This window comes from Mesorhizobium sp. M1399 (assembly GCF_040317735.1).
Taxonomy (GTDB): domain Bacteria; phylum Pseudomonadota; class Alphaproteobacteria; order Rhizobiales; family Rhizobiaceae; genus Mesorhizobium.
Genome location: NZ_JAMYKZ010000012.1, coordinates 220,115 through 275,606, shown reverse-complemented (window position 1 = coordinate 275,606; position 55,492 = coordinate 220,115). Strand labels below are relative to the sequence as shown.

Genomic DNA, 55,492 nt, shown 5'->3' with positions numbered 1-55,492 from the left:
TCGGATCTTCGACCAGCGTCAGGTCGGCAGTGAACTTTTCCGTGGTGCCGGAGAACGCCATGGCCTTGCCGTCGGCCGGCGGCGTGATTGCGATGGCAAGCCCGTCCATCGAGAAGGCAGGCTTGTCGGCGACCTTGACGGTCATGTTTTCGAGCTCGGCCGATTTGTACATCATCAGCGAGCCCAGCGGACCGCTTGCGCCTTCGGCCGGAACCGTCATGTCGTGGATGACGAAGGGGCTGAGATTGAGCGTGACGCCATCTTCGCTGTGTTCGAACGGCGAAGTCGATACGGTCGCGATTTGATAGCCGCCATTGGCTTCGGTCACGCCTTCGAGCTTGACGTCGCCGATCTTGAGCGCCTCCTTTTCGGCCGCCGGTCTGACCGCTACGCCTTGCAGAACCATGCTGGAGGTGTCGCCGGTTACTCCGGTCCAGGAGAGGTCGACGCCCTGGGCGGCGAGGGCAGCCTTCAGCCGGTCGGCGACCGCGGTATCCTGCGCGAACGCCGCATTCAGCGGCAGCGTCAGCAAAAAGGTCGAAAAAGCCAGTCTTTTAATAAGTGTCGAGTGTCTGATCGTCATCGAGAGCTCCCCTGAGAGTGTCCTGAAATTCTTTTCAATTCGTCGCGTCGTCACCATTCAGCGACGAACTGGACCGGAAAAAGGCGGGCCTCGGCACAATGGTCGAAAATCGCGGCCAAAGGCAAACCCGATCCATCAGGCTTGCGATAGAAGCCGGATGTAACGGATTGATGTTGGCCGGCGTCGCGACGCTTCCAATTCCTGTTGCACAATGCAGGTCGCGCAAAAGTGTGCAGCGGTTTTGCGCGACATGGATCAAAACAAGGACCTAAAGCGCGCGCATAAGGCCGGTCGAACGCGACGCGCTTTAGGAGGACGTATGCCGGCGCCTCTTGCCGCGAATCACCCGCTCGGCTAGTGCCAGCCCATGGGAAAAAGGCTTTTGCCGCCTGAAACTGGCGGCGGCGACAATATCGAGCCGGTCGATCTGAAGAAGGCGCTGGAAGAGCGCTATCTCGCCTACGCGCTGTCGACCATCATGCACCGGGCGCTGCCGGACGTGCGCGACGGGTTGAAGCCGGTGCATCGCCGCATAATGCATGCCATGCGCTTGTTGCGGCTCAACCCCGACCAGGGCTTTGCCAAATGCGCCCGCATCGTCGGCGAGGTGATGGGCAAGTTCCATCCACATGGCGACCAGTCGATCTACGACGCATTGGTGCGGTTGGCGCAGGATTTTTCGATGCGCTACCCGCTGGTCGACGGGCAGGGCAATTTCGGCAATATCGACGGCGATAACGCCGCCGCCATGCGCTACACCGAAGCGCGCATGACCGACGTGTCGACGCTGCTGCTGGAAGGCATCACCGAGGACGCGGTCGATTTCCGCCCGACCTACAACGAGGAAGACGAGGAGCCGGCCGTGCTGCCCGGCGCCTTCCCGAACCTGCTTGCCAACGGCTCGTCCGGCATCGCCGTCGGCATGGCGACCTCGATCCCGCCGCACAATGCGGCCGAGCTTTGCGACGCCGCGCTTCACCTGATCGATCATCCGGATGCGCCCGTCACCAAGCTGATGGACTTCGTGCAAGGTCCGGATTTCCCGACCGGCGGCATCATCGTCGACAGCCGAGCCTCGATCCTCGAAGCCTACGAAACGGGTCGCGGCGGCTTTCGCGTCAGGGCGAAATGGAGCCAGGAGGACCAGGGCAGGGGCACCTGGAACATAGTCGTCACCGAGATCCCCTACGGCGTCCAGAAGGCCAGGCTGATCGAAAAGATCGCCGAGCTCTTGATTGCGCGCAAGCTTCCGTTGCTCGAGGATATCCGCGACGAGAGCGCCGAGGACATCCGCGTCGTGCTGGTGCCGAAGAGCCGCTCGGTCGATCCCGGCATCATGATGGAATCGCTGTTCAAGCTGACCGAGCTCGAAAGCCGCTTTCCGCTCAACATGAACGTGTTGTCGCGCGGCAAGGTGCCGAACGTGCTGCCGCTGAAAGGCGTGCTCAAGGAGTGGCTTGAGCACCGCCGCGACGTCTTGATCCGCCGCTCCAAGCACCGTCTCGGCGAGATCGAGAGGCGGCTGGAGATCCTCGCCGGCTATCTGATCGCCTACCTCAACATCGACGAGGTGATCAGGATCATCCGCGAGGAGGACGAGCCCAAGCAGGTGATGATGGCCCGCTGGTCACTCACCGACACCCAGGCCGAAGCCATCCTCAACATGCGGCTGAGGGCGCTGCGCAAGCTCGAGGAATTCGAGATTCGTGAGGAATTCAACGGCCTGACCGGCGAGAAGAAGCAGATCGAGGCGCTACTTGCGTCCGACGCCAAGCAGTGGGCGACGATCAAGTGGGAAGTCGCCAATGTTCGCCAGAAATATGGGCCCGAGACCGAGATCGGCAAGCGCCGGACCGAGTTCGCAGATGCACCCGAACATGACCTGACCGATATCGCCCACGCCATGATCGAGCGCGAGCCGGTCACCGTCGTCGTATCGGAAAAGGGCTGGCTGAGGGCCATGAAAGGTCATCTGACCGATCACTCGGCCCTGACCTTCAAGGAAGGCGACAGCCTCAAGCTCGCCTTCCATGCCCAGACGACCGACAAGGTGCTGGTCTTCACCACCGGCGGCAAGTTCTACACGATCGGCGCCGACCGGCTGCCGGGTGGGCGTGGCCATGGTGAGCCGATCCGCATCATCGTCGACATGGACAACGACCAGGATATCGTCACCGCCTTCGTCCATGATCCCAAGCGCAAGCTGCTGCTGGTTTCGCATGACGGCAACGGTTTCATCGTGCAGGAAGAGGAGGTCGTCGCCAACACCCGCAAGGGCAAGCAGGTGATGAATGTCAAGGCGCCCGACGAGGCCCAGCGCTGCGTGACTGTCGCCGGCGACCATCTCGCCATTGTCGGCGAGAACCGCAAGATGCTGGTGTTCCCGCTGGCCGAGATCCCGGAGATGGGACGCGGCAAGGGCGTGCGCCTGCAGAAATACAAGGATGGCGGTGTCCTCGACCTCAAGACCTTCACGCTCGCAAGCGGTCTGTCCTGGCAGGATTCGGCAGATCGCACCTTCACCAAATCGCGTGACGAGCTTGCCGAATGGATCGGCGCCCGCGCCTCGGCCGGCCGCATGGTGCCAAAGGGCTTTCCGCGCACGGGCAAGTTCGGGTAGGCGCGCGAAGGAGCATGACCTTTCGGGGGGCGGTCAGGCGAGGTGGTGAAAGGGAATTCGTGTTTTCGTGCCCGGCGGCGCATTTTGTTCTTGCTTTGTGCCGGCAGCTATGCTACTAATTTCGCTATAGTGCTGATTCGCACCGACGACCCGCCTGCCAAGGCGGGTTTTTTGTTTCGGGCTCCTTTCGACCAAATTGGAATGCCGTCACGATTGCTGCACTATATCAGTGCATAAGCTTCGCCATGGGAAATCGCGGGGATAACGCATCTGGACGACACGGGGCGTTGGGGAGGTAGTCGCTTGAAGGAAGTCAGGATACAGAAGCCGGAGCGGCAGCAGCGCCTGTTTGGCCTGTCGACGCCGCTCAGGGCCGCTGTCATTCCGCCGCTGTCGGCGGCGCGCTGGCTCCTGGTGCTGATCGTCGCCGCCGGCGTTTATTTCTTCCACGGCTTCCTATTCCCGGTCCTTGCCGCCCTGGTGATCGCTTTCGCCAGCTGGCCGCTCTATCGGCGGCTGCTCGCCGGCGTCGGCGGCAACCGCACGATCGCCGCGACCCTTGCGATCCTGTTCATCCTGACCTTCCTGGTGGTGCCGATCGCGCTTGCCGGCACCTATGCCATCAACGAGGTGCGCGAATGGGTCGGCTGGGCGATCGAGACCAACCGCTACGGCGCGCCGACGCCGCACTGGATCGCCACGCTGCCTGTGGTAGGCGAATGGCTCAATGAACAATGGACGGTCAACGTTGGCCATCCAGGCGGTATCGGCGAACTGATCCAGCTGATCAGCGGCGCCAATATCGGCAGCATCTATCGCGGCGTGCTTGCCGCCGGCGGCAGCGCCTTCGGCCTTTTGCTGACGCTGCTGTTCATGATGATCGCGCTGTTCTTCGCCTATCGCGACGGCGAGCATTTCGCCGGGCAGGTCGATCGCCTCGGCGAACGCATCCTGCCGGCCAGATGGGAACGGATCTCACGCGTGGTGCCGGCGACGATCTCCTCGACCGTCACCGGCATGACGGTTATCGCCATCGGCGAAGGGCTGGTGCTGGGCATCGCTTACTGGTTGGCCGGCGTGCCGTCGCCGGTGACGCTCGGCGCACTGACCGGCATCATGGCGCTGATCCCCGGCGGCGCGCCGCTGTCGTTCACGCTGGTCTCGATTTATCTCGCCGCCAGCGGCTCGCCGATGGCCGGCCTGGCGCTGTTCATCTGGGGCGCCGTCGAACTCTTCGTCGTCGACAAGACATTGCGCCCGAAGCTGGTTGGCGGGCCGATAAAGCTGCCCTTCCTGCCGACTTTCTTCGGCCTGATCGGCGGCGTCAAGACAATGGGCTTTCTCGGCCTGTTCATCGGCCCGGTGCTGATGGCCCTGCTGGTCGCGATCTGGCGCGAATGGCTGCGCGAGGTGGAGCTGACCGATGAACTCGCTGCCGCCGAACCGGCGGAGCAGGAAGATGCACCGCCGCAGATCGAAATTGTCGCCGAACGCGCCGCCGCGAAAAAGAATCAGGCCGGGTGACTGACGGCGAGCGTGGCGCGGCGCTTACGCCCCTCGTGCAACTGCCAGAGCGAATGGCCGATCAAGGTGACGATGAGGATCGTGCCGCCGATCAGGCTGTTGCGCGACGGGGTCTCGGCGAAGATCATCCACACCCAGACCGGCGCCAGCACGGTTTCTAACAGGTAGAACATCGCCACTTCCGGCCCGGAAATGTATTTCGGACCGTTGGCGAGGCAGAAGAACGAGATCGGCATGATGACGGCGCCGTTGAAGACGATCCACCACGGTGCGTTGACGTGAAAACCCACCTTGGAAACCATCAGGGCGGCGATGGCCAGTGGCAGCACGACTCCGATCAGCGCGGTGAAGCCCATATCCTTGCCGCTGGCGCGGGAGATGGTGATGGCCGCGGCGATCATGAAGGCGGAGCATAGTGCCATCAGGTCGCCGAAGAGATGCCCGGTTCCGACGGAATCACCGACAATCATCACGACGCCGGCGATCATCAATGCCAACGCTGCGACCGTCAGGGGCTGTGGCCTCTCCTTCAGGAATAGCCACGACAAAAGGGCCGCGAACATGGTGGTGAAGGCCAGGATGAAAACGAGGTTGGCGGTCGAGGTGTTGTAGACGCCAGTGATGAAGGCGATCGAGCCGAGTCCGTAGAGGGCGGCAACGATGAGCCCTGACCAGCCCGGGATAAGCTGCGGTGCCTTTGCGCTCAGCGAGCGCCAGATGGCCCAGATGACGAGCGTGGCCACGAAGGTCGTGCCGGTGCGCAAGAGCAGGATCGTCCATGCCTCGCCGTCGGCGAGCCGGATCAGCGGAATGTCGACGGTCAGCGTCAACCCGCCGATGGTGGTGATCAGAAGGCCTCTCTGGTGGTCGTTGTGGGAAGACATGCAGCAATTCTCGCGATAGGCTTGGAGGCGCAAAATTGACCCGCCCGGTCTTCCGCCGATCGGCCGGAAGCCCAGCGGCATCCTCCTCGAAACAATTTAAGGGTGAATACCGAAAGCGGAAATCAGCGCGAAACCGCTTCGTGATTGTAGCGTTCCCAGCCTTTCGGGCCGAGATGCTCCTGCGGCTGGAAGCGCATCTTATAATTCATCTTGCGCGAGCCGTTGACCCAGTAGCCCAGGTAGACATGGGGCAGCCCCATCGCCCTGGCGCGGGCGATGTGGTCGAGGATCATGAAGGTGCCGAGGGAACGGTCCTCGAAGTCCGGGTTGAAGTAGGAATAGACCATCGACAGGCCATCGGCCATCTTGTCGGTGAGGGCCACGGCGATCAGTTCGCCCTGGCCCTTGCCGGTGATGAAGCTATCAGGTCCGCGGCGACGGTATTCGATGACCTTGGTGTCGACATGGGTATCCTCGACCATCATGGCGTAGTCGAGCACGGTCATGTCGGACATGCCGCCACGGCGGTGGCGGGCGTCGAGATAGCTGCGGAACAGCGAATACTGCTCGGTGGAGGGTTCGGCGTCGTGCATGGCGCCGACCAGATCCGAATTATGCTGTATGACGCGTTTCATGTTGCGGCTGGCGGTGAATTCCTGCGCCAGGATGCGCACCGACACGCAGGCGCGGCAGGTCTCGCAGGCCGGCCTGTAGGCGATGTTCTGCGACCGCCTGAAACCGCCCTGCGTCAACAGATCGTTCATCTCGGGGGCCTTGTCGCCGACCAGGTGAGTGAACACCTTGCGCTCGAACTGCCCCTCGAGATAGGGACACGGCGAGGGCGCGGTCAGAAAGAACTGTGGCGACTGGGTCGGGTGCTGCGTCATCGAGCCTTGGAAACACTCCTGCGAATCGCTCTACCTTTGGCGCGGACGCCGAAAAATTCAACAGGATTGTGAAAGCCTGGGTGATTGGACGTCTTCACTTTTGCGCGCAAAGGCCGCGGCCGCGCTTCAAAGCCGCTCAGCGGCCGCTGCGGCTGACGACCGTGCCGAGCAGCAGGTCGTGCAGCATGCGCTTGCGGTCGGAAAACAGGCTCACCAGCAGGACCAGCGGCGAGAGGATGACATTGCCGGCCCAAAACAACACCGAATGGACGACGGCAGTCAACCCGTCGATGCGGCTGCCGTCGAGCCGGTCGAGCCGGATGCCCATCATCTTCATGCCAGCGGTGGCCTGATCTTTACTGCCGAGCGTGTTCCAGATGTAGAGGATGGCGACGGCCGGCACGAGAATGGAAAACAGCATCCAGCCGAGGCCGAGCGTCAACAGCCCAAACAAGAACACCAGGATCGCGAAAGGAATGGTGAGCAGCGCGACGATGAAATAATCGATGACGAAGGCGAGAATGCGCCGCGTGCGCACGCCCTCATAGGCGCGGACGTCTTCGAGCCTGCTGGTGATGATTTCGCCGTCGAGAACGCGAGCGTTCATGTCATTTCCTCGTAATCGAACCCGGGTTAATGCACGGGCCGCGTATTGATGAAATGGTGAAGGTTCGCGGTGGAATCAAGATCGAACCATTCGCCACCGTAGATGGTGACGGAGTGCCCGGCGCCGTCTGACTTGTTGAATTCATGGCGCGGATAGCGTTAGCTTGCTGCGGCGCAACAAAAGGTGCCGAGCCGAGGGGACGGGGCGACATGGACTACGACATGCTGGTCATCGGCAGCGGCCCATCCGGGCGCCGCGCCGCGGTGCAGTCGGCCAAGCTCGGCAAGTCGGTGCTGGTGGTCGACAGGGGCCGGCGTCTCGGCGGCGTGTCGGTACACACTGGCACCATACCGTCGAAGACGTTGCGCGAGACGGTGCTCAACCTCTCCGGCTGGCGTGAGCGCGGCTTTTATGGACGCGGCTACCGGGTCAAGCAGGACATTTCGGTCGGCGATCTGGTCGAGCGCCTGCACAAGACGCTCGACCATGAGGTCGAGGTGCTGCAGCACCAGTTCATGCGCAACACGGTCAAGAGCGCTCGCGCCGCGGCAAAATTCCTCGGCCCCAATAAGGTCAGCCTGACCACCGACACCGGCGACTACAGCGAGGTTGGCTTCGCCCATGCACTGATCGCGGTCGGCACCCGGCCGCACCGGCCGCGCGACGTGCCGTTCGACAAAACACGGATTTTCGACAGCGACGAGATGCTGGAGCTCGACCGGCTGCCGCGCACGCTGACGGTGATCGGCGCCGGCGTCATCGGCGTCGAATATGCGACGATCTTTTCCGCGCTCGACGTTCCGGTGACGCTGGTCGAGCCGCGCAATACCATGTTGGATTTCGTCGACCGCGAGATCGTCGACGACTTCATCCATCAGATGCGCGACCGCGGCATGACCATCCGCTTGGGCAGCGCCGTCAAGGAGATCGCCTCCAAACCCGATTATGCCGAGGTGATGCTGGCAGACGGCCGCACCATACGTTCCGAGATGGTGCTTTATGCTGCCGGGCGTACCGGCAATGTCGGCAGCCTGGGCTTGGAAGCGGTCGGCATCGAGTCCGATTCCAGGGGCCGCATCAAGGTCGATCCGCAGACCTTCCGGACCAGCGCGCCCAACATCTATGCCGCCGGCGACGTCATCGGTTTTCCGAGCCTGGCCTCGACCTCGATGGAACAGGGCAGGGTGGCCGCCTGCCATGCGTTCGGCGTGCCCTTGCCGCCGCCGCCCGAAACCTTTCCCTACGGCATCTACGCCGTGCCGGAAATCTCCACCGTCGGCCAGTCGGAGGAGCAGGTGCGCGAGAGTGGTGCTGCCTACGAGGTCGGCGTGGCGCGGTTTCGCGAGACATCGCGCGGCCACATCATGGGCGTCAATACCGGCTTCCTGAAGCTTCTGTTCTCGATCGAAACACGCCGTCTGCTCGGCGCCCATATCGTCGGCGAGGGCGCGACCGAACTCATCCACATTGGCCAGGCGGTCATCAATCTCGGCGGCACCGTCGACTTCTTCGTCAACAACACCTTCAACTATCCGACGCTGGCCGAAGCCTACAAGATCGCCGGGCTGGACGCCTGGAACCGCATGGGGCGAGGATAGCTTCGAGGCTCATCGATCTGACGTTGCAACGGCGACCGCAGGATCCGCCAGCCATTGCCTGACGATCTCGGCGTCCGGATCGCCGATTTCATGGCCGGAGGCAATGGTTTGGGTCTCGACCTTGGCGCCATGCGAACTCAGCAGGGCGGCCAACACCGGCGCGAATGGCGCATAGGTCAGGTCGGCGGCGCCGGCGATGATCAACGCCCGCGCCTTCGACAGGTCGGCCGGCGGCACCTCGTCAAGCACCGGCATCGAACGCAGCAATGCGGCGCGCTCGATCAGGCCCGGATGCAGCAGCATGACGCTTGAGACCAGATTGGCGCCGTTCGAATAACCGACAAAGGTCGCGCGGCTGAGATCGAAGCGGTGGCGCTTCGCGATGCCGTCGACGAAGCCCGCGAATGCGTCCGCCTCCGCACGGATGCTCGCCTGTTCGAAACGCGTCGGGGTGATTCGCGTGAACCAGCGGAACCCGCCCTCCTGAGGGATGCGGCCACGGACCGCAACCAGCGCCGCATGCGGCGCGATTTGCCGACCAAGCGGCAGCAAGGTCGTCTCATCGACTCCCGATCCATGCTGCAGGAACAGCCAGTCACCGGGTAAATTGGCGGGTCGATGGAGCCGGTAGAAAAAGCCTGAATTTTCCTGCAAAATACCGTCTTCGAGGCTCTCCTCGGCCATAGTCACATCCTTTTGATTTCGCGTTACTTTCGTTAATTTGCCGGCTTCAAAACGAAATATTTTCAAGCTCCGCGAAAGTTGATTGAACCGGGCGCATTTCAGTCCGTTTCTTTGCCGATATAATCCCCGCGGGAGGGATCGAAGCAGTGTGCGCCGGGTGGTCGCATGCCGGCATGAACAACCAGCTTTAAGGCCTTTTATCGATGACCATGCCAGTTTCGCCGGAACGCGATACGCGTATTGACGTGTTCCGGGCTCTCGCCCTCCTGACCATATTCATCGACCATGTGCCGGGCACCGTTTTCGAAACCCTGACCTACAAGAATTTCGGGTTTTCGGATGCGGCCGAGGCCTTCGTGCTGATCTCCGGCATGTCCGTCGCTCTCGCCTACGGCACCAAATTCCAGCCGGGAAACCGGCTGATTGCAACGCTGAAAATGTGGCGCCGCGCCGGCGTGCTCTATGTCACCCACATCGTCACGACGATGGTGGTCATGGCTATCTTCTGCGCGGCGGCGGTGTTTGCGAAACGGCCGGACCTTCTGACGCTGATCAACATCGAGCCGCTCGTCAGAAACCCGCCACAAGTCCTGGTCGGCATCGTCACGCTCGGCCATCAACTCGGTTACAACAACATACTGCCGGTCTATGCAGCGCTGCTGTTGATGGCGCCGGCCTTCCTGCTGTTCATCAGCTATCGGCCACTGGCGGCGCTTGCCGTATCCGCAGCCCTTTGGCTGCTTGCCGGAATCTACCAGATCGCGCCACCGAACTACCCGGAGCCCGGGTTCTGGTTCCTCAATCCGCTGTCATGGCAATTGCTGTTCAATATCGGCATGGCCAGCGTGTTGCATGTGCGGCGCGGCGGCACCATCCCGGTCAATCTCTGGCTGGTCGGCGCCGCCGCCGCCTATGTGCTCACGGCGCTCGTCTGGGTGCACAGCCCGCTGTGGGGGCATGTGTCATGGCTCGACCTGCCGGTGGTGCTGACCGGTTTCGACAAGACATTCCTGTCGTTGCCGCGACTGCTGCACATCCTGGCGATGAGCTACCTGGTCGTCGCCTTGCCTTCCGTCTCGAACCTGTTCCGCACCGGTCGTGACAATCCGCTCGCCATATTGGGCAAACGCTCGTTGCCGGTTTTCATTGCCGGAACGGTGATTGCCATGGCGGCGCAAGTGATGAAGCTGATCAACCCGGGCGGCATTGCCTATGACAGTCTGCTGCTCGCCGCCGGCATCGCCATGCAGTTCGCGCTCGCCTTCTATCTGGAGTGGCTGTCTGCCATCGGCTGGTCCGGAAAGGGCAAGCCGATCCGCAACGAGGCGGCCCGCTCGTCCTTTGAAATTGGGCCGATGGCCGCGCAAGCGAACCGATAAACCTGGACGCTCGATCTGCCGGCCTCAAGCTATGCTCGGCGGCGGTCCGGACGATGCCCTGACGACAAGTTCGACGTCGAGCGTTTCTCGCCGCACCGTGCCGTCGAAGTCGAGGATTCTTCGCGCTGCCCGGCGGCCGATCTCGGCGATCGGCTGGGCGATGGTGGTGAGCGGAGGCTCGCAAATTGCGGCTTCAGGCACGCCGTCGAAGCCGACGACGGAAACATCGCGGGGAACCGCGATGCCCCGTGCGTTGAGCCATTCCAATGCCACCATTGCGATCCGGTCCGACATCGCCAGGATGGCGGTCGGCGGTTCCGCCGAGGCGAAGATGGTTTCGAGACCAGCCCTTGTGCTCGCCTTGTCGTTTTCGGTCTCGTAGACCGGCACCTTGGCGGTGTCGACACCGAACCTGGAAAGCTCTTCGAAATAGCCGAGGAGGCGGTCACGGGTTCCGGTATACGACGCTGTCCGGACCTGCTCGGGCGAGACAAGACCGGTGCTGTCGTCGGCGAAGGCCAGCGACAACACGGCGAAGCGGCGATGTCCAAGTACCGCCAGATGGTGCGCCGCGAGCCGGCCGCCGGCAACATTGTCGATACTGATCGCCGAGACCGTGTCGTCCTGCGAGCCGAACTCGAGCGCAACGAAGGGCAGCTTTCGTTCGCGCGTCAGCTCGACGAGACGCGGACCGCCCTCGATGCAGAACAGGATGAAGCCGTCGACCAGGGCGCTCTGGATGTTCCAGGCAAGTTTTTCCTCGTTGCCAGCCGACACCAGAGCAATTCCCGCGCCGGTGGCGTCGCAGGCCTCCGAAATGCCGGCCATCATCACGCGGGCAAAGGGGTCGTCAAAGAAATAGGACAGCGGCTCGGTGGTGGCGACGCCGATCGCATTGACCTTGCCGGCACGCAGCAGGCGGCCCTTTGGATCGGGGCCGGCATAGCCCAGCGCCTCGGCCGCCGCCTTGACCCGCTCGCGGACTTCCTCGCGCACGATTTCGGGACGGCTGAAGACATTGGAGGCAGTGCCGTGTGATACGCCCGCGGCTTTGGCGATGTCGGCCAGCCGGATGGGCCTCCTGCTGCCTTCGGTGAGTGATGCCATTTGTTTGTCTCCGGGACTCCGGTCCAACAGTATCGCCGATTACCTAACACCTTCCTTGGATCGATTCAAATTTTTGCTTGACATTTATGGTGCGGCGCGTATTCTTTGAATCGATCCAAGAGCGTTTTCTTCCGCAGATCGATACAAGAGGATAGAGTGCCATGCACCCCATCAATTATCTGTTCGAGGACATTTACCGGAACGACTGGAGCATCCGCTCGAGCGCGGAGGCCCGGAAGCGGCGCGACAGGACCGGTCCGTGGATTCGCGACCTGCGTTTCCTCGTACGACGCAAGCGGAGCTGACCGGCAGCGTATTTTTTGCGCCTGCTGATTGGATCGATTCAAGAGGAGATTAAGCCATGCACCCGATCAAGCATCTGTTCGAAGACATCTATCGCAATTATTGGGGCATCTCGCCGGCCACCGAACGGCCGGAGCGACGGCGTGTGGTCAAGACGACCAAGCGCGACGGGCAAGTCCGGCTCGAACGTCCGCGAGACTGAGCTGGCAAGACAGAGCTCGTGGATCGAGCGCGGCTGGTGAAAGAGCAGCGGCTGCCATTGGTTGCCGCATCAATGGCGGCCCGGGCGCATCAGCGCCGAGGCGGCCATCACCAGCCAGCCGCCAATCAGCAAGGTGCCGCCGATCGGCGCCGACATCGGGAACAGCCGCGAGCCAAGGAAGTCGCGAGCGAGAAGATCACCCGAGAACAGCAGAAGCCCGACGAGAAGGATGAGGCTTCCGCTTCGCAGAACGGTATTTCCTCCGAGCAGCCCGACGGCAAGGAAGACCGGCGCATGCATTAGCAGAAAGGACGCGGCCGTACCGACGAAAGCGCCGCCGAGATGCGCCGACGCCGCCGAAAGCGCCACGCCGGTTGCGCCGCATAGGGCGCCGGCAAATATCAGAATGCGGCCGCCTGCCGCGTGTTCATCCGTGCTCATTTTCCAGGCCTCCGTAATTGCTGGCGACCGCCTGAGATAGCGCTGCGCGAACCGTGTCAGGATTTGCCGGCTTCCGCCAGCATGTCGCGTTCGCGGCGCGACTGGACCAGCCAGTTATAGGCCGCTCCGCCCGCCATGAGCACGGATGTGCCGAGAAACACCGCGCGCATGCCGAAATGGCCACCAACGAAGCCGCCGAGCAACGGTCCGGCGACCTGCCCGACATATTGCGCCGAGATCGACAAGCCCAGCACATTGCCGCCGACGCCGTCAGGCACATTGTGGCGGATGACGCTGGTGATGCAGGGCAAAAGACCGCCAAGCGCCAGGCCCATCAGGAAACGCAGGCCGACGAGCTGCCAGCCTTGCGTGACGAAGGCCTGCGGGATCAGGAGCAGCGCCGAGACTGCGAGCGTGGCAACGATGACGTTCCAGTGGCCGATACGGTCGGCGAGCTTGCCGAGCCGCGACGCCGACAGGATGGCGCCGAGCGCTGCCGCCGACATGACGATGCCGGAGACCAGCGTGACCTGGCTCGGATCTTCGATGAGCTGCTGGACATAGACGGTGATGATCGGCTCGATCGACATGGTGGCGAAACTCAACAGCGTCCCGGTCGCCAGCATGGCGACGACGGGGCGCTTGTCGGGAATTTGCGACCAGCCGCCTTTCGCCTTTTCTTCTGACGCGGCCTTGGCGGCAACCGGGCGAGGGGCCTCCTTGATCAGCAAGGTGGTTGCCAGAAAGGCCAGGAAAATGACGCCGCCGGCGAGCAGGAATGTGGCGCGGATGCCAATCAGCGGCGGCAGCGCGCCGCCGAGCAGCGGGCCGACCAGGGCACCGGCCGTGATTCCGGCCGACAGCACGCCCAGCGCCCAGCCGGAGCGATCCTTCGGCGTCTGCATGGCAACCAGGATGGTCGAGCCCGAAGAATAGCCGCCGGCAAAGCCGATCAGCAGGCGCAAGAACACCAATTGCCAGACAGTCTGCACCATGCCGGTCAGCGACATGCACAGCGCCATGCCGAAACTGGCGCGCACCAGCATCAGTTTGCGGCCGTAGCGGTCGCCTAACCGCCCCCACAGGGGTGCGACCAGCGCGGCAGCAAGGAAAGTGGCGCCGTAGGCGATGCCCGACCACTGCACGATCGCCGCATGGCCCTCGGCGCCCAGCTGTTCGACGTAGAGCGGCAGGAACGGCAACAGCAGCGTCATCGCTGCGAGCGTGCTGAACGAGCCGGCAAAACACACGGCGAGATTGCGGCGCCAGTGGACGTTATGCGTGCCTTGCACGGCGAGGGTGGCGTCTTGCGGCATGTCAGAGACTGCTGTCGTTGGGTTGCTGCGGATACCATTTTGGGATACCAAACTGGTATCCGTCATGGACGCAAGGCTGGTCGCTGTCAATGCGGTCCCTGCAAAGTGATCGCCAGTAATGGCCGGTGAGCAGAGGGCCAATGAACCGGCTCCAACAAACGGAACGCCAATGTCGCAGATGCAGAACGTCGAAAAGCAGCTTCGCGAGATGATCCTCGGGCTCGAGATCGGTCCCGGCGAGCGGCTGACGGAGCGCTGGGTCGAAAGCCGCTTCGGCGCCTCGCGCACGCCGGTCAGGGCGGCGTTACTGCGGCTGGAGACCGAAGGCCTGATCTGCCGCGACGGCCGCGGCTGGACGGTCTCGCCCATCAATCTTGCCGAGCTGGAGCAGATCGCCGTCTATCGCGAGGCGGTCGAGGTCGCGGCAGTCAGGCTGACTTGTGCCTTGCAGGACAGAGGTGCCGTCGAAATCATCGAGGCGATGCTCGATTCCTGCGACGACCAGACGCCGCGCGAGGAATGGCATCGTGTCGGCATGGATTTTCATATCGAGCTGGCGCGCCTGTCAGGCAACGAGTTCCTGTTCAGAGCGGTTCGTGATGCGATGACGCGCCTGTCGCGCGCCCGCTGGCTCGAGGTTCGCGACGAGGCAGCGCTTGGCCGTGCCTGGGCCGAACACCATGCCATTCTGTCGGCGGTGCGGGCCGGCGATGCCGATGGGGCCGCCTGCCTGCTTTCATCTCATATCGACGGTAGCCGCGACCGGCTGGTGACGTCGTTGCGCAACGACCGGCGCGGCCTGCGCGCCAGGGGATTTGCCGTCGTCGCTTGAGTGAGGATCGGCGGCCATTGATCACGAAAAAGGCAGATGAGCGAAGAAAGCTACTTTCGGTCTCGCTTCGCAAATGCCGATGGCGTAAGAGCGGCGATGGAAAACAACCGATTTGACACACCCGTGACCGTCAAGGGCGCGGCGGGAAGCAATCAGCTCTTGCGTACGGCCCGCGAGGCTTCCGACTACCTCCTCAACAATTGGCCCGGCAAGCGCAGCCCCAAGCACCGCGAAGCGCTGCAAGCCTGTCATGATGCGCTGGCCGGCGACAAGCCGGCCATGAACGCAAGACGGGCCTTCATTGCCGCCGCCCGCGAAGTGAACGTCTTCGTCAGCGACAAGGCGCCGGCCTGAGGCATAGCGGGGACTTGATCGAGACCCGGGCCGCCTGACAGGCCTGATATCATCACTCGGCCGTTTCGGTGTTGGTTTGGGACTCGCTTTCGCCCTCGGGCTTCGAGCGCTCCTTGGCCGCGACTTTGGCAGCCTGCTTTTCCGCCTTCTTGGCAGCCTTCTGCCGGTCGCGTTCCTTGCGTTCCTGACCGTAGTTCGGTGCTCGTGCCATATCGTTTCCTTTCATTGTGCTTGGCCTTTGCCTAGGAGCATTGGGCCACAAACACAACACCGCAAGGCACGATCGGCTCCATATCTCGTCGCAGTCCGGGGAGCCCCGCTTCAGGGCGTTTTTTCAGGCGCCGTCCCGGTCGAGGACGAGATCGGCGGGCCCGAACCGGTCCTTTGCCGTGAATTGCTGGTGCCAGTAGGGATAGAGCACGGGCGGCCTGCTGACCACGTCGAGGCGTGTGCGCTCCTCATCGCCGAGCACCAGGCTTGCAGCAGCGATATTGTCCTTGAAATGCGCTTCGGTTCGTCCGCCGATCACCAGCGAACTGACGGCGGGCCGGCCAAGCAGCCAGGCAAGCGCCACCTGCGCCGCCGACACGCCGTGGTTGTTGCCGATATCGATCAGCACGTCGACGATCCGCCACAGCCGGTCCTCGTCGCGGATCGGCGGTTCCGACCAGCCACTGAGCTGGCGGGCGGTCGGCTGGTCACGGTGGTATTTGCCGGACAGCAATCCGCCGGCGAGCGGGCTCCAGACCAGCACGCCGAGCCCTTGGTCGACCGAGATCGGCAACAATTCATACTCGGCCTCGCGGGCTTCCAGCGTGTAGTGGATCTGCTGGGTGACGAAGCGCGGCTGGTGATGACGGTCACTGATACCGAGCCCCTTCATCACCTGCCAGCCGGAATAATTGGAACAGCCGACATAGCGGACCTTGCCCTGCGCGACCAGCGTGTCGAGCGCGGCGATGGTTTCCTCGAGCGGTGTCAGGCCATCCCACTCATGCAGGAAATAGATGTCGATGACATCGGTCCTGAGGCGCTTCAGGCTCCTCTCGCATTCGCGGATCAGATGATAGCGCGACAGGCCTTCATCATTGGGGCCTTTGCCGATCCGCATGCGCGCCTTGGAGGCGATCAACACGTCGCCCTTGCGCTTGCCGCAGAGCGCCTCGCCGATGATCTCCTCCGACACCCCGTTCGAATAAACGTTGGCGGTGTCGATGACGTTGATGCCCGCATCGATGCAAAGGTCGATCATCCGGCGCGCCTCGTCGAGGTCGGTCTTGCCGACCGCCGAAAACGCGCCGCCGCCGCCGAACGTCATGGTGCCCATGGTCAGCGTCGAAACCTTCAGCCCGGAACGGCCGAGAGTGCGGTATTCCATGTCGTATCCTCATGATTTTATCGGGAAAGGGCGTTTCAAACGACAGCCCTGAATGAACCGGGCATTTGTAGGATAATTCGTTCCGCTTGTCGCCCGTGTTGCAGGGCAACATCGATCACATCTTACGGATTGGGCGCGCAGCCAGCGCAACAGCGGCTGCAATAAAACCGTCATTGCCGGCCTATACTAACATCGGTTCAGCGCTTCGATTTCCGGCCGCCGGGCCGGGCGGCAGAGCGCCTGACAGCGGCCGACACGGCCTGTAAGCGGAGCAGCGCAAATGACCGAGATAAAACAGAATTCCCCGGCCAGGGACTGGCTGGAAGCGGAACTCGCCGACACGCTCGACGAAGATTATGAGCTGGAAATCTCTGAGCCGGCGCTGTCGATGGAGATCGCCAAGATCTATAAGAATGCGCATCCGCCATCGATCGACCGCCTGCAATATTTTCGCGATCTGATCACGCTGCAATCCGAATTGATCAAGCTGCAGTCCTGGGTCGCCTATCACAAGAAAAAGCTCGTCGTGGTCTTCGAAGGCCGCGACTCGGCGGGCAAGGGTGGCGTCATCAAGCGCATCACCCAGCGGCTTAATCCGCGCATCTGCCGCGTCGTAGCACTTCCGGCACCGACCGAGCGCGAGAAGTCGCAATGGTATTTCCAGCGCTACGTTCCGCATTTGCCGGCCGGCGGTGAGATCGTGCTGTTCGACCGCTCCTGGTACAACCGCTCCGGCGTCGAGCGGGTGATGGGCTTTGCCCAGCCGGATCAGGTCGAGGAGTTCTTTCGCGACGTGCCGGATTTCGAACGCATGCTCCTCCGCTCAGGCATTACGCTTGTCAAATACTGGTTTTCGATCACCGATGAGGAGCAGCAGATGCGCTTTTTGATGCGCATCCACGACCCGATGAAGCAATGGAAATTGTCGCCGATGGACCTCCAGTCGCGCGTGCGCTGGGAGCAGTACACCAAGGCCAAGGAAGAAACCTTCGCCCGCACCAACATCCCGGAAGCTCCCTGGTTCATCGTCGAGGGCAACGACAAGAAGCGGGCGCGGCTGAATTGCATCGACCATCTCCTCAAGCAAATGCCCTATGAGGAGGTGCCGCACGAGGAGATCACACTACCGGAGCGCGTCTTCAATCCCGAATACGAACGTCAGGTGCTGCCACGCGAACTGTATGTGCCGGAGAAATACTGACTAAAGCAGCGAGGAGGGGCGCTGCCTCCGTGGGCAGCGCCCTGCAACAAGCTAGGCGCGCTCGATGATGACATGCGTGGCCTTCGGCGTCGCGACCTGCTCGCTGCAGCGGTAGCCGAGCTTGGGCATGTCGATGCCGGCAAAAAGGCTCTCGCCTGCGCCGAGCAGGACAGGTGAGATCGCCAGATGCATCTCGTCGATGAGCTTTTCCTTGAGATACTGCCGGATCGTAGAAACGCCACCGCCCAGCCGTACATCCTTGCCGTCAGCCGCTGCTTTCGCCTTCTCCAGCGCTGAGTGGATGCCGTCGGTCACGAAATAGAAGGTCGTGCCGCCCTCCATGACAATGGGATCCCGCTGATGGTGCGTCAGCACGAAGACCGGCACGTGGTATGGCGGATTGTCTCCCCACCAGCCTTTCCAGCTCTCGTCAGGCCACTCGCCGCGGATCGGCCCGAACATGTTGCGGCCGAGGATCCAGGCGCCGACATTCTCGAAGCTGCGCGCGGCGAACGCCTCGTCAGTGTCCGTGGTCCCGCCATCCTTGCCGAGAACCATCTTGCGGAAGGTGCGGGTGCCGAACATCCATTCGTGCAGGGCTTCCCCGCCAACACCCAGCGGGTTCTTCAGGTCTTGGTCGGGACCGGCGCCGAAGCCGTCGATCGACAAGGTGAAAGCGCTGACGCGAAGTTTGGACATGAGAGCCTCCTTGATAACCAATTGTGAGATGCAAGCAGTTATCGGGTAGCTTAACTGATTGCATTTTGCAAGCGGTTTTTTGAATCGCCGGGGCCAATCGCTTCCAAATCATGTTGGAATGACCAATCTCAATGTTGGCGCCGCCCCTCATCCGCCTGCCGGCACCTTCTCCCCGTATAGTGACGGGGCGAAGGGGCTGGCCGCAACCTCGGCGATGTTTTTGCAACGCTGGAGATTGGCGAAATCTTTTGCGAACGCGTCTTTCTCCCCGTCACTATACGGGGAGAAATGCCCGGCAGGGCAATGAGGGGCAGCGCAAACCTGAAGCGATTGCCTGCGGTGGCCATGTCGCGCTTTGGACGAAGGAACGTTACTCGATGTGGGCGCTACGGAGGCGCATCACCCCTTCAGCATCTCAGCCACTTCCGGCGCGAAATAGGTCAGGATGCCGTCGCAGCCGGCGCGCTTGAAGGCCAGCAGCGATTCAAGCATCGCCTTTTCCCCGTCGATCCAGCCATTGGCGGCGGCGGCCTTGATCATCGAATATTCGCCCGACACTTGATAGGCGAAGGTCGGCATCTGCAACTCGTCCTTCAGCCGGCGGATGATGTCGAGATAGGGCAGGCCGGGCTTGACCATCAGCATGTCGGCGCCCTCGGCGAGATCCTGCTCGGCCTCGCGCACCGCTTCGTCGGAATTGGCGTGATCGATGTAATAGGTCTTCTTGTCGCCCTTGAGCAGGCCGGCGGTGCCGACCGCCTCGCGGTAGGGGCCGTAAAAGGCGGATGCGAACTTGGTCGCATAGGACATGATCGCTACATCCTGAAACCCATTGGCGTCCAGCGCATCGCGGATGGCACCGATCCGGCCGTCCATCATGTCCGAGGGGGCGATGATGTCGGCCCCTGCCGCCGCCTGGATGACGGCTGCTGCCGTCACCTGCTCCACCGTTTCATCATTGACGATAATGCCGTCGCGCAAGATGCCGTCATGGCCATGCGAGGTGAACGGGTCCAGCGCCGCGTCGGTGATGATGCCGATCTCCGGCACCGCGCGCTTGATGGCGCGGGTGGCGCGGTTGATGATGTTTTCCGGATCGAGGATGTGCGAACCGGTCTGATCGCGCAGGCCGAGCTCGACATTGGGGAAAGTGGCGATCGCCGGAATGCCAAGCTTAGCCGCGCGCTCAGCCTCCTTGACGGCGAGGTCGAGCGACAGGCGGAAGACGCCGGGCATGGCGGCGATCGGTTCGCGCACTTGTCTGCCGTCGACGACAAAGATCGGCCAGATCAGATCGTCGACCGAGAGCCGGTTCTCCTGGACAAGGCGGCGCGACCAATCGGCCTTGCGCATGCGCCGCAGCCGCCGGCTGCCGGTGATCTCGTCGACGCTGCGCGCGCCGGCAGGCTTTGCAGGGGTGAATTTGTTCATCGCCAAAACTCCGGATCGGGCGACTTTTACCACGAGCCTCCGCTGCTGACCAATGCGACACGATTGTGCCAGCGGTCCTGTCGGGCGCTATTCTGGTTGGCCATTGCCTGACAGGATCTGCGCAGCACCCCGCATGGCGACGCGGAATGCCTCGTCGAAGTTGACGCCGCGCACTTGCCACTTGTAGGTCTTGCCGGCCATGGCAAGCCGCCAATCGGCGATCCAGCCCAACTCCTTGTCGCTCCAGACCAGGCTGCCGGCCAAGAGCTCTTGGTTGCCGACAGTTCTCGCCAGCAATTCGGGTGAGAGCGCACGCACCTGTTCGAAAATCGCCCCGGCTTTTACGAGAGCGGCCTTGCTTGAAATGACGATCTTCATCGCCAACGGTCCGGCTGCCGATTGAAAGGACTCTGCCATATAGGGGCTTTCGTCTCCGTCGCTCGCCAAGACAAAATGCTGGCGTGCATCTTGCACAGCCAGCAGTACCGAGATGATCGGCCGCTCGCCGAGCCACGGCTTGCTGCCGAGCTCAGCAAGCACTTTATCGATCACCGGCGGCGTGTACTGGCAAGTGAGATCGTGCGGCCGGTCGTACGTGCCTTGATCATCATGATTGGGGATACCTTCCATGCGATCGCGATAGCGGAAGCTGCTGACGAAGCTGCCGGCCTTGTCGCGCAGTGCTGTCATCTGAGGTTTCGCCGGCAGGCGCTGGTCGCCGGATACCCGCACCAGCACTTTGTCGAGGCAGACCTTGAAGCCGGCCTGACGATGTTCTTCTCCCTGGCCATTGACGATGGTTTGCGACTGGTAGAGTTCTGCGAGGCTTGTCGCCAAGGCTGGATGGCCAGCCAGGCAGGTGCAGACTAACCCGATTGCCACCAGTGCAAGGCGCGAAAATCGAATCATAGACGACGTCCCCGTCGGTGCCGCGTTGCAACGCGCCTGCCATGACTTTTTCGTCATTACTGCCTGTAGCCGTCGATTGTTAGCACCGGCTTCCGGTCCGGGCCAGAGGCTGCGCTGGCGTGCCCGCCATTGACGCGGCCATGCGCCACGCTTTAGCACTTCACTCCCGGCGGGCGCGGGGAGGGATTCTCTGGCGATGGATTTTGGCGGAGGCGACGAGATTCGCTTCGAAAGATTGGGCAGGGCCGGCGTCGTCACGCTGACGCGGCCGCAGGCGCTCAATGCCGTGACCCACCGCATGGTCAAAGCGCTGGACAAGGCGCTGCGCAGCTGGGAGCGTGACGACGGCGTTGACGTCGTTGTCGTCAAGGCCGAGGGCAGGGCGTTTTCGGCAGGCGGCGACATCCTTCATATCTACGAGGCCGGCCGGGCAGGAAAGCCTCCGGTCGATTTCTTCGCCGACGAATACCGGCTGAACGCCCGTATCGCCCGTTTCAAAAAACCCTATGTCGCGCTGATCGACGGCATCGTCATGGGCGGCGGCGTCGGCATCTCCTTCCATGGCTCGCAGCGGGTGCTGACCGAGAACGCCCAGTTCGCCATGCCCGAGGTCGGCATTGGCTTTTTCCCGGATGTCGGCGCCAGCCATCTGTTGCCGGATCTCGGCGGCAGCTTCGGCATGTATCTGGCGCTGACCGGCAACCGCATCCGCCATGGCGATGCTTTGTGGTCGGGCCTGGCCACGCATACGATCAGGGCGGAGGATCAAGCTGGCTTTCTCGACCGGCTGGCGGCAAGCGGCGACCCGGAATCGGTGCTGCGCGGCTGCTTCGTCCCGGCCAAACGCGAGACCGACAGGCCGACGCTCGAAGTCATCGCCAGGCATTTCGCGCAGCCGTCGCTGGCCGATATCGTCGCCAGCCTGGAGCGGGCAGCCACTGCCGACGAGTTCGCGGCAAAGACGCTGGCCACCATCCGCACCCGGTCGCCGACCAGCCTGCATGTCGCCTGGCGCCAGATCAGAGCCGGGCAGACGTTGTCGATGGACGAGTGCATGAAAATGGAGTTCCGTATCCTCAACCGCATGCTTGCCGGGCACGACTTCTATGAAGGCATCCGTGCTGCCATCATCGACAAGGGCTCGACGCCGCAATGGCGGCCGACAGGCATCGATAAGGTCAGCGCCGTCGACGTCGATGCCTATTTCGCACCGCTCGGCGAACGGGAACTGAAGTTGTGAGCGAGGCCGCCTCGAGACGCGTGGTGCTGCAGCCCTCGACGGTCGAGGTCATCTTCGCCTGGTTCCAGCGCGTCATCGCCGGCTACTGCCTGCTGTTCGGCATCTTGTACTGGATTCGGCTGATCGGCTTTTACCCCGGCCCCTTATGGCGCTTCGACCTGATGCCGGTGCACTGGCAGGTGGCGGCGGTGGTGCTGGCGGTGTTTTTTCCATTCGCCGCCGCCGGCCTGTGGATGCTGGCGTCCTGGGGGCCGGTGATCTGGTTCATTTGCGCGGTGACCGAGACGGTCATGTATGCCGGCTTCCCCGAGCTGTTCGGCCACCGGCTGCTGATCGTCGCCTCGCATCTTGCGGTGGCGCTGCTCTACATCGTATTCCGCGTGGTGATCTGGATCCAGAAGCGGCAGGCCCGGCGATAGCAATTCCGGTCAAGGATCGGTGGCTAAATCTTTAGGTTAATTATCCTTGCTCGGGTGACCGTCCGTTAAGCCTCTTTCGAAACCCCTTACCGGTAAGCTCTTGTTAGCCTTGGCGTTTAAGTCGAATTTTATGAGTATTCGATAGTGTCGTGATCAAGGTGAAGAACAAAAAATCACCGGGCGACAAACGAGAGGCAAAGACAATGATCAATTCGCGTCCGGCGGCGAAGACCGCCAACGTATCCGATGACCGCCGCGAGGCGATCCGTTCGCTGTACATGGAATCGCTGCAGTTGGTCGAACGGCTGCATCGCCGTCTGCTTGACGTGATCAAGGACGAATTCGACCGCAACGGCCGCTCCGACATCAACGCCATCCAGGCGCTGCTCCTGTTCAACATTGGCAATTCGGAGCTGACCGCCGGCGAACTGCGCTCGCGCGGCTACTATCTCGGCTCGAATGTCTCCTACAATCTGAAGAAGCTGGTCGATCTCGGCTTCATCAATCACCAGCGCTCGCGCATCGACCGCCGTTCTGTGCGGGTTTCGCTGACGCCGAAGGGCAATGAGGTGGCGGAGGTCGTCGCCGGCCTATATGAGCGCCATGTCGGCTCGATCGAGCAGGTCGGCGGCATCAACACCGAAGAGTTCAAGCAGATGAACCGCGCCCTCCAGCGGCTGGACCGGTTCTGGAACGATACCATCGCATACCGGATGTAATCGCACCCGCTGCATCAAGATCTGAAGCTGGACCACGGAAGCGCTCCCGCGGAGCGGACCAAAGGCCGATGCCGAAAAGCACCGGTCTTTCCGTTTCGTCAGGCCGGCCGATCCAAATTCGAGCAACAGCCACGTTGCCGCCATATTCCAGTGGAACCGAAGATGCGGGTGATGCTGGGGCCAAAGCCGTGCATTTGTCCTGTGCTCAAATCACTTCCATGTGTTTTTACACCGAAGTGATGCGGGCCATGGTTGGCTAATTGTTAAGAAGCCAACTCTAGAGTGCGGGCGAGACCGCCCGGTAGGTTGAATTGTAGCAAGAATGTCTGGACCGCCCATGAGAACCAGCCGCCGTTTCTTCCTTTCAGGAGCCTCCGCGCTCGCAGCCGCTATGGTCGCCGGCCGCGCCAGTGCGCAGGATGTGATCGGGGATATCCTGAAATCCTCGGCCCGCGGCAATTGGGACGACCAGTTCGACGCCCGCCCCAGCCAGGGCGGCAAGGTGGCCTCGACGCTGCCGATCTTCAGCCTGCAGACCGTTTCGTTCACCGAGCAGGCGGTCGCGCAATACCAGAACATTGTCGCCCAGGGCGGCTGGGAGCCGGTTCCCGACACCAAGAAATTGCAGCTCGGCGTCGACGATCCGGACGTGGTCCCGCTGCGCAAGCGTCTGATGATTGCGGGCGATCTGGCGCAGAGCGCCGGCATTTCGACAGCCTTCGATTCCTATGTCGACTCCGCGGTCAAGCGCTTCCAGGCGCGCCATGGCCTGCCTGCCGACGGGACGCTGGGCCAATATTCTTATGCCGCGATGAATGTTTCGGCGCCAATTCGGCTCGGCCAGTTGCAGACCAATCTGCAGCGGCTGCGCGAGCGCGCCGGCACGCTGGGCAACCGTTACGTGCTGGTCGACATCCCGGGCGCCCAGATCGAAGCCGTTGAGAACGATCGCGTCGTGCTGCGCCATACCGCAATCGTCGGCAAAATCGACCGGCAGACGCCGATCGTCAATTCCAAGATCAACGAGATCATCGTCAATCCCTACTGGAACGCGCCGGTCTCGATCGTGCGCAAGGACATCATTCCGCTGATGCGGAAGGACCCCAACTATCTCAAGGACAGCCACATCCGTCTGTTCGCGCCGGATGGCAGCGAGGTTGATCCGCTGACCGTCGACTGGTCGACCGACGACGCCGAGAAGTACCGCTTCCGCCAGGATCCGGGCGCTGGCAACGCCATGGCCTCGGTCAAGATCAATTTCCCCAGCCCGGACGGCGTCTACATGCACGACACGCCGCAGCAGAGCCTGTTCGGCAAGATGATGCGCTTCGATTCCTCGGGCTGCGTGCGCGTCCAGAACGTGCGCGACCTCGTCACCTGGATTCTGCGCGATACGCCGGGCTGGAATCGCCAGCACTTCGAGGCGGCGATCAAGAGCGGCGAGAACGTCCCGGTGCAGGTCACCAATCCGGTGGCGGTCTATTTCCTCTACATCTCGGCCTGGTCGACGGGGCCGGGCGTGGTGCAGTTCCGCGACGACATTTACGGCCTTGACGGGGCCAACGAGCTGCAGATCACATCCGCGCTCTAAGCAGCTGAGCTCATTTGCAAAAGGCCGCCGCAAGGGCGGCCTTTTTTATTGTCGTCGTCGTTCTCTGAGCTTTGCGCATGATTCCGAAAATCGGCTCGCCACGGATCACATGCAAACCATGCGGCGCTGTTCAGGAAATCACGCGAAGCCCTGCTGTCGGCCGGCAGGCGAGGAAATAATGTGCTTTCAGGGCGCTGGCGCAATCCGGCCAGCAAATTTCGCGCAGCAAACGTGGCGGGCCGAAAGCAACTGTGTTAATGGCGCGACAGACCCCGAACCTTGAGGATTTCAGCCCATGGCAACAGCAGCGGCAGTGTCGAACAAATTCGAATCCTTCTTCGAAACCACGCTTGCCGATGCCGACCCCGAGATTTTCGGCGCCATCCGCAACGAACTCGGCCGCCAGCGCCATGAGATCGAGCTGATTGCCTCGGAAAACATCGTCTCGCGCGCCGTGCTCGAGGCGCAAGGGTCGATCATGACCAACAAATATGCCGAGGGCTATCCGGGCAAGCGCTACTATGGCGGCTGCCAATTCGTCGATGTCGCCGAGGAACTGGCCATCGAACGCGCGAAAAAGCTGTTCGGCTGCAACTTCGCCAACGTCCAGCCGAATTCCGGCAGCCAGATGAACCAGGCGGTGTTCCTGGCGTTGCTGCAGCCCGGCGACACCTTCATGGGCCTCGACCTCAATTCCGGCGGCCACCTGACGCATGGCTCGCCTGTCAATATGAGCGGCAAATGGTTCAAGGTTGTCTCCTATGGCGTGCGCAGGGAAGATCATCTGCTCGACATGGATGCGATCGAGAAGACCGCCCATGAGACCAAGCCGAAATTGATCCTGGCCGGCGGCACCGCCTATTCACGCGTCTGGGACTGGAAGCGTTTTCGCGAGATTGCCGATTCGATCGGTGCCTATCTGATGGTCGACATGGCCCACATCGCCGGCCTGGTCGCCGGCGGCGTGCATCCGTCGCCGCTGCCGCACGCCCACGTGGTCACCACCACGACGCACAAATCGCTGCGCGGCCCGCGCGGCGGCATGATCCTTTGCAATGACGAGGAGATTGCCAAGAAGATGAATTCGGCCGTCTTCCCCGGCCTGCAGGGCGGACCGCTGATGCATGTCATCGCCGCCAAGGCGGTGGCTCTGGGCGAAGCGCTGAACCCGAGCTTCAAGATATATGCGGAGAGCGTCGTCGCAAATGCCAAGGCGCTGGCCTCCAGCCTGCAGGAAACCGGTCTCGACATCGTCTCCGGCGGTACCGACAACCATCTGATGCTGGTCGATCTGCGTCCCAAGAACGCCACCGGCAAGCGCGCCGAAGCTGCCCTTGGCCGCGCTAACATCACCTGCAACAAGAACGGCATCCCCTTCGATCCGGAAAAGCCCTTCGTGACCTCGGGCGTTCGGCTCGGCACGCCGGCCGGCACCACGCGCGGCTTCGGCCAGGCCGAGTTCCGTGAGATCGGCAAGCTGATCGCCGAAGTGCTGGATGGACTGAAGGTCGCCAATTCCGATGAGGGCAATGCGGCCGTCGAGACAGCCGTGAAGGCCAAGGTGGCGGCATTGACGGATCGTTTTCCGCTTTATCCGTATCTTGGTTGACCGACGCTAGTGACCTCCATGTGCGGGACAATCCCGGTGCGACAGCAAGGCACCTGCGGAGAAGCTCAATGATGCCAACTTTCCGTTTCGCCGGCTTTGGTGCCTTGCTGGCATCGGCTATCTTGCAGCTGTCCGGCCTCGCCTTGGCACAGACCGAGCCGACCCCGGCAGCACCCAAGACAGAGACCTTCGGCAGGTGGTCCACCACGGTGGACGAGGTCAACACCGGTGAGGATGTGCGCAAGACCTGCGCCGCCTCGACGGTCTTTTTCGACGCAAACGGCACCAGCGGCACCCTTACGCTAGCCATCTCGAATGGCGACGTACTGCCGCCCGAGGGCTATCCGAGCCTCATCATCGCCGTGAGAAACGGTGACTTGCCTAAGGGCGACAACATCCCGGCGGTGTTCCGCGACGTCAACGACAAGATCAAGGCTGGTTTTCATCTTATCGCCGACGGCCAGTGGATAGTGAACAACAAGCCCGAGACAACCCTCGCCATACTGCGTGCCATGCGCCGTACCAGCGCCCTCGATGTCAGCTTCGCCGACAAGCCGGTCGCGACCATATCGATGGACGGCTTCACCAAGGCCTATCGCTATCTCGGCACGTCCTGCGGCTTCCCGACCGGCGACGTCGCTCCCTGATTGGCGGATTGCCGTCCAACTGATTGCCGCTCTCGCAATTTTCCTCGTGCCTCGCTATCTCTGAGACGCGATCGGTCATCGGCCATACTTTGCCATCGTGGCAAAAACCTCTAAGCCTTTCGCTCCACGAGAATCGCGATCCGAAGGCTCTCCATGCGCTGTCCCTACTGCCAGTCCGAAGATACGCAGGTGAAGGATTCGCGCCCCGCCGAAGACGGCGCGGCGATCCGCAGGCGGCGCGTCTGCCCGGATTGCGGCGGCCGCTTCACCACTTTCGAGCGCGTCCAATTGCGCGATCTCGTCGTGGTGAAGAAGTCGGGACGCAAGGTGCCGTTCGACCGCGACAAGCTGCTGCGCTCGGTCGAGATTGCGGTACGCAAGCGTAACGTCGACCCGGAGCGCATCGACCGCGCGGTGACCGGCATAGTGCGCCAGCTGGAAAGCTCGGGCGAGACCGAGGTCGCCTCCGGCGAAGTCGGCCGGCTGGTCATGGAGGCGCTTAAGTCGCTCGACGATGTCGCCTATGTGCGCTTTGCCTCCGTCTACCGCAATTTCCGCGAGGCCAAGGATTTCCACGACGTGTTGGGCGAGCTCAAAGGCGACGAGCTCAAAAGTGACGAGCCCAGGGGCCGAGAGCTGAAGAGCGAAGAGGACGCCGGCTGAGCATGGCAGGGTCCGAGCGCAGCACGGCGAAGCAAGAGGTCCTCGATCGCCGCTATATGGCGGCAGCCCTCAGGCTGTCGCGCAAAAATGCCGGCCGGACGTCGACCAATCCTTCCGTCGGCACGCTCATCGTACGCGATGACGGCGACGGGCCAATGATCGTCGGCAGCGGCGTCACGGCCGTCGGCGGCCGGCCGCATGCCGAAACCGAGGCGCTGGCCGAGGCCGGTGAGCTGGCGCAAGGCGCCACCGCCTATGTAACGCTGGAGCCTTGCGCCCATCACGGCCGCACGCCGCCTTGCGCCAATGCGCTGGTCAGCGCCGGCGTGGCGCGGGTGGTTGGCGCTGCCAGCGATCCGGACCCGCGTGTTTCCGGCAAGGGCTACGCCATCTTGCGTGCCGCGGGCGTCGAGGTGATGGAAAAAGTGCTGGCGGCCAAGGCCGCGGAGCAGATGGCCGGCTATTTGATTCGATCTCTGAAAAAACGCCCGGAAGTGATTCTAAAGCTTGCGCTTTCGAGCGACAATAAGATCGGCGTGAAAGGCGAGGGGCAGGTCTCCATTACCGGCGATATCGCGCGGCGCGAAGTCTATCTGATGCGCGCCGAAGCGGACGGCATATTGATCGGCATCGGCACCGCGCTGGAGGACGATCCGGCGCTGACGGTGCGGCTGCCGGGACTTGAGAACCGTTCGCCGGCGCGCATCGTGCTCGACCGCCAGATCAGGCTGCCGGAGACCTCGAAGCTGGTTTCCGGCGTCGACCGGGTCCCGCTCTATGTCGCCGCGTGTGCCGAGGCCGATCCACGTCGGCGGGCCGCGCTCGAACGCACCGGAGTGCGCTTCATCGGCACTGAGACGTATGAAGGCGATATTGCGCTGCCGGAACTGCTCGAGGATCTGGCGGCGCTGGGCATGGCGAGCGTGCTGGTCGAGGGCGGCGCCAAGGTGGCCAAGGCGTTCCTCGACGAACAACTCGTCGATCGCATCGTGCTGTTTCAGGGGCCGGATGCGATCGGCGAGGACGGCATTGCATCGCCGATAGATGCCAACCATATCCCGCCGGGATTTCGCAAATTGCGCGACATGCGTTTCGGCGAAGACACATATGCCGAATGGACAAGAGACATTTAGGACCGAACTGATGTTCACTGGGCCAAAGTAATGTTCACTGGAATCGTCACCGATGTCGGCACCGTCGCCGCCGTGAAGCCGCTCAGGGAAGGCGTCGGTTTGCGCATCGACACCGCCTACGATCCGCAGACCATTGCCATTGGCGCTTCAATTTCGTGCGGCGGCGTCTGCCTGACGGTAACGGGATTGCCGGAAGACGGCGCGAACGCACGCTGGTTCGAAGTCGAGGCCTGGGAAGAAGCACTCAGGCTGACGACCGCGATGGGCTGGAAAACCGGCGCGCGCATCAACCTGGAGCGGGCGCTGAAGATCGGCGACGAGCTTGGCGGCCATATCGTGTCAGGCCATGTCGACGGAATGGCCGAGATCGTGGCCCGCAAGGAAGAGGGTGACGCCGTTCGCTTTACCCTGGAAGCACCGCGCGAGCTTGCCAAATTCATCGCCCCCAAGGGTTCCGTCGCGCTCGACGGCACTTCGCTCACCGTCAACAAGGTCGAAGGCACCCGCTTCGACGTGCTATTGATCCACCACTCGCTGACGGTCACCACCTGGGGCGAACGCCAGGTCGGCGACCGCGTCAACCTCGAGATCGACACCATGGCCCGCTACGCGGCGCGACTGGTGGAGGCGGCCAAAGAGGGACTTTGAGGCGATCGCCCATAAAGTCCATTCCCTGATGCGGCCGCCACCGGGTTGGCCTTGAACGTTCCTTCAGCAATCTTCCGCTTGCGATCAAACCGGCTTCGGCCTAAGTCACCGGCGATCCCCGGAGACATCTATGGCTGGCACATCCCAACACGGCAAAGCGTTCATCCGTCCGAAGAAGAAGGCCCACCTTCTTGTCATCGAGGCGCGCTTTCACGACGACCTTGCGGACGCGTTGCTCGAAGGCGCGACCAGCGCGCTCGACGAAGCGGGCGCGACATACGATGTCGTCACCGTTCCGGGCTCGCTCGAAATCCCGGCGGTGATTTCCTTCGCGCTCGACGGTGCTTCCGAAGGCGGGACGAGCTATGACGGTTTCGTCGCCCTCGGCACGGTGGTCCGCGGCGACACCTATCATTTCGATATCGTCGCCAATGAATCCAGCCGTGCCCTGATGGACCTGTCCGTGCAGGATTCAGTCTGCATCGGCAATGGCATCCTGACCACCGAAAACGACGAACAGGCCTGGACACGGGCCAGGCGCTCCGAAGGCGACAAGGGCGGCTTTGCGGCGCGTGCGGCGCTGACCATGATCGCCCTAAAGGAACAACTGGGAGAGCGAACGTGAGCGAACCCGCTTCGCCCGGCCAGCCTGCGGTTCGCCATGCCAACAAGCGCGGTGCTGCCCGCCTGGCGGCTGTGCAGGCGCTCTACCAGATGGATGTCGCCGGCAGCGGCGTGTTTGAGATCACCGCCGAATACGAGGCGTTCAGGCTCGGCAAGGAAGTCGACGGCGCGCTCTATCGCGAGGCCGATGCGCAATGGTTTCGCGCCATTCTTGCCGGCGTTGTCGAGCACCAGAAGACCATCGATCCGATTATCCGCCAGGCGCTGACCGAGGACTGGCCGCTGTCGAGGCTCGATTCGACGTTGCGCGCCATATTGCGTGCCGGCGTCTACGAATTGATGAAACGCGAGGACGTGCCGGTGGCGGTCATCGTCTCCGAATATGTCGACATCGCCAAGGCATTTTACGAAGAAGACGAGCCGAAACTGGTCAATGCGGTGCTTGATCGCGTGTCGCGCCGCGTGCGTGGCGAGGGCCGCGGCAAGGACGCCTCATGACTGCTATCGTCGTCGTTGAGGCCGGCAAGGAAGCGCGTCGCACCGCTTTCATCCTCGCAGCCTCGCAGGCGATCATCGGTTCGGCGGCACCCATCGCCATTTCCATGGGCGGACTGGCCGGGCAGTACCTCCTCGAAGCCGACAAGTCGCTGGCAACCGCGCCGATCACCGGCTTCAATGTCGGCGTGGCGCTCGGTTCCCTGCCGGCCGCGGCGATCATCCGCCGGCTCGGCCAGCGCGACGGCTTCATGACCGGCACTGCGGTCACAGCGCTTGGCGGGCTGGTCGCTACGTTGGCGCTGTTTCATGCCAGCTTCTGGCTGTTCGCTTTCGGCCTTGCCGTGATCGGGATCGGCGGTGCCTTTGTCCAGCAATTCCGCTTTGCCGCCGCCGACAATGCTCCGCCTGAATTCAAGGCGCGCGCCATCTCCTTCGTGCTGGCCGGCGGCATCGTCACCGCCATACTTGGGCCGCAGATCGTCATTTTCACCGGCGACCTGTTCTCGCCGGTGAAGTTTGCCGGCTCGTTTGCGTCCATCCTGGTGCTGGCGGCGGTTGGCGCCGCCATCCTCTCTTTATTGCGCATCCCAGCCAAGGCAACCGAGAAGGTGGAAATCGCCGACAGCGACGCCCGGCCGCTCTTAGAAATCGTCACCAGGCCGCGCTTCGTCGCGGCGCTGTTTTGCGCCATCGGCAGCTACGCGCTGATGAGCTTCGTCATGACCGGCGCGCCGCTGGCCATGGTCGGCTGCGGCCTTTCGACCGACGACGCCACGCTCGGCATTTCCTGGCATGTGATGGCGATGTTCGCGCCCAGCTTCTTCACGGGGTCGCTGATTTATCGTTTTGGCGCGGAGCGGATCGTGGCCATCGGCCTGGTGCAGCTCATTGGCTGCGGTATAGTCGCGCTGTCGGGGTTGGCACTGTGGCAGTTCTGGACAACGCTGATCCTGCTCGGCCTCGGCTGGAACTTCAGCTTCATCGGCGCCACCGCCATGGTGGCTGACAGCTACCAGCCATCCGAAAAAGGCAAGGTCCAGGGGTTCCACGATTTCGTCCTGTTCGGCTCCGTCGCCTTCGCCTCGCTGATGTCGGGCGCGGTCTACAATGCCTGGGGCTGGGAGATGCTGAACTGGATGATTTTTCCGGTCGTCGCGCTGTGCTTCGTGGCACTGGGCGTGTTGAAGATGACGGGCTTGCGTGCGGCCAGCTGACGCCACGCTGTCGGGACGAGACAACAGCGGATTCACCCAAATCCGAACAAAATTATTGCGTCCATCACGCTTCTTATGAAACCGTGTACCCCGACGGGGCATCGAAGCCATGCTCATATGCGGCAGCCATATTCCGGTTCACAGCAAGGGATTTGTGATATGTTTTCAATCAAGGTTCTGGCCGGCACCGTGCTGGCGCTCGGCATCACGGTGGCCTCGGCGAGTGCCCAGGTGGTGGTGTCGTCGAAGATCGACACCGAGGGCGGCGTGCTCGGCAACATCATCCAGCTGGTGCTGAACGCCAATAATATCCAGACCACCGACCGCATCCAACTCGGCGGCACGCCTGTGGTACGCAAGGCAATTACGGCCGGCGAGATCGACATCTATCCGGAATACACCGGCAACGCCGCATTCTTCTTCGAGAAGGCCGACGATCCGGTGTGGAAGGATGCCGCTAAGGCCTACGAGACTGCCAAGAAGCTCGATTACGACGCCAACAAGATCGTCTGGCTGTCCCCGTCACCGGCTAACAACACCTGGGCGATCGCCCTGCGTAAGGAGGTCGCCGATACCAACAAGCTCGTCACCCTTTCCGACTTCGGCAAATATGTCTCGGGCGGCGGCAAGGTGGTGCTGGCGGCGTCCGCCGAGTTCGTCAATTCGGCGGCCGCGCTGCCCGCTTTCCAGAAGACCTATGGCTTTACGCTGAAGCCGGACCAGTTGATCACGCTGTCGGGCGGCGATACGGCGGCGACCATTGCCGCTGCGGCCAACCAGACCAACGGCGCCAACGCGGCCATGGTCTACGGCACCGACGGCGGCATCGCGCCCTCCGGCCTCGTCGTGCTTGAGGACGACAAGGGTGTGCAGCCGGTCTACCAGCCGGCGCCGATCATCCGCGAGGCGGTGCTGAAGGAGCACCCGGAAATCGAGACGCTGCTGAAGCCGGTCTTCGCCAAGCTCGATCTCGTCACGCTGCAGGAGTTGAATGGCCGCGTCCAGGTTGGCGGCGAACCGGTCAAGGGCGTCGCCGAAGACTTTTTGAAAAAGAACGGCTTCCTCAAGTAAGGCGATTCCGGCGCGCCGCTTTCGAGGTGCGCGGATCGGCCGATGGGGGAGGGCGTGCGCATCCGGTTTGACAAGCTCGGCGTGGTTATCGCGGCGATATCAGCCTATGCGGCTTTTGCGGCACCATTCGCCACGTTCCGCGCCAATCGCATCGTACCCGGCGAGGCGCGCTCGATCCTCGAATCTTTGCCTGCGGCGGTCGGTGCGCTATTGATGGCGATTGTTGTCGCAGCGGCGCTCATTGCATTGCTGAAAACGCCGCTTGCTCTGCGCCTCGCCGCCAGTGTGGTTGCACTTGCGGCGCTGGCGCTGCTGATCGGCGTTGCCGGCAGCTTCCTGACGACCGCCGGCAACACCTTCGCCCGTATCTCGCCGGCTTCGGGCTTCTGGCTGTTTATCTTCGCCTTCACGCTTCTGCTCGCCGACGTGCTTACAAGGCTGAACCTGTCGCCGCAGGCACGGGTCGGCGTGCTTGTTGTCGCCGCAGCGGCGATCGGCCTGCTGCTGGTCTCGGGGAGCTGGAACAGCCTGTCGATCCTCAAGGAATATTTCAATCGCGCCGATAGTTTTTGGGCGGAAGGCTCCAAGCACGTGACGCTGGCGCTGGGTTCGCTGGCGGCAGCAGTGATTATCGGCCTGCCGCTCGGCATCCTCTGCCACCGCGTCGAGAAATTGCGGGCCGGCGTGCTCAACGTGCTGAACATCATTCAGACCATTCCTTCGATCGCGCTGTTCGGCCTCTTGATAGCACCGCTCGGCTGGGTCGCTTCGCATGTGCCGGGTGCTGCCGCGCTCGGCATTCGCGGCATCGGCACGGCGCCGGCTTTCGTCGCCCTGTTCCTCTATTCACTGCTGCCGGTGGTGGCCAACACCGTGGTCGGCCTTGCCGGTGTGCCGCGTGCCGCCAACGACGCAGCGCGCGGCATGGGCATGACCGACCGCCAGCGGCTGTTCGGCGTCGAGTTTCCGCTGGCTTTCCCGGTGATCCTCACCGGCATTCGCATCGTGCTGGTGCAGAATATCGGCCTCGCCACCATTGCCGCGCTGATCGGCGGCGGCGGCTTTGGCGTATTCGTATTCCAGGGAGTCGGCCAGACGGCGATGGACCTGGTGCTGCTCGGTGCCGTGCCGACGGTGGCGCTGGCCTTCGCCGCCGCCATCATCCTCGATGCAGTGATCGAAATGAGCGCCAGCAAGCGCAGGGTTTAAACGGCATGATCGAGATCGAAGGCATCACCAAGCGCTACGGCGAGACGACAGTGGTCGACGACGTGTCGATAGTAATCGAGCCGCGCAGCATCGCCGTCATCGTCGGCACCTCCGGCTCCGGCAAGACGACGCTGCTTCGCATGATCAACCGGCTGGTCGAGCCGACATCGGGCGTGATCAAGCTCGACGGCGTCGACAACCGCTCGGTGCCTGATTATGAGCTGCGTCGCAGCATCGGCTATGCCATCCAGGGCCACGGTCTGTTTCCGCATCGCACGGTGGCACAGAACATCGCCACTGTGCCGGTATTGCTCGGCTGGGACGCCAACCGCATCAAAGCCCGCGTCGACGAGCTGATGACGCTATATCAGCTCGACCCGCAAGCCTACGGGCCACGCTATCCGCATGAGCTTTCCGGCGGCCAGCAGCAGCGCGTCGGCGTCGCCCGGGCGCTTGCCGCGGAACCCAACGTGCTGTTGATGGATGAGCCGTTCGGCGCGCTCGATCCAATCATCCGCAACAAGGCGCAGGAGGATCTGCTGGCGATCCAGAAGCGCTTCGGCACCACCATCATCCTAGTCACCCATGACATGGAAGAGGCCGTTCACATGGGCGACAAGATCGCGGTGATGGACGGCGGCAAAGTAGTGCAATATGCCGCGCCGGCCGAGATACTGGCGAAACCGGCCAGCGCGTTTGTCGAGACCCTGGTTGGCGCCAGCGAAAAACCGTTCCGGCTGTTATCGCTTGGCCGGGTGCGCGACGCGGTGGAAAAAGGCACGGCCGAAGGCGAGGCGATCCCCGGTGATGCCAGCCAACGCGACGCGTTGGCCGAACTCCTGTGGTCGGGCCGCCCGGCACTGCCCGTGAAAGATACTGATGGCAAATCGCTTGGCCGCGTTACTGTGGATGGACTGGTTAAACGCGCGGCGAGGCCGGCATGAAAGCCTGGCTTCCATCACTGCTCAGGCTTGCCCTGGTGGTGCTGCTTATTGCCTTCGTCACCAATCCCGGCTGGTTCGAACCGCTGCTGAAGCCGCTGACAGAGAACAACGCGCCGGTAATCTACAATCAGGGCAGCCTTTTGACGTTGACGCTGCTGCATCTGCGGACCGTCCTGATCGCAACGGTTGCCGCGACGATCGTTGCGGTCGCGCTCGCCATTCTGGTCACCAGGCCAGCCGGCGCCGAATTCCTGCCGCTGTCGCGCAGCCTGGTCAATATCGGCCAGACCTTTCCGCCGGTGGCGGTGCTGGCGCTTGCCGTGCCGGCCGTCGGCTTCGGCGAAAAGCCGACGCTGATTGCGTTGTTTCTCTATGGCCTGCTGCCGATCTTCGAGAACGCGCTGACCGGCCTGACGACGCTGCCGGCCAATGTCGTCGAGGCGGCGCGTGGCGCCGGCATGACCGGCTGGCAAAGGCTGGTCAAGGTCGAACTGCCGCTCAGCGCGCCGATCATCCTCGGCGGTATCCGGCTGTCGGTGGTGATCAGCCTCGCCACCGCGACCATCGGCTCGACAGTGGCGGCGAGGACATTGGGCGAGGTGATCATCGCCGGCCTGCTGTCGAACAACCTCGCCTTCATCCTGCAGGGCGGTCTGATCGTCGCCGCCCTTGCCGTGCTGATCTATGACGGGCTCTCGGCGATCGAGCGCTACACGGGCCGGCGCATGGGGCGCGAGGTGGAGTAGCCCCTCGGGGCAAAGTTCGCTTCTTTCAAAGGCCACTCGAACGCGCCGGATGATCGAGCGTCAGTTCGAGCGTGGTGCCCGTCTCGCTGGCGATCCAGCGGCGGCGGATGATGGCGAAATCGTGCTGTGTGCCGGCTCTAACCACAGAGACTAAGTCGCCCACCGCGCAATAGCTGTCGAGATCGAGGGTTTCGAGAATCGCGGCAATGTCTTGCTTCCCGGCATAATGTCTCGCGACAGTCGTGAGCACTATGATCACTGGTCCCCCCGTTGCGCGATCTTCGGGACTCGGCGATTGATGAGTGCGATGCCCCGATCTTTCAGCAGGAGTTCTTGCCATGACCGCGCGTTTCTCCAAGATCGTCATGTGTTTGTGTCTGGCGGCTTTCGCCTTCCTTGTCGCCTTCGGCAACATCACCGATTACGGCTCAAACTTCGCCTTTGTCCAGCATGTGCTGAGCATGGACACGACCTTTCCCGGCAACGCCCTGATGTACCGCTCGATCACCAACCCGTCGCTGTGGACGGCGGGCTACTGGCTGATCATCATTGGCGAGGCGCTGACCTGCTTGCTCTACCTAGTCGCCGCCTGGCGACTCTGGCAGGCGCGCAACGCCAGCGGACAGGCATTCAACGATGCCAAGAAGTTCGCCATCATAGCCGCCACCATGGGTTTCCTCGTTTGGTATTTCGGCTTCATGGTCGTTGGCGGCGAGTGGTTTGCCATGTGGCAGTCTTCGACATGGAATGGTCAGGAGGCGGCGTTCAAATTCTACATGACAATGCTGGTGGTGCTGATCTTCGTCGTCCAGCCGGACGGCGACCCGCGCAAAGTTTGACGGCCGTTCGCCGATTTCAATCGATCTAATCGGATGGCAGTGTCGACAGGCGCGCTGCCGTCCAGCCTTTTGGATGAAACCCGGGATCTTTTGAGCGAAAACCGGACAAAAACCGAACAATATCTTGACGTTCCGAGCCCTGTTTCGCATAAGCCGCTGCGAAGGGACGGATTCCGGTTGCGGAAAATTCGTCCCCTGTCTCAACGGCCCGGGGAGGGGTTCTTTTGGGCCACCAATCGAGGAAAATTCGGCAATGACCATACTTTCAGCTGTCATCGCCTGCGGTCTGCTTTCAGTCCTTTACGCCATCTGGGCGACACGTTCGGTCCTCGCGGCCGATCAGGGCAATGCACGCATGCAGGAAATTTCCGCGGCCATCCGCGAAGGCGCGCAAGCCTATCTGGCGCGCCAGTACACCACCATCGCCATCGTCGGCGTCGTGGTCCTGCTGCTCGCCTGGTGGCTGCTTTCGATCACCGCCGCCATCGGCTTCCTGATCGGCGCCGTTCTATCGGGCGCCGCTGGCTTCATCGGTATGCACGTCTCGGTGCGCGCCAATGTGCGCACCGCGCAGGCGGCGTCCAACAGCCTCGCTGCCGGCCTCGAGATCGCCTTCAAGTCGGGCGCCATCACTGGCATGCTGGTTGCTGGCCTGGCCCTGCTTGGCGTATCGATCTATTACCTGATCCTCACCCAGTTCATGGGCCTTCAGCCCGATGACCGTGTCGTCATCGACTCGTTGGTTTCGCTTGGCTTCGGCGCCTCGCTGATTTCGATCTTCGCTCGTCTCGGCGGCGGCATCTTCACCAAGGGCGCCGACGTCGGCGGCGATCTCGTCGGCAAGGTTGAAGCCGGCATTCCCGAAGACGATCCACGCAATCCGGCCACCATCGCCGACAATGTCGGCGACAATGTCGGCGATTGCGCCGGCATGGCCGCCGATCTGTTCGAGACCTATGCGGTGACCGTGGTCGCCACCATGGTCCTTGCCGCCATCTTTTTCGGTGGCACCGCCGTTCTCGGCGCGACCATGCTCTATCCGCTGGCCATCTGCGGCGCCTGCATTCTCACCTCGATCGCCGGCACCTTCTTCGTCAAGCTCGGTTCCAGCGGCTCGATCATGGGCGCTCTCTACAAGGGCCTGATCGTCACCGGCCTGCTGTCAATTGTCGGCCTTGCCGTCGCCACTTCGGCATGCATCGGCTGGGGTGAGATCGGCACCGTCGCCGGCATGGCCATCACCGGCACGAACCTGTTCATCTGCGGCCTGGTCGGCCTTGTGGTGACAGGCCTCATCGTGGTGATCACCGAATATTATACCGGCACCAACAAGCGTCCGGTGAACTCCATCGCCCAGGCCTCGGTCACCGGTCACGGCACCAACGTCATCCAGGGCCTGGCGGTCTCGCTCGAAGCGACGGCGTTGCCGGCGATCGTCATCGTCGGCGGCATCATCTCGACATACCAGCTCGCCGGCCTCTACGGCACGGCGATCGCGGTGACGACGATGCTTGGCCTCGCCGGCATGATCGTCGCGCTCGATGCCTTCGGCCCAGTCACCGACAATGCCGGCGGCATTGCCGAAATGGCCGGCCTGCCCAAGGAAGTGCGCCAGTCCACCGACGCGCTCGACGCTGTCGGCAACACCACCAAAGCGGTAACCAAGGGCTACGCCATCGGGTCGGCCGGCCTCGGCGCGCTGGTGCTGTTTGCGGCCTACTCTAACGACCTGAAGTTCTTTGCCGCCAATAGCGACAAATACCCCTACTTCCAGGGCATGGGCGACGTCTCCTTCGACCTCTCCAATCCTTATGTCGTCGCCGGCCTGATCTTCGGCGGCCTGATCCCGTATCTGTTCGGCGGCATCGCCATGACCGCCGTCGGCCGCGCCGCCGGTGCTATCGTCGAGGAGGTGCGCAAGCAGTTCCGCGAGGATCCGGGCATCATGGCCGGCACCTCGAAGCCGAACTATGCGCGCGCCGTCGACCTTCTGACCAAGGCAGCGATCCGGGAGATGATCGTTCCATCACTGCTGCCGGTGCTGGCGCCGCTGGTGGTCTATTTCGGTGTCCTCCTGATCTCCGGTTCGAAGGCATCCGCCTTTGCCGCGCTCGGCGCCTCGCTGCTCGGCGTCATCGTCAACGGCCTTTTCGTTGCCATCTCGATGACCTCCGGCGGCGGTGCCTGGGACAACGCCAAGAAGTCGTTCGAAGATGGTTTCGTCGACAAGGACGGCCTCAAGCACCTCAAGGGCTCCGAAGCACACAAGGCCTCTGTGACCGGCGACACGGTCGGCGATCCCTATAAGGATACTGCTGGGCCGGCGGTCAACCCGGCGATCAAGATCACGAACATCGTCGCGCTGCTGCTATTGGCCGTGCTCGCGCACGGCTAAGCTCGGTCGCCACGGCTCAAGACAAAAACCCGCGGGATCGCTCCCGCGGGTTTTCATTGCCTGAGATGTGCCGCCGCTTACAGGGAAGCGAAAAGAAAAGAAGCCGACACCGTCGAGTGGATCAGGTGCCGCCGAGCGTACTGCCGCCGCTGGCGCCCGGAACACCAGGCGTCAGCTTGCTGGCGCCACTGATGATCTGGCTGAGGAAGTTCTGGTCCTTGCCGCCGGTCGGCGTGGTGCGCGAGATGAAGTCGAACACCTTGCCGTCCTTCAGGCCGTAATTGGCGATCTGGGTGACGCGCCCGTCATCGCCAAAATAGACCGCCAGCACATGCTGGTCGACTAGCCGCGGCTTGTCGAAGGCGACATAGCGCTTGCGCGTCTGCGAAATGTAATAAAAGGCCTCGTTGTCGAAGGTCGCCTTCGTCGAGGGAGTGCCGAGCGCCAGCAGCACCTGTTCGCGGCTCGAGCCGACCGGCACCAGGTCGATCGCCTGCTGGTCGATGACGTAGCCCTGCGTCAGCGTCTCGCTCGGATTGAGATCGCCGATCATCTTGGACGAATTGCAGGCGGAAAGCGCCGCAGCGATCACCAGCAGCGAAACCGCACCGGCGGGCCTAGGCAGGAAAGTCGACTTGAATTTCAGCGCGCGCAACTACAACTCCATAAGCTGGCCGCAACTTGCGCTGGGCCGCAAAACCGGTAAACCAGCTTGCTTGCCGATGCAACAAGGCCACTTCAACAAACGGTCCCGGGAGACCACCCTCAAATGTTCCAGCGCCTCTTTGGCCGCGAACGTCACGCCAACCGCGCCATCACCGAGGCGCTTTACGCACAAATCGTGGCGGCGGCGCGGCAACCGGTGTTTTATTCCGCCTGGAACGTGCCGGACACGCCGCTCGGCCGCTTCGAGATGCTGTCGTTGCACATGTTCCTGTTCCAGCACCGGTTGCGCGGCGAGGGCGGTGCTGCGGCAGAGGTTGCGCAGGTGCTGATCGACGAGTTCTTCATGGATGTCGAACATTCGTTGCGGGAATTGGGCATTGGCGACGTCGGCGTGCCGAAGCGAATGCGGAAACTGGCGAAGATGTTCTATGGCCGTACCGCCGCCTATGACGATGCGCTGAAACGAAATGACCATGATGCGCTTGCCGCCGCCCTTTCCCGCAATGTCAGGCCGGATGCCGGCGCCTGGCCGCAAGCGTCGCAACTGGCACTCTATGCCGCCGATGCATCAAGGCAACTCACGCAACAGCCGACCGAATCGATCGTTTCCGGCACGGTGGCATTTCCAGTGGCCAACTCTGAGCGAAGGCAGGCCGAATGAAGGCGGCGAAGTGGAGGCGAAGATGAAACATCCTGATACCCACAGCCCAGTGTCATTCCTGGCAAATGTCGCCCGGATGCCGCAAAAAGGGCTGCCGGTGGTGATCGATGCCGACGCCGGGCAGCGCGCCATACTGGCCGTCGAGCATGAGCTGCTTTCGGTCGAGAACTATCGCGCCGAACTTCTGATCGAGCCGTGGAAGCGCAATGGGGTGAAAGTCAGCGGCCATGTCGAGGCCGATATAACGCAGGCCTGCATCGTCACTCTCGACCCGGTCGAGGCGCATATTGACGAGCCGGTCGAGGCGCTGTTCCTGCCGGAACAATCCAAGCTCGGGCGGCAAGGTTTCGACGGTGGCGGTGAGATCCTGCTCGACGCCGAAGGGCCGGACAGCCCGGAAACCTTTTCCGGCGACGCGATCGACGTCGGGGCGCTTGCCGAACAGTTCTTTGGCTTGGCGATCGATCCCTATCCGCGCAAGCCGGGTGTGTCGCTGGAGGCCGCCGGCGATGCCGAGCCTGTGGAGAATGAATTCCAGCAAAAGCTCAGATCACTGCTGGGAAAATCCTGATGGCTGACCCAATTTGAGAAAAGTTGGTTGTGCGGCAGCCCAAAACCGTTATTTTCGCCGAACCTTCGCGAGCCCCGTACCTTGGCAAGCCCGCTGGCCAAGCAACCGTGAGATGAACACCGCGTGATCAGGATTTCCATCGATGCCATGGGCGGCGATCACGGGCCAAGCGTGGTCATCCCGGCGCTCATGACTGTCGCCACCCGCCGTCCGGACATACGCTTCGTCATCTATGGGCGCGAAGAAGCGGTAAGGCCTGAACTCGCCAAATTCCCCAAGCTAGCGGAGGTGAGCGAGTTCATCCACTGCGAGATCGCAGTCCGGATGGACGACAAGCCGAGCCAGGCACTGCGCCATGGCCGCTGGAAGTCATCGATGTGGAAAGCCGTCGAAGCGGTCAAGGCAGGCACGGCGGACGCCTGCATCTCGGCTGGCAATACCGGCGCACTGATGGCGATGTCCAGATTCTGCCTTCGCACCATGGCGACCATCGACCGCCCGGCGATTGCGGCGCTCTGGCCGACATTGCGCGGCGAAAGCGTGGTGCTGGACGTCGGCGCAACCATCGGTGCGGATGCGCATCAACTGGTTGATTTTGCCATTCTGGGTACCGGCATGGCGCGCTCGGTTTTCGGCATCGAACGGCCGAGCGTCGGCCTGCTCAATGTCGGCGTCGAGGAGATCAAGGGTCAGGAGGAGGTCAAGGAAGCAGGCCGTATGCTGCGCGAGGCCAACATGGCCTCGATGAACTACCATGGCTTTGTCGAGGGTGACGACATCGGCAAGGGCAGTGTCGACGTCGTCGTTACCGAAGGATTTGCCGGCAATATCGCGCTCAAGACGGCGGAAGGCACGGTCAGGCAGATCGCCGGCTACCTGCGCGCCGCGATGAACCGGACACTGATGGCCAGGATCGGCTATATCTTCGCCAAGACCGCCTTCGATCGCCTGCGCGAGAAGATGGATGTCGGCCGCTCCAATGGCGGCGTCTTCCTGGGATTGAACGGCATCGTGGTGAAAAGCCATGGCGGGGCTGATTCGGATGGCTTCGCTGCGGCGATCGAGCTCGGCTACGACATGGTGCGCAACAATCTGCTTGACCGCATCGAGGCCGATCTCGACCTGTTCCATGCCCGCAATCCGAATGCCCAGACAATCCGGAAATCCGACGTCGTCATCGACGCAAAGGAATAGGAAAGAGCATTGATCAGATCAGTCGTGCGCGGCACGGGCGCCGCGCTGCCCCGCCGCATTATGAAGAATGCCGATTTTGAAGGCATGGTCGAGACCTCGGACGAATGGATCGTCCAGCGTACCGGTATTCGCCAGCGCCACATTGCGGCCGACGACGAGACGACGGCCTCTCTGGGTGAGGCGGCAGCGCGCGCAGCCCTCGACAGCGCCGGCCTGACGGCTGACGACATCGACCTGATCGTGCTGGCGACCTCGACGCCCAACAACACCTTTCCCGCGACCGCAGTCGAGATCCAGAACCGGCTCGGCATGCACCACGGTTTTGCCTTCGACCTGCAGGCGGTCTGCTCGGGTTTTGTCTATGCGGTGACGACCGCCGACCTCTATATCCGCGGCGGCTTGGCCAGACGGGTGCTGGTGATCGGCTCGGAAACGTTTTCGCGCATTCTCGACTGGAACGACCGCTCGACCTGCGTTTTGTTCGGCGACGGCGCCGGCGCGATAGTGCTGGAAGCAGGCACGGGGGCAGGCGGCATCGCCGACCGAGGCGTTCTGGCGGCCAGCCTGCGCTCCGACGGCATCCACAAGGACAAGCTTTTTGTCGACGGTGGGCCGTCGACTACCGGAACGGTCGGGCACCTCAGGATGGAAGGCCGCGAAGTGTTCAAGCATGCGGTCGGCATGATCACCGACGTCATCGAGGCGACGTTCGCACAGGCCGGCATCAGCGCCGCTGATCTCGACTGGTTCGTGCCGCATCAAGCCAATAAACGAATTATTGATGCTTCGGCCAAAAAGCTCGGGATAGAGGAGCGGAAGGTGGTGGTGACCGTCGATTTGCACGGTAACACATCGGCTGCTTCCGTGCCGCTGGCACTATCCGCGGCCGTCGCCGACGGCCGCATCAAAAAGGGTGACCTGGTGCTGCTTGAGGCGATGGGCGGCGGCTTCACCTGGGGCGCCGTCCTGCTGCGTTGGTAAGTGCCGAACTAACGGGTTCGGGTCCTTGACCTTGACGGATCAATTACTTAGGTTCTGCCGTTGCTTGTATCGATTTTATTTTTTGAGCTGATGGGACGGTTCGTATGGGGGGAAAGACACTTACGCGCGCCGACCTCGCCGAAGCCGTTTACCGCAAGGTTGGGCTGTCGCGTACTGAATCGGCCGAGCTTGTCGAGGCGGTGCTGAATGAGATCTGCGAGGCGATCGTTCGCGGTGAGACGGTGAAACTGTCGTCCTTCGCGACCTTCCATGTCCGTTCCAAGAACGAACGCATCGGGCGCAATCCCAAGACCGGTGAGGAAGTGCCGATCCTGCCGCGCCGGGTGATGACCTTCAAGTCATCGAACGTGCTGAAGAACCGCATCCTGCGCTCCCATCAAAACAGCAAGGCCAAGGGCAGCAAGTAGATTCCCGATCTCCCTTGCCGAGAATCCATGCTTCAGGCTTCGGTTGAAAAACGAAGCCTGCTTTTACGCCGGGCTTGAATATTGTTTCATAAACCGCTGAAATAAGATGCGATTCGGCAGGCCGGATCGGTATTTGGGTGTGATCCGCCCCGGTGGACGGAAAAGCTGCTCTCTTTGTTTTACCGTGATGTTGCCCAAAAACCGGTCCCCGCCTTTCGCGATCATGCTCTAGCGTGAGGATTCGCCCATGGACAAGAGCCCCGATGCTTTCCGCACCATCAGCGAGGTCGCGGAGGATCTGGATTTGCCGCAGCACGTGCTGCGCTTCTGGGAGACGCGTTTCAACCAGATCAAGCCGATGAAGCGCGGCGGCGGCCGCCGCTACTACCGGCCGCAGGACGTCGAGCTGATCAAGGGCATTCGCCACATGCTCTACGATCAGGGCTATACGATCAAGGGCGTACAGAAGCTGTTGCGCGAGAACGGCAACCAGTTTTTGATCGCCGTCGGCAATGGCGACATGGCGGCGGTCGAGGCGATCTCGCAGCGCCGGCAGGCTGACGCGGTACCGCTGACGCAAGCGGCGCAGCCGCGCGGCCCGGACGACGAGATGCTGGTCGGCCAACCGAGGGTGAAACCCAGCCGTCGTTTTTTCGGCATCGGCAAGACCGACGAGGAAGGCCCGGTTCCGCCGGACACGTCAAAACTTTCCCGTGATAATCGCGCATTGCTGCAGGAGGCGCTGTTCGACCTGCTCGAATGCAAGCGCCTGCTCGATCAGGTTCGCTAAAGCCCGCCGGGGCTGGCCGGAACGGTCTTCGGGGTCATGCGTTAGGCTTCCTTCTGCAGATGAAGGAACCACGTCATGGCATCGCTTTCGAGCATCTCCGACACCGATCTGAACAAGCAGGTCGCGGCCCTGACCAGGGAACTGGCCACTTTGAAGAAAGCCGTGTTGAAGCGGGGCGGCGCCTATTACGAAGACGGTCGCGATACCGCGTCGGACTATTATTCGGATATCGCCGAGCGTCTCGGCGACACCTTGCCCGCAATCAGAAGGCAAGGCCGGGCGATCGAGAAGACTGCCCGTGATCACCCGGCGACGGCGGCCGCTGTCGGGCTGGTTCTGGTCGGGCTGGTCGCCAGTCTGTTTCTCGGTGGCCGGCAACAAAAAGCGCCGCGAGCGCGTTCAAGGTAGGGGAAATGCGGTGGTCAGCGGGACCGCCGCCATTTCGTCGACGCGGCAAACCCCGGCAAGCTGGCCGCTCTTGATCAGAGGCCAAGAACGCCTGCTTGCCGGTTGTCTGTCCCAGGGTGTTTTCAGTACGTCTTCGCCACAACCTTCTTGTGATGATGGCGATGGTGGTGGACGCGGTGATGGTAGTGATGACGGTGATGCTTCTTGACGGTGGTGTGCATCGTCGCTGCATTCGCGCTGCTCGCGCCGATGATCGGCATCGAGAGGGCAAGTGCGATTGCAAGTCCAAGGGCGGAGAGAAGAGACTTCTTCATGACATCGTTTCCTTTTTGCGCAGGGCGAATTTGAGCGTCACCGATTCAGGTCGGTGACTCGAGCACTGCGGTCGGGACTATCGCCTTGGAGTTTTTCGGCAGTTTTTCCGGCCTGTAGAATTTTGTTTCCGAACTGTGTCCGCCGACGATCCGGCCAGATGTGAGCGCGCCGGCATCCACATTCATTCCGGCGTCGGTTCACGATGCCGTGACGCTATCTTTGATGCTTGGCAAATCACCGGGGAGCGGGCATTCTCCCGATCGTCTCAGGCAACAACATGATTTGATCTAACTCTTTCATCCCACGGAGTTGCCAATGCCCCAAATAGCAAAACGCGAACCTTACTCCGAACTGGCGGCGAGCGCGGTTACGCCTGAACGCAGTGCCGTCCGAACCGCCCGGGAAGCCCGTGGATACAGTATCGAAGAGCTGTCCCTGGCGTGCGGGCTGGCAGCCTATGAGATTGCCGACATCGAAAGCGGCAACGATGCCGATCCTTCGAAACGTCGGCGTATTGCCTCCGCGCTTCAACTTCCGGAAAGCGCTCTGTTCGACGAAGCCGTGTTGCCTGCGAAAAGGCGGTCCGTGTCGTAGCGGCGTGCCATGCGTTTATTCGACGAGCTCGCCATGGGTTGCCCTGGCGGGCTTCGTTTTTCCGGCCACGTAGCGGACTTGCCGGCCGCCACGGCGACGCGAGACGGAAATCGCCGGAGATGAGCCTCGAATCCGTTCGCGCTTTCTTGGTCGCCCACGCGCCCGAAATCGACGTCATCGTTACGCAAGCCAGCTCGGCGACGGTGCCTCTGGCTGCCGAAGCGCATGGCGTAGCGCCGGCGCAGATTGCCAAGACGATCTGCCTGCGCGCCGGCGACCAGACGATGCTGATCGTGGCCAGCGGCATCTCCAGGCTGGACAATCGCAAATTCAAGCACCGGTTCGGCGGCAAGGCGCGAATGCTGGATGCCGAGCAGGTGCTCGCCGCGACCGGTCATCCCGTCGGTGGGGTGTGCCCGTTCGGCCTACCGGCACCGCTCCCGGTGTACTGCGACGTCTCGCTGCGCGCCTTTGACGAGGTCGTCCCCGCCGCAGGCGCGACGAACGCCGCCGTCCGGCTCAGCCCGCAACGCATGGCCGAACTCGTCGACGCCGAGTGGGTGGATGTCTGCCAGTAGCCCTTTATCCGGGTCGTGGGATCCGGTGAGCGTTACCGCTATTCGGTCTTCTGTGGCTCTTCTTTCTTGATCGTCTGAGCGTCCGCGGCTGTCGACATATCGGCCTTCTCGACGCTCGCTGTCCTCGTCTGCGTGTCGACCGATGCCTGGACCTTTGAATGCGCGGGGCAATCCGCAGAGGCAGCGGATATGGACAGGGTCAGTGCGGCGGCTGTTGCGAGGAATGTCTTCATGATCATTCTCCTCTTTCATTGGATATTCGTTGGGAAGATTAGCCCGTCTGGCACCGACCGCAAAATCACATTTGTTCACGCGCGCCCTTGCGTGCACGGAAGCCTACGCTGGACCAATAATTCAAATGGTTGCGCGGATAGCCGCTTGCCGTATCAAAACCCACTGCCTCCGGCCGGAGGATTTTTGGCGTAAAAAATCTCGCCGCTCAGAGCCAGTCTCAAATCTTCGGCGCTGAGCTGACCACTTTCGAACAAATCCATCACCCTGCGGCCGAGCACTTCTCTGCCTGGATCGCCGTCAGCGAGGCCTAGTTCACGGCATCGGGCATCAAGTGCTTTGGCCAACATGGTCAGCTCGGCAGGACAGGTAGCTCCTTGAAGCGACATTGCATCTCTCCCGAAAAGGCCGAAAGGGCGTGTCATCTTCGAAGCGTCCGCTCGCCCTTACAACTGCGGACGACGGCAATTCAACTAGAGCCAACCTTTTTCGAACTCAACATTCGAACGTATTAAAAACGCCGCCCGCGCTCCAATGGGAGGATCCTGCTACAATACGGTATGGCCGTCCGTATAGCGGTTGTCCTAATGCTTCTTTTCGCCTTCGCCTACGGTTTCGCAAAACTCGTGGAACATTATGGCAGCGTTGGCGACAGGCCCTCTCCGTGTGAAGAATTGCCCTATCCTGATTGTCCTGACCCAAAAGCTCCTCCCCGGGAAGAAACTAAGCCTTGAGCAGGTGCTTGTTTGTAGGCGGCCTCATGGCCATGGCACCGGAGTTCGCCCACCGCCAGCGGAACAACAAGTCTTTCGGCTCGTTTAGGTAAGTAGCCCCGCACGGAAGCATCAAGCACCGTAGCGGAAGGTTGCCTCGCTGGAGGATTGCTATATGGGAAAGCAACTTTTATCTGCTGCGACAGGAATCTTTCTTTTCGTAGGTATCGGAACCGCCGCTGCTCAGGACGTCATCATTCAGCCTGAGCAAGACACGGTGATCCGGGAGTATGTAAAGAAGAAGCCGGTAGCATCCCTGAGCCTTCCCGGTGTTGAGCTCAACATTGGCACCGCTCTGCCCGACACAGTCGAGCTTTACGAAGTGCCGGACGTTCAGTACCGCTATGTAGTCGTCGAGGGACGAACCGTCCTGGTTGATCCAGGTACCCGCAAAATTGTTAAGATCTACGATTGATTTTCTGCCTGAAGCCCGCCGTGCCGAAAAAGCGGCGGGCTTGTTTGCGTTCAGCCGCCAATCGCGGTAGCGGACGATGCGCTCGCGTCCTCACGGAAACCGGCGGGGTGAGCTGCCACGTTTCGTTCCCAGGCCGCCAGCATCCAGGTTGGGTTCTTCATGCTTGCTGCCATTGATCCTTCCGGCATTCCCGCAAGCAACGAGGGCCGGGCACGTTGCGCTTGCTCGACTTTCCTGACCCCGTCGCTGCCGCCCTGAAAAAGTTTCAGGCCAAGCCGGCCGCCGGCGTTGAACCAGTTCGTTCCAACCGCCGGTTGGTGGACGCGCTACCGCTCATGCGCCTAATGTCGACTTGATCCGCGCGCACCTGGCAAGCCCGCCCACCCGAGTCCCCCGCCTGGTGCAACAGCGCTTGATCGGCCCCGCCGTACTTCATGTGCGGCGGGTTTTTATTTACTCGATGGAACAACCCGGCCGGCGCGACGGTTCATCTCAACGCAGCAAGTCCCTCCTCATAAGAATTGCTGCCAGATCGGGTTGCACCGATCTGCCCGCGTCCTTCTCCCGGAAGGCGCGAGCTTTTTGCATGCTGGTTTGGGCTATTCCACATTGACCTGGCGAGCGAAGCCCTTGGTCGAAATCGTGTTGCGCTGGCTGCAATGCGGCTATTCTGTATGGCCAGTTGGGGGAACTGGCTAAGCCTTTGGATTTAATGGTCGGAGTGGCCGGATTCGAACCGACGACCCCTTGACCCCCAGTCAAGTGCGCTACCGGGCTGCGCTACACTCCGGACCGGTCGCGATGTATCGTGATAGACTGGGTCCGGTCAACCGAATTCGGCTGCTGTCCGGCCTGAAGCAACAGCAACGGAGGTTGCGGGCGCCGCGCCGCCCGCAACTGCCACTGATGGCGGTATTCCAGCGCGATGGCGCCCCAGATCAGGCCGAGCAGCAGGTAGACATGCCGCCAGTGGTCGATGTCGATGAAGGTGCCGAGCCCGATATTGCCGATGAAGGCGACATAGGCGCATAGTAGATAAGGCTGCCAGGGCCGGTCGCGCAGCAGAATGCGGAAGCCGGCGGCGATCGTCCAGCACGTCAGCGTCAGGAACGACACGAAGCCGAGCCACCCGTAATCCATCAGCATCTTCAGCCAGATGTCGTGCGTGTCCTCGCCGAACATCTTGCCGAATACGAGCGGGCCGATGCCGAACGGATGCTCCAGCGCCATCTGAAAGCCGATCGTGTAGCGGGCGAAGCGGCCGAGGCGGGCGGTGTCGTAGCTTTGTTCGAGTTGCGCGCGATTCGAGAACATCTCCGCCACGCCAGGCAGTTGCAGGATGACGATCATCGCAATGACCAGCAGTCCGACGGCGGCGATGGTCATGACGACGACGCGCAGCCGGAATTTGCCGCTGGCGCTCTGCAGGAACAAGGCCCCGGTCAGCAGGATCGCCGAAACGGCGAACATGCCCCAGGCGCCGCGCGAAAAAGAAAAGAAGATGCCGGCGGTGATGATCAGCAGCGGCACCGCCAATAGAGGCATGCGCGCGATCGAGCCGGTAAGCAGCAGATAGAGCAGGTAGATGCCCGGCAGCACCAGGAACGGCCCGAACACGTTCGGGTCCTGGAAGGCGCCGGCGGCACGGTCGTATTTGGTGAAGATCTCCGCTCCTGGAAAGGCATGGAAATAGCCGGCTATGCCGACCAGCGAAGTCAGCACTGCCGACACGACATAAGCGACGAAGATCACGCGGTAGAGACTGGGCTGGACGGCCGTTACGGAAGCGAAGAAAACCGCAGTGAGGGTCAGGAACAGCGAGACGGCGAGATAGAGCGGCGTGGCGGCGAGGTCCGGCATCTGCGTCATCGAGATCATTCCGCCGATGTTCATGATCATCAGCAGCACCAGAAGTGGCACCGCCGCGCGCTGTATGCGCATGCCGAACAAGGGCCACACCACGATCAGCCCGATCATATAGAGGTCGTATGGCGCCGGCTCGGCAATAACGAAACCGGACAGGAAGACGCCGAGGAAAACTGCCCCTGACGCAATCAGCGCAATGAGCTTGGCGTTGACCGCCGCCGCCGGCAATTCGTAGGCCGTCGCGCTCAATACGCATTTTCCGTGTTGAGCAGGCGGATCGGCGTCAGGAACAGGATTCTCAGGTCGAACAACAGCGACCAGTTCTCGATGTAATAGAGGTCGTATTCCGTGCGCATGCGGATCTTCTCGTTGGTGTCCATCTCGCCGCGCCAGCCATTGATCTGAGCCCAGCCGGTCACGCCGGGCTTGACCTTGTGTCGGGCGAAATAGCCGTCGACCACCTCATTGTAGAGAAGGTTGTGCGACTGCGCGGCAATGGCGTGCGGGCGCGGCCCGACCAGCGACAGCGAACCGAACAGCGAATTGAAGAACTGCGGCAATTCGTCGATCGAGGTCTTGCGGATGAAGCGGCCGACGCGGGTGACGCGCGGATCGTTCTTGGTCACGGTCTGCTTCGCCGTCGGGTCCGCCTTGTCGGTGTACATCGAACGGAACTTATAGACGTCGATGATTTCGTTGTTGAAGCCGTGCCGCTTCTGGTGGAACAGCACCGGGCCCTTGCTGTCGAGTTTGATCGCGATCGCGGTCGCCAGCATCACCGGCGAGAACACGATGATGCCGATGATCGAAAAGACGATGTCAAAGGCGCGTTTCGCGACCGAATCCCAGTCGTTGATAGGCTTGTCGAAGATATCGAGCATCGGCACCGAGCCGATGTAGGAATAGGCGCGCGGCCTGAACTGCAGCGCATTCGAATGCGCCGACAGCCGGATGTCGACCGGCAGCACCCACAGCTTCTTCAACAGTTGCAGCACGCGCGATTCGGCGGTCAGCGGCAGCGAAACGATCAGCATGTCGATGCGTGCGATGCGGGCAAATTCAATGAGCTCGGAAATCGTGCCGAGCTTGGGATAGCCGGCGACAACCGGCGGCGAACGCTTGTCACCACGATCGTCGAAGATGCCGCAGATGCGGATGTCGTTGTAGGGCTGCTTTTCGACCGAGCGGATCAGCACCTCCGCCGCCTTGCCGCCGCCGACGATGACGGCGCGGCGCTCCATCCGCCCGTCGCGCGCCCAGCGCCGGATCAGCTTCGACATCACCAGCCGGAGACCCAGGATCAGCACGAAGCCAATAACGAACCACGTGCCGAAGAGCAGGCGCGAATAGTCTTCCGACATTTTCATGGTGAAGGCGGTGAGCGCCATCAAGGCGAAGGTTCCAGCCCAGACCAGTAGGAGGCGGCCGAAATTGGCGATCGGCCGCATCAGCGCGACGATCTGGTAGCAGTCGGTGACGTCGAGCAAAACGACCGCGAGGAACGAGGTGGCGGCGATCGTCAGCGAGTATTGCCAGGCAAGATAGCTGAAAAAGCCGACATAGTAGAAATAGACGGCAAGACCCGACACCAACAGCAGCGCGAATTCCGCCATGCGCAGGACGCCGCTGACCATGATCGGCGACATCGTATCGCGCCGGTATTGCGAGGCGACCTGGCGGGCAACGTCGTTCATGCCGCCGGCCGTGTTGTTCTCGGCAGGGGCGTCGAATTTGCGCACCGCGTCTAGCGAAAAACGGCGCGCGGGGTCGATTTCGTTCATGGGGCGTCCGTAGGTTTCCCTCAGGTGAATAGCAAAAGAGAGCTAAGAAACCCTTGAAACAACAGATGGCTTTGGAGACGCTTTCACCGGGGGCCTTTTGCAGCCGAGTGGATATCAGTTGCTCTACTGTTTGAGCGCGGCGAAATAGGCCTTTTCGATTTCGGCGGCCATTACATCCGCGCCGAACCGTGCCTTGAGGTCGGCGGCACCGGGCATCAGGCCTTTGTAGGCGTCGAGATCGGCCAGAGCGGCGCTTATCTTGTCGCCAAGTTCGCGCGGGTCGGGCCGGATCAGGGCAGGGGAGCCGGTGTCGAAGATTTCCGGTATGCCCCCGACCGACGTCGCGATTAGCGGCTTGCCGGCGGCAAGCGTTTCCAGAACGATATAAGGCATGGCTTCCGCGCGCGAGGGAACGACGACCAGCTTGGCCAGCGTGAAGGCGAGCCTGGCTGGCATCGGCGGCAGGAAGCTGACCTCGAGGCCGAGCTGATCTACCTTGGCGCGATAGCGCGGCAGGTCGTCGCCGTCGCCGACCATCAGCGCTTTCAATGGGCGACCGAGCCGTGTTGCGGCTCGCCCCAGCGCATCGATGAAGATGTCCGGGCCCTTGAGGTCGCGCATCATGCCGATATAGAGGAGGTCGACGGCATTGTGCTCGGTCTGCACCGGCTCGAACTCGGCGGCGCGCAGGCCGTTGTGTACGAGAGCGTTCGGAATGGGCGGCTCGCCGACCTTCCTGCGATAAGTCCGCCGCTCATAATCGGAAACAAATAGCAGGCAATCGGTGAAGCGAGCCATGAAGCGTTCGAGCGCGAAGAACAGCTTCCCCATCGCCGTGGTTTCGTCATAGTGCAGTGAGCCGCCATGCGGCGAATAAAGGCGGGCTACGCGAGACCTGGATACCCGCAACAATGAGCCGAACAGACGGGCATAGGCGCCACCTTTGGCGCCATGCCCGTGCAGCACGTCCGGCCGCAATTCTTTTATGATCCTATAGGTGCGTCGGGCCGAAGCGAGATCGCCTGGCCCGACATGCCGCTGCATCGGTGTGCGATGAATGCCGAGCGCCAGGCTGCCTTTCATCTGTTCGAACAGCCGTTCCTCGAAATCGCCGCCAGTCGTCGAATCGCAGACGATGCCGACGGCATGGCCGGCGGCGACCTGAGCCTCGGTCAGGTCGCGCACATGCCGGAAGATGCCTCCGACGGGTGAGCGAAAGCAGTGGACGATCCTGAGTGTGTCCGCCACTTGGTCAGCACATCAAAACAGGCGTTCGCGAACATAGACTGTGTCGCCGGGCAACAGCGGGTCGGAGGTCACCACGCGTCCGGTTATAACCTTGCCGTTGATGTCGCGGGTAATGTCGACGCTTTCCTGGTTGGCGCGTGGCGTGAAGCCGCCGGCGATGGCGATGGCTTTCTGCACGGTCAGGCCCGGAACGTAGGAATATTGGCCCGCCGCGCCCACTTCACCCATGACGAAGATCGGCCGGTAGCGATCGATTTCGACCGAAACGTCAGGATCGCGCAAATAGCCCTGGCGCAGTTTCTCGGCGATCTCGCCCTCGAGTTGCTGGGCGGTGTGGCCGCGCGCCGGCACGTTGCCGACGAGCGGCAGCGAGAGATAGCCGGATTGGTCGACGCTGTAGGTGTTGGTCAATCCTTCCTGCTCGAACACGGTGACGCGGACGCGGTCGCCGGCACCGAGGCGATAGGGCTGGTCGAGCACTTCATGGAAGGCGGCCGGCGTCGGCCGGTAGCTTGAGCAGCCCGAAAGCATCGATACGGCAAGCAGCGCGCGGAAAAGGGGAGCAGTGCTTTTCATGAGCGGACACGTACCTTTGAATAGCCGGCGACTCTGCGGCAAACCTTAACGATCGAGCTCGGTTATCATCCTGTTAGGGTTAATGGCCGGTAAAGGCGCGCGGCCGATGCGGGCCCGATCGACAAATGCAGATGGTTTTCAGCCTCTTGTTTGCGGCTTGTTAGCAGAGCCTAACAGGTGCTTACCGCGTTATTAACGGCTGAGTTACCATAGTTGTTTACGGTGCATGCTGACTCAGTACCGGAGCAGGGATGCATGTCCGTTCAATCCGCGGCCGCAGATGTCGACGTCGATCTCAGGCAGCTTTTCGCCAGCCTGGCGCGAAACTGGCTGCGCATCCTTGTCGTCGCGCTGGCTGTAACCGGCCTGGCCTTTGCGCTCGCCTGGCTTGCAACGCCCGAATACAAGGCGGCAGCCAAGCTGGAGATCGGGCCTCGAGAATCGGAGTTCACGCGGCCAGCCGGTGCCAACGGCAACGAGCGGTCGATTCCCGACGAAGAGGCTGTGGCCACCGAGGTCCAGATCATTTCGTCCCCTGACATCCTCAAACAGGTGGCGGCGAAGCTCAACCTCGCGAAATTGCCCGAATTCGACGAGGCGCTGAAGATGTCGGCGCTGAGCCGCACCCTTGTCCTCGTTGGCTTGAAAAGCGATCCCTTCGAGATTCCGCTGGAAGAGCGCGTGCTGGACGCAATGCATGACAAGCTCAACGTCTATGGCGTTGAAAAAACCCGCGCGATCGCTATCGAGTTCTCGTCAGAGGATCCACAGCTTGCCGCCGCAATCCCGAACGCCATCGCAAACGCCTATATCGCCTCCAAGGGCAACGCCAAGCTCGAATCGAATTCCGCCGCCACCGACTTTCTGGCGCCGGAAATCGCGGACCTGCAGAACCGGGTGAAGGAGGCGGAGGCCAAGGTTGCCGCATTCCGTGCGCAGTCCGATCTTTTGATGGGCGGCAACAATTCGGTGCTTGCCACCCAGCAGCTGTCCGAATTGTCGAGCGAACTGTCACGGGTACGCGCCAACCGCGCTTCGGCGGAAGCGACCGCCGACAGTGTGCGCAGGGCGTTGCGCAATGGCGGCTCGCTGGATGCCGTTCCAGAGGTGTTGTCTTCCGACCTGATCCAGCGCCTGCGCGAGCGGCAAGTCGAACTCAAGAACAACATCGCCGACCTTTCCACCACCTTGCTCGACAATCATCCGCGCATCCGTGCGCTGAAGTCGCAGCTCGCCGATCTCGACCGCCAGATCCGCAACGAAGCGGAAAAGATCATGAAGGGTCTGATGGCGCAGGCCGAGACGGCGAAGGCACGAGAGGCTCAACTCGTGGCCGACGTCAACACCCTGAAGGCGGCGTCCGCCCGCGCCGGCGAAGAGCAGGTGGAACTCGATGCCCTGCAGCGCGATGCCGCGACCAAGCGCCAGCAACTCGATCTCTACTCGTCCAGCTATCTCCAGGCGGCCGCACGCAAGGATCGTAACTACCTGCCTGTCGACGCTCGCCTATTTTCGGAGGCCCGGGCGCCGACCGAACCCTATTTCCCCAAGATTGGTCCGATTGTCGGTGCGGCCTTTGTCGGCTCGTTGCTCCTCATGGCGATCGTCACGTTGCTGCAGGAACTGTTTTCCGGCCGCGCCATGCGTCCGGCCGCCGGTGCCCATTTCGAACGCATCGAGCAGGTTGCGATGCCGGCTGTCCAGGCCGAACGCGTAGTGGCCGAGCCCGGCCCGCCGGTTGCCCGGCCCGAACCGACAGTCGCCGTGATCGACCAGCTCGGTGAGTCCGACAACAGTGTCACTGAAACCAAACTGGAGCCGGAACCCGTCGCCGTGGCGGAAGCGGCTGCCGAGAAAATCGAACCGGAGTACTCTGAGATGGCTGCTGCAGACATTGAACCGGCACGTTCCACCCTCGGTGAGGTCGACATCGACAAGGCCGCGGAAAAACTGATCGCCACCGGTGCCGCCCGCGCCATATTCGTGTCGCCGGAAGGCGACGAGGCGGCTGCCTCGGCGGTGCTGGTGGCGCGCGCAGTCTCTGACGCCGGGCTACGCGTGCTGCTGCTTGATCTCACCGCTTCGGGTGCTGCCTCGCGGCCGATGCTGGACAGCGGGCTGTTTCCGGGTATCACCGATCTGCTCGCCTCGCAAGCGCAGTTCAGCGATGTGATCCACCCCGATCTCTATTCGGACTGCCACGTGATTCCCGTCGGCACAGCCGATCCGGTCCGTGCCATGCGCGCCGCCGACCGGCTGCCGATCATC

General features: G+C 62.2%; 60 protein-coding genes and 1 tRNA gene (2 of these 61 cut by a window edge). 38 read left to right on the top strand and 23 right to left on the bottom strand.

Going from position 1 to position 55,492, the window contains the following annotated elements; translation table 11 throughout:
• Nucleotides 1-583: the beginning of an aq_1923 C-terminal domain gene (locus NKH05_RS22755; protein ID WP_352856134.1), read on the bottom strand. It extends 611 nt beyond the left edge of the window; only the first 583 of its 1,194 coding nucleotides appear in the window; the start codon lies at nt 581-583; the stop codon falls past the left edge of the window.
• A gap of 367 nt (nt 584-950) precedes the next feature.
• Here NKH05_RS22755 and parC point away from each other — a divergent pair, with 367 nt between their 5' ends.
• On the top strand, nt 951-3,203 hold the full coding sequence (parC, locus tag NKH05_RS22750; RefSeq protein ID WP_352481243.1) for a DNA topoisomerase IV subunit A: 2,253 nt from the start codon (nt 951-953) through the stop codon (nt 3,201-3,203).
• Nucleotides 3,204-3,506: 303 nt separating this feature from the next.
• Nucleotides 3,507-4,727: an AI-2E family transporter gene (locus NKH05_RS22745; protein ID WP_023717250.1), complete on the top strand. Its 1,221-nt coding sequence runs from the start codon at nt 3,507-3,509 to the stop codon at nt 4,725-4,727.
• Here the strand turns inward: NKH05_RS22745 and NKH05_RS22740 are convergent.
• The 3 genes from NKH05_RS22740 to NKH05_RS22730 all read right to left on the bottom strand — a co-directional run bounded on the left by NKH05_RS22740 (nt 4,715) and on the right by NKH05_RS22730 (nt 7,105).
• Nucleotides 4,715-5,611: a DMT family transporter gene (locus tag NKH05_RS22740; RefSeq protein WP_352845134.1), complete on the bottom strand. Its 897-nt coding sequence runs from the start codon at nt 5,609-5,611 to the stop codon at nt 4,715-4,717. The genes NKH05_RS22745 and NKH05_RS22740 overlap by 13 nt on opposite strands.
• Before the next feature lie 122 nt (nt 5,612-5,733).
• Nucleotides 5,734-6,498 (bottom strand): arginyltransferase, encoded by a 765-nt coding sequence (locus NKH05_RS22735; RefSeq protein ID WP_023717252.1) that lies wholly within the window; start codon nt 6,496-6,498, stop codon nt 5,734-5,736.
• A gap of 136 nt (nt 6,499-6,634) precedes the next feature.
• Entirely contained in the window at nt 6,635-7,105 is a 471-nt protein-coding gene (locus NKH05_RS22730) for an RDD family protein (protein ID WP_023717253.1), read from the bottom strand.
• 209 nt (nt 7,106-7,314) lie between these two features.
• Between NKH05_RS22730 and sthA the strand changes: the two genes are divergently transcribed.
• Complete coding sequence (gene sthA, locus NKH05_RS22725) at nt 7,315-8,703, top strand: Si-specific NAD(P)(+) transhydrogenase (RefSeq protein ID WP_353026106.1); 1,389 nt, start codon at nt 7,315-7,317, stop codon at nt 8,701-8,703.
• Nucleotides 8,704-8,712: 9 nt separating this feature from the next.
• On the opposite strand, the gene NKH05_RS22720 is transcribed toward sthA, so the two are convergent.
• On the bottom strand, nt 8,713-9,387 hold the full coding sequence (locus NKH05_RS22720; protein ID WP_353026104.1) for an alpha/beta hydrolase: 675 nt from the start codon (nt 9,385-9,387) through the stop codon (nt 8,713-8,715).
• A 203-nt stretch (nt 9,388-9,590) separates the two neighbouring features.
• Between NKH05_RS22720 and NKH05_RS22715 the strand changes: the two genes are divergently transcribed.
• Nucleotides 9,591-10,766: an OpgC family protein gene (locus NKH05_RS22715; protein ID WP_353026102.1), complete on the top strand. Its 1,176-nt coding sequence runs from the start codon at nt 9,591-9,593 to the stop codon at nt 10,764-10,766.
• 24 nt (nt 10,767-10,790) lie between these two features.
• On the opposite strand, the gene NKH05_RS22710 is transcribed toward NKH05_RS22715, so the two are convergent.
• Complete coding sequence (locus NKH05_RS22710; protein ID WP_352640053.1) at nt 10,791-11,873, bottom strand: LacI family DNA-binding transcriptional regulator; 1,083 nt, start codon at nt 11,871-11,873, stop codon at nt 10,791-10,793.
• Between the two features lie 161 nt (nt 11,874-12,034).
• Between NKH05_RS22710 and NKH05_RS22705 the strand changes: the two genes are divergently transcribed.
• Together NKH05_RS22705 and NKH05_RS22700 are read left to right on the top strand one after the other, a co-directional pair.
• A complete protein-coding gene (locus tag NKH05_RS22705) occupies nt 12,035-12,178 on the top strand; it encodes a hypothetical protein (protein WP_353026101.1) in 144 nt (47 codons plus the stop codon).
• Nucleotides 12,179-12,234: 56 nt separating this feature from the next.
• Nucleotides 12,235-12,378, top strand: a complete 144-nt coding sequence (locus tag NKH05_RS22700; RefSeq protein ID WP_353026099.1) for a hypothetical protein — start codon at nt 12,235-12,237, stop codon at nt 12,376-12,378.
• Between the two features lie 69 nt (nt 12,379-12,447).
• Here the strand turns inward: NKH05_RS22700 and NKH05_RS22695 are convergent, their stop codons facing one another.
• Together NKH05_RS22695 and NKH05_RS22690 are read right to left on the bottom strand one after the other, a co-directional pair.
• Nucleotides 12,448-12,819, bottom strand: a complete 372-nt coding sequence (locus NKH05_RS22695) for a DUF423 domain-containing protein (RefSeq protein WP_353026097.1) — start codon at nt 12,817-12,819, stop codon at nt 12,448-12,450.
• A gap of 56 nt (nt 12,820-12,875) precedes the next feature.
• Nucleotides 12,876-14,135: a multidrug efflux MFS transporter gene (locus NKH05_RS22690; protein ID WP_353026095.1), complete on the bottom strand. Its 1,260-nt coding sequence runs from the start codon at nt 14,133-14,135 to the stop codon at nt 12,876-12,878.
• A gap of 169 nt (nt 14,136-14,304) precedes the next feature.
• Here NKH05_RS22690 and NKH05_RS22685 point away from each other — a divergent pair, with 169 nt between their 5' ends.
• Both NKH05_RS22685 and NKH05_RS22680 read left to right on the top strand, forming a co-directional pair.
• Complete coding sequence (locus NKH05_RS22685; protein WP_352856124.1) at nt 14,305-14,967, top strand: GntR family transcriptional regulator; 663 nt, start codon at nt 14,305-14,307, stop codon at nt 14,965-14,967.
• 96 nt (nt 14,968-15,063) lie between these two features.
• Entirely contained in the window at nt 15,064-15,321 is a 258-nt protein-coding gene (locus tag NKH05_RS22680; RefSeq protein WP_023674477.1) for a DUF982 domain-containing protein, read from the top strand.
• Nucleotides 15,322-15,373: 52 nt separating this feature from the next.
• Here the strand turns inward: NKH05_RS22680 and NKH05_RS22675 are convergent, their stop codons facing one another.
• Entirely contained in the window at nt 15,374-15,532 is a 159-nt protein-coding gene (locus NKH05_RS22675; protein ID WP_292656176.1) for a hypothetical protein, read from the bottom strand.
• Between the two features lie 123 nt (nt 15,533-15,655).
• Entirely contained in the window at nt 15,656-16,699 is a 1,044-nt protein-coding gene (locus NKH05_RS22670; protein WP_352856122.1) for an aldo/keto reductase, read from the bottom strand.
• Between the two features lie 280 nt (nt 16,700-16,979).
• On the opposite strand from NKH05_RS22670, the gene ppk2 reads away from it, so the two are divergent.
• Complete coding sequence (gene ppk2, locus NKH05_RS22665; RefSeq protein ID WP_023717265.1) at nt 16,980-17,900, top strand: polyphosphate kinase 2; 921 nt, start codon at nt 16,980-16,982, stop codon at nt 17,898-17,900.
• A 51-nt stretch (nt 17,901-17,951) separates the two neighbouring features.
• Here ppk2 and NKH05_RS22660 read toward each other — a convergent pair whose 3' ends face one another.
• From NKH05_RS22660 to NKH05_RS22650, 3 genes are all read right to left on the bottom strand, one after another.
• A complete protein-coding gene (locus tag NKH05_RS22660; protein ID WP_023717266.1) occupies nt 17,952-18,599 on the bottom strand; it encodes a dihydrofolate reductase family protein in 648 nt (215 codons plus the stop codon).
• Between the two features lie 399 nt (nt 18,600-18,998).
• Complete coding sequence (gene hemB, locus NKH05_RS22655; RefSeq protein WP_023717267.1) at nt 18,999-20,030, bottom strand: porphobilinogen synthase; 1,032 nt, start codon at nt 20,028-20,030, stop codon at nt 18,999-19,001.
• A gap of 87 nt (nt 20,031-20,117) precedes the next feature.
• A complete protein-coding gene (locus NKH05_RS22650) occupies nt 20,118-21,197 on the bottom strand; it encodes a DUF8605 domain-containing protein (RefSeq protein ID WP_353026092.1) in 1,080 nt (359 codons plus the stop codon).
• Between NKH05_RS22650 and NKH05_RS22645 the strand changes: the two genes are divergently transcribed.
• From NKH05_RS22645 to NKH05_RS22570, 16 genes are all read left to right on the top strand, one after another.
• Entirely contained in the window at nt 21,136-22,179 is a 1,044-nt protein-coding gene (locus NKH05_RS22645) for an enoyl-CoA hydratase/isomerase family protein (protein WP_352717548.1), read from the top strand. The two genes, NKH05_RS22650 and NKH05_RS22645, sit on opposite strands and share 62 nt — an antisense overlap.
• A complete protein-coding gene (locus NKH05_RS22640; RefSeq protein WP_023717270.1) occupies nt 22,176-22,598 on the top strand; it encodes a DUF6163 family protein in 423 nt (140 codons plus the stop codon). Before NKH05_RS22645 ends, NKH05_RS22640 begins: the two co-directional genes overlap by 4 nt.
• A gap of 203 nt (nt 22,599-22,801) precedes the next feature.
• The gene (gene ldtR / locus NKH05_RS22635) at nt 22,802-23,317 is read left to right on the top strand and encodes a transcriptional regulator LdtR (protein WP_023674486.1); all 516 of its coding nucleotides are present in this window, start codon (nt 22,802-22,804) and stop codon (nt 23,315-23,317) included.
• A 337-nt stretch (nt 23,318-23,654) separates the two neighbouring features.
• Nucleotides 23,655-24,908: a L,D-transpeptidase family protein gene (locus tag NKH05_RS22630; RefSeq protein WP_023717271.1), complete on the top strand. Its 1,254-nt coding sequence runs from the start codon at nt 23,655-23,657 to the stop codon at nt 24,906-24,908.
• 295 nt (nt 24,909-25,203) lie between these two features.
• Entirely contained in the window at nt 25,204-26,517 is a 1,314-nt protein-coding gene (glyA, locus tag NKH05_RS22625; protein WP_352856119.1) for a serine hydroxymethyltransferase, read from the top strand.
• 68 nt (nt 26,518-26,585) lie between these two features.
• On the top strand, nt 26,586-27,164 hold the full coding sequence (locus NKH05_RS22620; RefSeq protein ID WP_352481232.1) for an invasion associated locus B family protein: 579 nt from the start codon (nt 26,586-26,588) through the stop codon (nt 27,162-27,164).
• 153 nt (nt 27,165-27,317) lie between these two features.
• Nucleotides 27,318-27,827 (top strand): transcriptional regulator NrdR, encoded by a 510-nt coding sequence (gene nrdR / locus NKH05_RS22615; protein WP_023717275.1) that lies wholly within the window; start codon nt 27,318-27,320, stop codon nt 27,825-27,827.
• A gap of 2 nt (nt 27,828-27,829) precedes the next feature.
• Nucleotides 27,830-28,960 carry a bifunctional diaminohydroxyphosphoribosylaminopyrimidine deaminase/5-amino-6-(5-phosphoribosylamino)uracil reductase RibD gene (gene ribD, locus NKH05_RS22610; RefSeq protein WP_023717276.1) on the top strand — a complete coding sequence of 377 codons (1,131 nt, stop codon included), beginning with the start codon at nt 27,830-27,832 and terminating at the stop codon, nt 28,958-28,960.
• 30 nt (nt 28,961-28,990) lie between these two features.
• Nucleotides 28,991-29,608 carry a riboflavin synthase gene (locus NKH05_RS22605; RefSeq protein WP_023717277.1) on the top strand — a complete coding sequence of 206 codons (618 nt, stop codon included), beginning with the start codon at nt 28,991-28,993 and terminating at the stop codon, nt 29,606-29,608.
• Between the two features lie 130 nt (nt 29,609-29,738).
• Nucleotides 29,739-30,233 (top strand): 6,7-dimethyl-8-ribityllumazine synthase, encoded by a 495-nt coding sequence (gene ribH, locus NKH05_RS22600; RefSeq protein WP_023717278.1) that lies wholly within the window; start codon nt 29,739-29,741, stop codon nt 30,231-30,233.
• Nucleotides 30,230-30,730 (top strand): transcription antitermination factor NusB, encoded by a 501-nt coding sequence (gene nusB, locus NKH05_RS22595; RefSeq protein ID WP_023717279.1) that lies wholly within the window; start codon nt 30,230-30,232, stop codon nt 30,728-30,730. The genes ribH and nusB overlap by 4 nt, the downstream gene beginning before the upstream one ends.
• Nucleotides 30,727-31,944, top strand: coding sequence for an MFS transporter (locus tag NKH05_RS22590; RefSeq protein ID WP_352856115.1), 1,218 nt, complete (start codon nt 30,727-30,729; stop codon nt 31,942-31,944). The genes nusB and NKH05_RS22590 overlap by 4 nt, the downstream gene beginning before the upstream one ends.
• A gap of 159 nt (nt 31,945-32,103) precedes the next feature.
• Entirely contained in the window at nt 32,104-33,015 is a 912-nt protein-coding gene (osmF, locus tag NKH05_RS22585) for a glycine betaine ABC transporter substrate-binding protein OsmF (protein ID WP_352481230.1), read from the top strand.
• 42 nt (nt 33,016-33,057) lie between these two features.
• Nucleotides 33,058-34,224: an ABC transporter permease gene (locus NKH05_RS22580; RefSeq protein ID WP_352481229.1), complete on the top strand. Its 1,167-nt coding sequence runs from the start codon at nt 33,058-33,060 to the stop codon at nt 34,222-34,224.
• A gap of 5 nt (nt 34,225-34,229) precedes the next feature.
• On the top strand, nt 34,230-35,168 hold the full coding sequence (locus NKH05_RS22575; RefSeq protein WP_352481228.1) for an ABC transporter ATP-binding protein: 939 nt from the start codon (nt 34,230-34,232) through the stop codon (nt 35,166-35,168).
• The gene (locus NKH05_RS22570; RefSeq protein WP_023717283.1) at nt 35,165-35,914 is read left to right on the top strand and encodes an ABC transporter permease; all 750 of its coding nucleotides are present in this window, start codon (nt 35,165-35,167) and stop codon (nt 35,912-35,914) included. The genes NKH05_RS22575 and NKH05_RS22570 overlap by 4 nt, the downstream gene beginning before the upstream one ends.
• 25 nt (nt 35,915-35,939) lie before the next feature.
• Here NKH05_RS22570 and NKH05_RS22565 read toward each other — a convergent pair whose 3' ends face one another.
• The gene (locus tag NKH05_RS22565; RefSeq protein ID WP_352481226.1) at nt 35,940-36,173 is read right to left on the bottom strand and encodes a hypothetical protein; all 234 of its coding nucleotides are present in this window, start codon (nt 36,171-36,173) and stop codon (nt 35,940-35,942) included.
• A 79-nt stretch (nt 36,174-36,252) separates the two neighbouring features.
• Here NKH05_RS22565 and NKH05_RS22560 point away from each other — a divergent pair, with 79 nt between their 5' ends.
• The gene (locus NKH05_RS22560) at nt 36,253-36,753 is read left to right on the top strand and encodes a DUF2165 family protein (protein WP_352587782.1); all 501 of its coding nucleotides are present in this window, start codon (nt 36,253-36,255) and stop codon (nt 36,751-36,753) included.
• A gap of 253 nt (nt 36,754-37,006) precedes the next feature.
• Entirely contained in the window at nt 37,007-39,148 is a 2,142-nt protein-coding gene (locus tag NKH05_RS22555) for a sodium-translocating pyrophosphatase (RefSeq protein WP_023717286.1), read from the top strand.
• A gap of 121 nt (nt 39,149-39,269) precedes the next feature.
• Here NKH05_RS22555 and NKH05_RS22550 read toward each other — a convergent pair whose 3' ends face one another.
• On the bottom strand, nt 39,270-39,803 hold the full coding sequence (locus tag NKH05_RS22550; protein ID WP_023717287.1) for an outer membrane protein assembly factor BamE: 534 nt from the start codon (nt 39,801-39,803) through the stop codon (nt 39,270-39,272).
• 114 nt (nt 39,804-39,917) lie between these two features.
• On the opposite strand from NKH05_RS22550, the gene NKH05_RS22545 reads away from it, so the two are divergent.
• The 7 genes from NKH05_RS22545 to NKH05_RS22515 all read left to right on the top strand — a co-directional run bounded on the left by NKH05_RS22545 (nt 39,918) and on the right by NKH05_RS22515 (nt 44,847).
• The gene (locus tag NKH05_RS22545; protein WP_023717288.1) at nt 39,918-40,475 is read left to right on the top strand and encodes a ubiquinol-cytochrome C chaperone family protein; all 558 of its coding nucleotides are present in this window, start codon (nt 39,918-39,920) and stop codon (nt 40,473-40,475) included.
• Between the two features lie 22 nt (nt 40,476-40,497).
• Nucleotides 40,498-41,046, top strand: coding sequence for a YceD family protein (locus NKH05_RS22540; RefSeq protein ID WP_023717289.1), 549 nt, complete (start codon nt 40,498-40,500; stop codon nt 41,044-41,046).
• Between the two features lie 123 nt (nt 41,047-41,169).
• Complete coding sequence (gene plsX / locus NKH05_RS22535; protein WP_352481224.1) at nt 41,170-42,240, top strand: phosphate acyltransferase PlsX; 1,071 nt, start codon at nt 41,170-41,172, stop codon at nt 42,238-42,240.
• A gap of 9 nt (nt 42,241-42,249) precedes the next feature.
• Nucleotides 42,250-43,221: a beta-ketoacyl-ACP synthase III gene (locus NKH05_RS22530; RefSeq protein WP_023717291.1), complete on the top strand. Its 972-nt coding sequence runs from the start codon at nt 42,250-42,252 to the stop codon at nt 43,219-43,221.
• Nucleotides 43,222-43,325: 104 nt separating this feature from the next.
• Complete coding sequence (locus NKH05_RS22525; RefSeq protein ID WP_023717292.1) at nt 43,326-43,649, top strand: integration host factor subunit alpha; 324 nt, start codon at nt 43,326-43,328, stop codon at nt 43,647-43,649.
• A 247-nt stretch (nt 43,650-43,896) separates the two neighbouring features.
• Nucleotides 43,897-44,439, top strand: a complete 543-nt coding sequence (locus NKH05_RS22520) for a MerR family transcriptional regulator (protein WP_023717293.1) — start codon at nt 43,897-43,899, stop codon at nt 44,437-44,439.
• Nucleotides 44,440-44,514: 75 nt separating this feature from the next.
• Complete coding sequence (locus NKH05_RS22515; RefSeq protein WP_023717294.1) at nt 44,515-44,847, top strand: hypothetical protein; 333 nt, start codon at nt 44,515-44,517, stop codon at nt 44,845-44,847.
• A gap of 122 nt (nt 44,848-44,969) precedes the next feature.
• Here the strand turns inward: NKH05_RS22515 and NKH05_RS22510 are convergent, their stop codons facing one another.
• Complete coding sequence (locus NKH05_RS22510) at nt 44,970-45,161, bottom strand: hypothetical protein (RefSeq protein ID WP_352481222.1); 192 nt, start codon at nt 45,159-45,161, stop codon at nt 44,970-44,972.
• Between the two features lie 316 nt (nt 45,162-45,477).
• On the opposite strand from NKH05_RS22510, the gene NKH05_RS22505 reads away from it, so the two are divergent.
• Both NKH05_RS22505 and NKH05_RS22500 read left to right on the top strand, forming a co-directional pair.
• The gene (locus tag NKH05_RS22505) at nt 45,478-45,756 is read left to right on the top strand and encodes a helix-turn-helix domain-containing protein (protein WP_352481221.1); all 279 of its coding nucleotides are present in this window, start codon (nt 45,478-45,480) and stop codon (nt 45,754-45,756) included.
• A gap of 119 nt (nt 45,757-45,875) precedes the next feature.
• Entirely contained in the window at nt 45,876-46,334 is a 459-nt protein-coding gene (locus NKH05_RS22500) for a YbaK/EbsC family protein (protein WP_353026088.1), read from the top strand.
• A 38-nt stretch (nt 46,335-46,372) separates the two neighbouring features.
• Here NKH05_RS22500 and NKH05_RS22495 read toward each other — a convergent pair whose 3' ends face one another.
• Complete coding sequence (locus NKH05_RS22495) at nt 46,373-46,567, bottom strand: hypothetical protein (RefSeq protein ID WP_023717300.1); 195 nt, start codon at nt 46,565-46,567, stop codon at nt 46,373-46,375.
• A 153-nt stretch (nt 46,568-46,720) separates the two neighbouring features.
• Complete coding sequence (locus tag NKH05_RS22490; RefSeq protein WP_031193496.1) at nt 46,721-46,954, bottom strand: hypothetical protein; 234 nt, start codon at nt 46,952-46,954, stop codon at nt 46,721-46,723.
• 499 nt (nt 46,955-47,453) lie between these two features.
• On the opposite strand from NKH05_RS22490, the gene NKH05_RS22485 reads away from it, so the two are divergent.
• Entirely contained in the window at nt 47,454-47,753 is a 300-nt protein-coding gene (locus tag NKH05_RS22485) for a DUF1236 domain-containing protein (protein ID WP_023717301.1), read from the top strand.
• A 713-nt stretch (nt 47,754-48,466) separates the two neighbouring features.
• On the opposite strand, the gene NKH05_RS22480 is transcribed toward NKH05_RS22485, so the two are convergent.
• The 5 genes from NKH05_RS22480 to NKH05_RS22460 all read right to left on the bottom strand — a co-directional run bounded on the left by NKH05_RS22480 (nt 48,467) and on the right by NKH05_RS22460 (nt 53,224).
• Nucleotides 48,467-48,543 (bottom strand) — tRNA-Pro (locus NKH05_RS22480).
• Nucleotides 48,534-49,868: an O-antigen ligase family protein gene (locus NKH05_RS22475; RefSeq protein WP_352481220.1), complete on the bottom strand. Its 1,335-nt coding sequence runs from the start codon at nt 49,866-49,868 to the stop codon at nt 48,534-48,536. The genes NKH05_RS22480 and NKH05_RS22475 overlap by 10 nt, the downstream gene beginning before the upstream one ends.
• On the bottom strand, nt 49,865-51,400 hold the full coding sequence (locus NKH05_RS22470) for an undecaprenyl-phosphate glucose phosphotransferase (RefSeq protein WP_352481219.1): 1,536 nt from the start codon (nt 51,398-51,400) through the stop codon (nt 49,865-49,867). The genes NKH05_RS22475 and NKH05_RS22470 overlap by 4 nt, the downstream gene beginning before the upstream one ends.
• Before the next feature lie 123 nt (nt 51,401-51,523).
• Entirely contained in the window at nt 51,524-52,648 is a 1,125-nt protein-coding gene (locus tag NKH05_RS22465; protein WP_352640066.1) for a glycosyltransferase family 4 protein, read from the bottom strand.
• Between the two features lie 12 nt (nt 52,649-52,660).
• Nucleotides 52,661-53,224, bottom strand: coding sequence for a polysaccharide biosynthesis/export family protein (locus NKH05_RS22460; protein WP_023717305.1), 564 nt, complete (start codon nt 53,222-53,224; stop codon nt 52,661-52,663).
• Nucleotides 53,225-53,479: 255 nt separating this feature from the next.
• Between NKH05_RS22460 and NKH05_RS22455 the strand changes: the two genes are divergently transcribed.
• Nucleotides 53,480-55,492, top strand: partial view of a GumC family protein gene (locus tag NKH05_RS22455; protein WP_352717539.1) — the 5' portion only. The gene runs 243 nt beyond the window's last position; the window shows 2,013 of its 2,256 coding nt (coding positions 1-2,013); the start codon lies at nt 53,480-53,482; its stop codon lies beyond the right edge, outside the window.

Coding starts and splice junctions, on each gene's coding strand:
- parC (WP_352481243.1), top strand. CDS start 951: ATGGGAAAAAGGCTTTTGCCGCCTGAAACTGGCGGCGGCGACAATATC.
- NKH05_RS22740 (WP_352845134.1), bottom strand. CDS start 5,611: ATGTCTTCCCACAACGACCACCAGAGAGGCCTTCTGATCACCACCATC.
- NKH05_RS22735 (WP_023717252.1), bottom strand. CDS start 6,498: ATGACGCAGCACCCGACCCAGTCGCCACAGTTCTTTCTGACCGCGCCC.
- NKH05_RS22730 (WP_023717253.1), bottom strand. CDS start 7,105: ATGAACGCTCGCGTTCTCGACGGCGAAATCATCACCAGCAGGCTCGAA.
- sthA (WP_353026106.1), top strand. CDS start 7,315: ATGGACTACGACATGCTGGTCATCGGCAGCGGCCCATCCGGGCGCCGC.
- NKH05_RS22720 (WP_353026104.1), bottom strand. CDS start 9,387: ATGGCCGAGGAGAGCCTCGAAGACGGTATTTTGCAGGAAAATTCAGGC.
- NKH05_RS22715 (WP_353026102.1), top strand. CDS start 9,591: ATGACCATGCCAGTTTCGCCGGAACGCGATACGCGTATTGACGTGTTC.
- NKH05_RS22710 (WP_352640053.1), bottom strand. CDS start 11,873: ATGGCATCACTCACCGAAGGCAGCAGGAGGCCCATCCGGCTGGCCGAC.
- NKH05_RS22705 (WP_353026101.1), top strand. CDS start 12,035: ATGCACCCCATCAATTATCTGTTCGAGGACATTTACCGGAACGACTGG.
- NKH05_RS22700 (WP_353026099.1), top strand. CDS start 12,235: ATGCACCCGATCAAGCATCTGTTCGAAGACATCTATCGCAATTATTGG.
- NKH05_RS22695 (WP_353026097.1), bottom strand. CDS start 12,819: ATGAGCACGGATGAACACGCGGCAGGCGGCCGCATTCTGATATTTGCC.
- NKH05_RS22690 (WP_353026095.1), bottom strand. CDS start 14,135: ATGCCGCAAGACGCCACCCTCGCCGTGCAAGGCACGCATAACGTCCAC.
- NKH05_RS22685 (WP_352856124.1), top strand. CDS start 14,305: ATGTCGCAGATGCAGAACGTCGAAAAGCAGCTTCGCGAGATGATCCTC.
- NKH05_RS22680 (WP_023674477.1), top strand. CDS start 15,064: ATGGAAAACAACCGATTTGACACACCCGTGACCGTCAAGGGCGCGGCG.
- NKH05_RS22675 (WP_292656176.1), bottom strand. CDS start 15,532: ATGGCACGAGCACCGAACTACGGTCAGGAACGCAAGGAACGCGACCGG.
- NKH05_RS22670 (WP_352856122.1), bottom strand. CDS start 16,699: ATGGAATACCGCACTCTCGGCCGTTCCGGGCTGAAGGTTTCGACGCTG.
- ppk2 (WP_023717265.1), top strand. CDS start 16,980: ATGACCGAGATAAAACAGAATTCCCCGGCCAGGGACTGGCTGGAAGCG.
- NKH05_RS22660 (WP_023717266.1), bottom strand. CDS start 18,599: ATGTCCAAACTTCGCGTCAGCGCTTTCACCTTGTCGATCGACGGCTTC.
- hemB (WP_023717267.1), bottom strand. CDS start 20,030: ATGAACAAATTCACCCCTGCAAAGCCTGCCGGCGCGCGCAGCGTCGAC.
- NKH05_RS22645 (WP_352717548.1), top strand. CDS start 21,136: ATGGATTTTGGCGGAGGCGACGAGATTCGCTTCGAAAGATTGGGCAGG.
- ldtR (WP_023674486.1), top strand. CDS start 22,802: ATGATCAATTCGCGTCCGGCGGCGAAGACCGCCAACGTATCCGATGAC.
- NKH05_RS22630 (WP_023717271.1), top strand. CDS start 23,655: ATGAGAACCAGCCGCCGTTTCTTCCTTTCAGGAGCCTCCGCGCTCGCA.
- glyA (WP_352856119.1), top strand. CDS start 25,204: ATGGCAACAGCAGCGGCAGTGTCGAACAAATTCGAATCCTTCTTCGAA.
- NKH05_RS22620 (WP_352481232.1), top strand. CDS start 26,586: ATGATGCCAACTTTCCGTTTCGCCGGCTTTGGTGCCTTGCTGGCATCG.
- nrdR (WP_023717275.1), top strand. CDS start 27,318: ATGCGCTGTCCCTACTGCCAGTCCGAAGATACGCAGGTGAAGGATTCG.
- ribD (WP_023717276.1), top strand. CDS start 27,830: ATGGCAGGGTCCGAGCGCAGCACGGCGAAGCAAGAGGTCCTCGATCGC.
- NKH05_RS22605 (WP_023717277.1), top strand. CDS start 28,991: ATGTTCACTGGAATCGTCACCGATGTCGGCACCGTCGCCGCCGTGAAG.
- ribH (WP_023717278.1), top strand. CDS start 29,739: ATGGCTGGCACATCCCAACACGGCAAAGCGTTCATCCGTCCGAAGAAG.
- NKH05_RS22590 (WP_352856115.1), top strand. CDS start 30,727: ATGACTGCTATCGTCGTCGTTGAGGCCGGCAAGGAAGCGCGTCGCACC.
- osmF (WP_352481230.1), top strand. CDS start 32,104: ATGTTTTCAATCAAGGTTCTGGCCGGCACCGTGCTGGCGCTCGGCATC.
- NKH05_RS22580 (WP_352481229.1), top strand. CDS start 33,058: ATGGGGGAGGGCGTGCGCATCCGGTTTGACAAGCTCGGCGTGGTTATC.
- NKH05_RS22575 (WP_352481228.1), top strand. CDS start 34,230: ATGATCGAGATCGAAGGCATCACCAAGCGCTACGGCGAGACGACAGTG.
- NKH05_RS22570 (WP_023717283.1), top strand. CDS start 35,165: ATGAAAGCCTGGCTTCCATCACTGCTCAGGCTTGCCCTGGTGGTGCTG.
- NKH05_RS22560 (WP_352587782.1), top strand. CDS start 36,253: ATGACCGCGCGTTTCTCCAAGATCGTCATGTGTTTGTGTCTGGCGGCT.
- NKH05_RS22555 (WP_023717286.1), top strand. CDS start 37,007: ATGACCATACTTTCAGCTGTCATCGCCTGCGGTCTGCTTTCAGTCCTT.
- NKH05_RS22545 (WP_023717288.1), top strand. CDS start 39,918: ATGTTCCAGCGCCTCTTTGGCCGCGAACGTCACGCCAACCGCGCCATC.
- NKH05_RS22540 (WP_023717289.1), top strand. CDS start 40,498: ATGAAACATCCTGATACCCACAGCCCAGTGTCATTCCTGGCAAATGTC.
- NKH05_RS22525 (WP_023717292.1), top strand. CDS start 43,326: ATGGGGGGAAAGACACTTACGCGCGCCGACCTCGCCGAAGCCGTTTAC.
- NKH05_RS22520 (WP_023717293.1), top strand. CDS start 43,897: ATGGACAAGAGCCCCGATGCTTTCCGCACCATCAGCGAGGTCGCGGAG.
- NKH05_RS22515 (WP_023717294.1), top strand. CDS start 44,515: ATGGCATCGCTTTCGAGCATCTCCGACACCGATCTGAACAAGCAGGTC.
- NKH05_RS22510 (WP_352481222.1), bottom strand. CDS start 45,161: ATGAAGAAGTCTCTTCTCTCCGCCCTTGGACTTGCAATCGCACTTGCC.
- NKH05_RS22505 (WP_352481221.1), top strand. CDS start 45,478: ATGCCCCAAATAGCAAAACGCGAACCTTACTCCGAACTGGCGGCGAGC.
- NKH05_RS22500 (WP_353026088.1), top strand. CDS start 45,876: ATGAGCCTCGAATCCGTTCGCGCTTTCTTGGTCGCCCACGCGCCCGAA.
- NKH05_RS22495 (WP_023717300.1), bottom strand. CDS start 46,567: ATGAAGACATTCCTCGCAACAGCCGCCGCACTGACCCTGTCCATATCC.
- NKH05_RS22490 (WP_031193496.1), bottom strand. CDS start 46,954: ATGTCGCTTCAAGGAGCTACCTGTCCTGCCGAGCTGACCATGTTGGCC.
- NKH05_RS22485 (WP_023717301.1), top strand. CDS start 47,454: ATGGGAAAGCAACTTTTATCTGCTGCGACAGGAATCTTTCTTTTCGTA.
- NKH05_RS22470 (WP_352481219.1), bottom strand. CDS start 51,400: ATGAACGAAATCGACCCCGCGCGCCGTTTTTCGCTAGACGCGGTGCGC.
- NKH05_RS22460 (WP_023717305.1), bottom strand. CDS start 53,224: ATGAAAAGCACTGCTCCCCTTTTCCGCGCGCTGCTTGCCGTATCGATG.